The 57,671-nt window shown below is 59.6% G+C and carries 43 protein-coding genes and 1 CRISPR repeat array; of the genes, 16 read left to right on the top strand and 27 right to left on the bottom strand.

From position 1 onward, the window contains the following. Positions 1-59 precede the first annotated feature (59 nt). The 10 genes from H1B37_RS13905 to H1B37_RS13860 form a co-directional block, all read right to left on the bottom strand. Positions 60-446: a F0F1 ATP synthase subunit delta/epsilon gene (locus tag H1B37_RS13905; RefSeq protein WP_182867266.1), complete on the bottom strand. Its 387-nt coding sequence runs from the start codon at positions 444-446 to the stop codon at positions 60-62. A 3-nt stretch (positions 447-449) separates the two neighbouring features. Next, on the bottom strand, positions 450-1,898 hold the full coding sequence (gene atpD / locus H1B37_RS13900) for a F0F1 ATP synthase subunit beta (protein WP_182867265.1): 1,449 nt from the start codon (positions 1,896-1,898) through the stop codon (positions 450-452). A 73-nt stretch (positions 1,899-1,971) separates the two neighbouring features. After that, positions 1,972-2,856 (bottom strand): ATP synthase F1 subunit gamma, encoded by an 885-nt coding sequence (gene atpG, locus H1B37_RS13895; protein ID WP_182867264.1) that lies wholly within the window; start codon positions 2,854-2,856, stop codon positions 1,972-1,974. Positions 2,857-2,896: 40 nt separating this feature from the next. Further along, the gene (gene atpA, locus H1B37_RS13890) at positions 2,897-4,411 is read right to left on the bottom strand and encodes a F0F1 ATP synthase subunit alpha (protein ID WP_182867263.1); all 1,515 of its coding nucleotides are present in this window, start codon (positions 4,409-4,411) and stop codon (positions 2,897-2,899) included. Positions 4,412-4,499: 88 nt separating this feature from the next. Next, entirely contained in the window at positions 4,500-5,126 is a 627-nt protein-coding gene (atpH, locus tag H1B37_RS13885) for an ATP synthase F1 subunit delta (protein ID WP_182867262.1), read from the bottom strand. 72 nt (positions 5,127-5,198) lie between these two features. After that, positions 5,199-5,852 (bottom strand): F0F1 ATP synthase subunit B, encoded by a 654-nt coding sequence (gene atpF, locus H1B37_RS13880; protein ID WP_182867261.1) that lies wholly within the window; start codon positions 5,850-5,852, stop codon positions 5,199-5,201. Positions 5,853-5,968: 116 nt separating this feature from the next. Then, positions 5,969-6,214, bottom strand: a complete 246-nt coding sequence (gene atpE, locus H1B37_RS13875) for an ATP synthase F0 subunit C (RefSeq protein ID WP_095737805.1) — start codon at positions 6,212-6,214, stop codon at positions 5,969-5,971. Between the two features lie 110 nt (positions 6,215-6,324). Further along, a complete protein-coding gene (gene atpB / locus H1B37_RS13870; protein ID WP_182867260.1) occupies positions 6,325-7,368 on the bottom strand; it encodes a F0F1 ATP synthase subunit A in 1,044 nt (347 codons plus the stop codon). A 16-nt stretch (positions 7,369-7,384) separates the two neighbouring features. Beyond that, positions 7,385-7,888 (bottom strand): hypothetical protein, encoded by a 504-nt coding sequence (locus tag H1B37_RS13865; RefSeq protein ID WP_182867259.1) that lies wholly within the window; start codon positions 7,886-7,888, stop codon positions 7,385-7,387. Positions 7,889-7,968: 80 nt separating this feature from the next. After that, the gene (locus H1B37_RS13860) at positions 7,969-8,304 is read right to left on the bottom strand and encodes an AtpZ/AtpI family protein (protein WP_182867258.1); all 336 of its coding nucleotides are present in this window, start codon (positions 8,302-8,304) and stop codon (positions 7,969-7,971) included. A 727-nt stretch (positions 8,305-9,031) separates the two neighbouring features. Here H1B37_RS13860 and H1B37_RS13855 point away from each other — a divergent pair. Both H1B37_RS13855 and H1B37_RS13850 read left to right on the top strand, forming a co-directional pair. Further along, complete coding sequence (locus tag H1B37_RS13855; protein ID WP_182867257.1) at positions 9,032-10,396, top strand: DUF4912 domain-containing protein; 1,365 nt, start codon at positions 9,032-9,034, stop codon at positions 10,394-10,396. A gap of 254 nt (positions 10,397-10,650) precedes the next feature. Next, positions 10,651-11,403, top strand: a complete 753-nt coding sequence (locus H1B37_RS13850; protein WP_182867256.1) for a ThuA domain-containing protein — start codon at positions 10,651-10,653, stop codon at positions 11,401-11,403. A gap of 139 nt (positions 11,404-11,542) precedes the next feature. Here H1B37_RS13850 and H1B37_RS13845 read toward each other — a convergent pair whose 3' ends face one another. From H1B37_RS13845 to H1B37_RS13835, 3 genes are all read right to left on the bottom strand, one after another. Next, positions 11,543-13,375, bottom strand: coding sequence for a serine/threonine-protein kinase (locus H1B37_RS13845; RefSeq protein ID WP_182867255.1), 1,833 nt, complete (start codon positions 13,373-13,375; stop codon positions 11,543-11,545). Between the two features lie 259 nt (positions 13,376-13,634). Further along, positions 13,635-14,474: an RNA polymerase sigma factor gene (locus tag H1B37_RS13840; RefSeq protein WP_182867254.1), complete on the bottom strand. Its 840-nt coding sequence runs from the start codon at positions 14,472-14,474 to the stop codon at positions 13,635-13,637. 285 nt (positions 14,475-14,759) lie between these two features. Next, complete coding sequence (locus H1B37_RS13835) at positions 14,760-16,460, bottom strand: alginate export family protein (protein ID WP_286177737.1); 1,701 nt, start codon at positions 16,458-16,460, stop codon at positions 14,760-14,762. 704 nt (positions 16,461-17,164) lie between these two features. Here H1B37_RS13835 and H1B37_RS13830 point away from each other — a divergent pair. From H1B37_RS13830 to H1B37_RS13790, 9 genes are all read left to right on the top strand, one after another. Further along, a complete protein-coding gene (locus H1B37_RS13830) occupies positions 17,165-18,601 on the top strand; it encodes a CmpA/NrtA family ABC transporter substrate-binding protein (protein ID WP_182867253.1) in 1,437 nt (478 codons plus the stop codon). A 261-nt stretch (positions 18,602-18,862) separates the two neighbouring features. Then, positions 18,863-19,978, top strand: a complete 1,116-nt coding sequence (locus tag H1B37_RS13825; RefSeq protein WP_182867252.1) for an ABC transporter permease — start codon at positions 18,863-18,865, stop codon at positions 19,976-19,978. Between the two features lie 109 nt (positions 19,979-20,087). After that, entirely contained in the window at positions 20,088-21,020 is a 933-nt protein-coding gene (locus H1B37_RS13820; protein ID WP_182867251.1) for an ABC transporter ATP-binding protein, read from the top strand. Between the two features lie 124 nt (positions 21,021-21,144). Beyond that, positions 21,145-21,996: an ABC transporter ATP-binding protein gene (locus H1B37_RS13815; RefSeq protein ID WP_182867250.1), complete on the top strand. Its 852-nt coding sequence runs from the start codon at positions 21,145-21,147 to the stop codon at positions 21,994-21,996. Between the two features lie 202 nt (positions 21,997-22,198). Beyond that, positions 22,199-23,050 (top strand): GAF domain-containing protein, encoded by an 852-nt coding sequence (locus H1B37_RS13810; RefSeq protein ID WP_182867249.1) that lies wholly within the window; start codon positions 22,199-22,201, stop codon positions 23,048-23,050. A gap of 13 nt (positions 23,051-23,063) precedes the next feature. Further along, positions 23,064-24,776, top strand: a complete 1,713-nt coding sequence (locus tag H1B37_RS13805; RefSeq protein ID WP_182867248.1) for a DmsC/YnfH family molybdoenzyme membrane anchor subunit — start codon at positions 23,064-23,066, stop codon at positions 24,774-24,776. 12 nt (positions 24,777-24,788) lie between these two features. Beyond that, positions 24,789-27,047 (top strand): molybdopterin oxidoreductase family protein, encoded by a 2,259-nt coding sequence (locus H1B37_RS13800; RefSeq protein WP_286177735.1) that lies wholly within the window; start codon positions 24,789-24,791, stop codon positions 27,045-27,047. 16 nt (positions 27,048-27,063) lie between these two features. Next, a complete protein-coding gene (locus H1B37_RS13795) occupies positions 27,064-28,887 on the top strand; it encodes a NirA family protein (RefSeq protein WP_436298273.1) in 1,824 nt (607 codons plus the stop codon). Positions 28,888-29,026: 139 nt separating this feature from the next. Further along, positions 29,027-30,640, top strand: a complete 1,614-nt coding sequence (locus H1B37_RS13790) for a sulfite reductase subunit alpha (protein ID WP_182867246.1) — start codon at positions 29,027-29,029, stop codon at positions 30,638-30,640. A gap of 121 nt (positions 30,641-30,761) precedes the next feature. Here H1B37_RS13790 and H1B37_RS13785 read toward each other — a convergent pair whose 3' ends face one another. Then, on the bottom strand, positions 30,762-31,403 hold the full coding sequence (locus H1B37_RS13785) for a response regulator transcription factor (RefSeq protein WP_182867245.1): 642 nt from the start codon (positions 31,401-31,403) through the stop codon (positions 30,762-30,764). Positions 31,404-31,719: 316 nt separating this feature from the next. On the opposite strand from H1B37_RS13785, the gene H1B37_RS13780 reads away from it, so the two are divergent. Continuing rightward, positions 31,720-33,171, top strand: a complete 1,452-nt coding sequence (locus H1B37_RS13780; protein WP_182867244.1) for a sigma-54-dependent transcriptional regulator — start codon at positions 31,720-31,722, stop codon at positions 33,169-33,171. A gap of 198 nt (positions 33,172-33,369) precedes the next feature. Here the strand turns inward: H1B37_RS13780 and H1B37_RS13775 are convergent, their stop codons facing one another. The 6 genes from H1B37_RS13775 to H1B37_RS13750 all read right to left on the bottom strand — a co-directional run bounded on the left by H1B37_RS13775 (position 33,370) and on the right by H1B37_RS13750 (position 41,195). Next, entirely contained in the window at positions 33,370-34,434 is a 1,065-nt protein-coding gene (locus H1B37_RS13775; RefSeq protein WP_220498198.1) for a ThuA domain-containing protein, read from the bottom strand. 44 nt (positions 34,435-34,478) lie between these two features. After that, positions 34,479-36,557, bottom strand: a complete 2,079-nt coding sequence (locus H1B37_RS13770; protein WP_182867243.1) for a PDZ domain-containing protein — start codon at positions 36,555-36,557, stop codon at positions 34,479-34,481. 12 nt (positions 36,558-36,569) lie between these two features. Further along, complete coding sequence (locus H1B37_RS13765) at positions 36,570-37,592, bottom strand: S1C family serine protease (RefSeq protein WP_182867242.1); 1,023 nt, start codon at positions 37,590-37,592, stop codon at positions 36,570-36,572. Then, positions 37,589-39,481, bottom strand: coding sequence for a S1C family serine protease (locus H1B37_RS13760; RefSeq protein ID WP_353620837.1), 1,893 nt, complete (start codon positions 39,479-39,481; stop codon positions 37,589-37,591). Before H1B37_RS13760 ends, H1B37_RS13765 begins: the two co-directional genes overlap by 4 nt. An 8-nt stretch (positions 39,482-39,489) precedes the next feature. Further along, entirely contained in the window at positions 39,490-40,689 is a 1,200-nt protein-coding gene (locus tag H1B37_RS13755; protein WP_182867241.1) for an NPCBM/NEW2 domain-containing protein, read from the bottom strand. 305 nt (positions 40,690-40,994) lie between these two features. Further along, on the bottom strand, positions 40,995-41,195 hold the full coding sequence (locus tag H1B37_RS13750; RefSeq protein WP_182867240.1) for a hypothetical protein: 201 nt from the start codon (positions 41,193-41,195) through the stop codon (positions 40,995-40,997). Between the two features lie 327 nt (positions 41,196-41,522). On the opposite strand from H1B37_RS13750, the gene H1B37_RS13745 reads away from it, so the two are divergent. The 3 genes from H1B37_RS13745 (at position 41,523) to xerC (ending at position 43,922) form a co-directional block, all read left to right on the top strand. Then, positions 41,523-41,927, top strand: coding sequence for a hypothetical protein (locus H1B37_RS13745; RefSeq protein ID WP_182867239.1), 405 nt, complete (start codon positions 41,523-41,525; stop codon positions 41,925-41,927). An 838-nt stretch (positions 41,928-42,765) separates the two neighbouring features. After that, complete coding sequence (locus H1B37_RS13740) at positions 42,766-43,011, top strand: hypothetical protein (RefSeq protein ID WP_182867238.1); 246 nt, start codon at positions 42,766-42,768, stop codon at positions 43,009-43,011. 8 nt (positions 43,012-43,019) lie between these two features. Next, entirely contained in the window at positions 43,020-43,922 is a 903-nt protein-coding gene (gene xerC, locus H1B37_RS13735) for a tyrosine recombinase XerC (protein ID WP_182867237.1), read from the top strand. 474 nt (positions 43,923-44,396) lie between these two features. Continuing rightward, a CRISPR array of direct repeats spans positions 44,397-45,970; the repeat unit is 36 nt; unit sequence GCTTCAATGAGGCCGCGTTCAAATAAACGCGGAAAG. 209 nt (positions 45,971-46,179) lie between these two features. Here xerC and cas4g/cas1g read toward each other — a convergent pair. The 7 genes from cas4g/cas1g to cas3g all read right to left on the bottom strand — a co-directional run bounded on the left by cas4g/cas1g (position 46,180) and on the right by cas3g (position 57,083). Further along, a complete protein-coding gene (cas4g/cas1g, locus tag H1B37_RS13730; RefSeq protein ID WP_182867236.1) occupies positions 46,180-48,090 on the bottom strand; it encodes a CRISPR-associated endonuclease Cas4g/Cas1g in 1,911 nt (636 codons plus the stop codon). Positions 48,091-48,132: 42 nt separating this feature from the next. Further along, positions 48,133-48,423, bottom strand: coding sequence for a CRISPR-associated endonuclease Cas2 (gene cas2 / locus H1B37_RS13725; RefSeq protein WP_182867235.1), 291 nt, complete (start codon positions 48,421-48,423; stop codon positions 48,133-48,135). 376 nt (positions 48,424-48,799) lie between these two features. Next, positions 48,800-49,192: an endonuclease domain-containing protein gene (locus tag H1B37_RS13720; protein WP_182867234.1), complete on the bottom strand. Its 393-nt coding sequence runs from the start codon at positions 49,190-49,192 to the stop codon at positions 48,800-48,802. Positions 49,193-49,385: 193 nt separating this feature from the next. Then, entirely contained in the window at positions 49,386-51,014 is a 1,629-nt protein-coding gene (gene csb2 / locus H1B37_RS13715) for a type I-G CRISPR-associated protein Csb2 (protein WP_182867233.1), read from the bottom strand. A gap of 7 nt (positions 51,015-51,021) precedes the next feature. Next, positions 51,022-52,065 (bottom strand): type I-G CRISPR-associated RAMP protein Csb1/Cas7g, encoded by a 1,044-nt coding sequence (gene cas7g / locus H1B37_RS13710; protein WP_220498197.1) that lies wholly within the window; start codon positions 52,063-52,065, stop codon positions 51,022-51,024. A gap of 31 nt (positions 52,066-52,096) precedes the next feature. Then, a complete protein-coding gene (gene cas8g1, locus H1B37_RS13705) occupies positions 52,097-54,328 on the bottom strand; it encodes a type I-G CRISPR-associated protein Cas8g1/Csx17 (RefSeq protein WP_182867232.1) in 2,232 nt (743 codons plus the stop codon). Next, positions 54,321-57,083 carry a type I-G CRISPR-associated helicase/endonuclease Cas3g gene (gene cas3g / locus H1B37_RS13700; protein WP_182867231.1) on the bottom strand — a complete coding sequence of 921 codons (2,763 nt, stop codon included), beginning with the start codon at positions 57,081-57,083 and terminating at the stop codon, positions 54,321-54,323. Before cas3g ends, cas8g1 begins: the two co-directional genes overlap by 8 nt. A gap of 133 nt (positions 57,084-57,216) precedes the next feature. Here cas3g and H1B37_RS13695 point away from each other — a divergent pair, with 133 nt between their 5' ends. Further along, a complete protein-coding gene (locus tag H1B37_RS13695) occupies positions 57,217-57,378 on the top strand; it encodes a hypothetical protein (RefSeq protein WP_182867230.1) in 162 nt (53 codons plus the stop codon). Positions 57,379-57,671: the final 293 nt, after the last annotated feature.

The raw sequence follows: 57,671 nt of genomic DNA, 5'->3' as shown, positions 1-57,671 counted from the left end.
TCAGGAATTCGAAGCTGACTCCGGCGCTACTTCAATCGCCCGGCGTCACACGCCGCGTTTCAGCGTGCCGAGCGGAGCTGGCCTCGGGCGCGGCGGAGGGCGGTGTCTTTCAGCTGCGCCAGCTCGGGGGTTGATGCCGGCATCTCTTGGGCATCTTCGAGCGCCCGTTCGGCTTCACCGACGTCCAGCAGGTCGACGGAGATCGAGCGCGAGGTCAACAGGCTGACCACGTTGCCTTCGACTTGGGCGAAGCCGCCGTCGACGAAGTACCGTTGCGGTCCCGCGGCGGTGGCCAGATGGAGCGTCCCGAAACCCAGACGCCCGATCATCGGGGCGCGGCCGGGCAGGACGCCCAGGGATCCGTCGAACATGGGCAGCGTCACCGATTCGGCTTCGCAATCCACTTCGGTGCGTTCGGGGGTGACAACGATGCAGCGTATCGCCATGGCTTATTTCTTCTCCATCTTCTTGGCTTGAGCTTCCGCCTGTTCGATCGATCCGACGTACATGAAGGCTTGCTCGGGCAGGTGGTCCCACTTGCCGTCACAGATTTCTTCGAAGCTGCGGATCGTGTCTTCCAGCGGCGTGATCTCACCGGCCTTTCCGGTAAAGACTTCGGCGACCAAGAAGGGTTGGGACAGGAATCGTTCGATTCGACGTGCGCGGTGCACGATGGTCTTGTCGTCTTCGTTCAGTTCGTCGACACCCAGAATCGCGATGATGTCTTGCAGTTCGCGATAGCGTTGCAGCGTGGTTTGCACACGACGTGCGATCGCGTAGTGACGGTCGCCGACGTATTGCGGGTCCAGAATTCGCGAGTTGGACGCCAGCGGGTCGATCGCGGGGTAAATCCCTTTTTCCGAAATCGATCGCTCCAGATAGATAAACGCGTCCAACTGGCCGAACGCGGTTGCCGGGGCGGGGTCGGTCGGGTCGTCCGCGGGGACATAGACCGCTTGGACCGATGTGATCGCACCCTTTTTGGTCGACGTGATCCGTTCTTGCAGCGCACCCATTTCGGTCGCCAGCGTCGGTTGGTAACCGACCGCCGAAGGCATCCGCCCCAGCAGCGCGGACACTTCCGAACCGGCTTGGGAGAAACGGAAAATGTTGTCGACGAACAGCAGTGTGTCCGCTCCGGTGGTGTCTCGGAAAAATTCCGCCATCGTCAACGCCGACAAGGCGACACGCAGACGCGATCCCGGCGGTTCGTTCATCTGACCGAACACCATGCAGGTTTGTTCGATGACCTTGCGTCCGGTTTGACCGATTTCGGTTTCCTGCATTTCCAACCACAGGTCGGTGCCTTCGCGGGTTCGTTCACCCACACCGGCGAAGACCGAGTAACCGCCGTGGCTGCTGGCGATCCGAGCGATCAGCTCGGTCAGAATCACGGTTTTCCCCAGACCGGCACCGCCGAACAATCCCGCTTTACCACCGCGGACGAAGGGGGTCAGCAGGTCGACGACCTTGATCCCGGTCTCGAACAGCTCGGTGTTGGTGGACAGTTCGTTGACCGGCGGGGCTTCGCGGTGGATCGGCCAGTAATCTTCGGCCGCGACGTCGCCACGTTTGTCGATCGGTTCGCCCAACACGTTGAAGACGCGTCCGAGGGTTTCCTTCCCGACCGGAACGGCGACCGGTTTGCCGGTGTCGACGACGTCCATCCCACGCATCATGCCGTCGGTGCTGCCCAGTGCGATCGCGCGGATGCGTCCGCCGCCAAGGTGCTGTTGGACTTCGCCGACCAATTCGATCGAGACCCCTTTGTGCTCGCTCTTGACTTCCAGAGCGTTGTAGATCTCCGGCATTTGGCCTTCGGGGAATTCGGCGTCGAACGTCGACCCGATGACCTGCGTGACTTTGCCGACGACGCGAGTTTCCGTTGCGGTGGACATGCTATTCTTCTTCGCTAAAAACGTGTTGTGGGGCAGGCCGCAAGGGTGCGACCGGTCACCAGAGTGTGTGGGGTTAACCTTCCAAAGCTTCGACGCCGCCGATGATCTCCATGATCTCGCCGGTGATCTGGCTTTGTCGGGCTCGGTTGTAAGTCATCGAAAGCTGTTTGATCATGTCGCCGGCGTTTTCGGTCGCGCCCTTCATGGCGATCATTCGAGCGACTTGTTCGCTGACCGCGGCGTCCAGGAAGCACTTGAACAGCCGGACTTTGAAGCTGGTCGGAACGACTTCCTCAAGAATGCTTTCGGCCGAGGGCAGGAATTCGTACTCGACGCTCGTGCCGTCGACGTCCTCTTGTTGCTCTTCGCCGCCCAGCGATCCCAACGGCAGCAGGGTTTCGACGGTGGCGACTTGCTTGGACGTGCTGATGAATTTGGTGTAGACCACGTCCAGCCGATCCAAGTCGCCGGTGATGTACCGGGACAGGTAGCTGTCGGCGATCTTTTCGACGTCGGCATAGGCCGGTTGGTCTTCGAAATTCAGGTGTTTTTCGTCGGTGGTGACCCCGCGGAACGCCAGTCCATCGGCACCGCGCTTGCCGCTGACGTCGACCGCGACGTTGGGCAACGACGCCTTCATTTCCTTGATCAGCGGCATCGCTTCACGAAGCACGGCACCGTTGTAACCGCCGCACAGGCCGCGGTTGCTGGTCAGCACCAAGACGCGTGCGTTCTTGATTTCGTCGCGTTGCTCGAGCAACGGATGCTGGACGTCCAGGCCGGCGGCGGCGAGTCGCCCGACGATCTTGGTGATCTGCTCGGTGTAGGCGGTCGCGGCTTGGGCCCGGTCCATCGCTTTCTTGTACCGCGCCGTTGCGATCAGCTCCATCGTCCGCGTGATCTTGCGGATGTTGCGGATCGACTTGCGTCGTTTATCAAGCGCTCTTGCGTTGGCCATGAATCGTTAAACGATGACGGAATGCTTCAAGTGAATGGGATCAGGCGGTCGGCGTGTAGCCGGCCTTGAAATCTTTGATGGCGTTTTCCAGGGAGCTGACGATGTCATCGGTCAACGCACCCTCTTGCGTCAATTTCTCCAGCAACGAGCCGTGTTTGTCGTTGATGAATTGCAAGAAATCCTTTTCCCATTGCTGGACGGATTTGATTTCGACGTCATCCAAGTGCCCTTGGGTACCGGCGAACAAGCTGACCACTTGCTCGGCAACCGACAGCGGTTGGTACTGGGGCTGTTTGAGCAGTTCGACCATTCGGTAACCGCGATCCAGCTGGGCCTGGGTGGCCGGGTCCAGGTCGGTTCCCAACTGAGCGAAGGCTTCCAGAGCACGGAAGGCGGCGAGGTCCAAACGCAGACCGCCGGCGACCTTCTTCATCGCCTTGATCTGGGCGGCACCACCGACGCGAGAGACCGAGATCCCGGGGTTCATCGCGGGACGAACACCGGAGAAGAACAGGTCGGGCTGGACATAGATCTGGCCGTCGGTGATCGAAATCACGTTGGTCGGAATGTAGGCCGACACCTCGCCTTCGAGCGTTTCAATGATCGGCAAGCTGGTGATCGAGCCACCGCCCAGGTCGTCGGACAGCTTGGAGGAGCGTTCCAGCAGACGGCTGTGGCAGTAAAAAACGTCTCCGGGGAACGCTTCACGGCCGGGCGGTCGTCGCATCAACAGACTCATCTGACGGTAGGCGACCGCTTGCTTGCTCAAATCGTCATAAACGATCAGGGCGTGGCCGCCGTTGAACATGAAGTGCTCGGCCATCGCGGTTCCGGCGTACGGGGCGACGTATTGCAGCGGAGCGGGCGAACTGGCACCGGCGACGACCACGGTCGTGTATTCCATCGCGCCGTATTTTTCCAACACGTCGACGACGCCCGCGACCGAGCTGTCTTTTTGACCGATCGCGACGTAAAAGCACTTCACGTCTTGACCTTTCTGGTTCAAGATCGCATCGATCGCGATGGCGGTTTTGCCCGTTTTACGGTCGCCGATGATCAATTCACGTTGGCCGCGACCGATCGGGGTCATCGCGTCGATCGCTTTGATGCCGGTCTGCATCGGCTCGGTCACCGGTTGCCGCTCGGCGACACCGGTGGCGATGATTTCGACCGGGCGGGTGACGTCCGACTGCACCGGGCCTTTGCCGTCGAGCGGATTGCCGAGCGGATCGAGCACGCGTCCGATGACGGCGTCACCGGCCGGCACGCTCAACAGCGTTCCGAGCGCCTTGACTTCGTCGCCTTCTTGAATCGTCAGGTAATCCCCCAGGATGATCACACCGACGCTGTTCTCTTCCAGGTTGAACGCCAACCCGATCGCACCGTTGGGGAACTCCACCATCTCCCCGGCCATCACACCGGACAGACCATACACACGCGCGATCCCGTCACCGACTTCGAGAACGGTACCGACCTCGCGAACATCGATCTTGCTGTCGAAGTTTTCAATCTCCTGCTGCAAGACCGATGCGATTTCATCGCTGCTAAATTTCATGGCAATCTAATGCGTCAGAGTTTTTTGGTGTTGATAGGGGCGTTAGCGGAAACGGCTGCGGTGTTGGGGCAGCGGGAGTTTCCGGTGGTTATTGAGTCAATTGATCAAATTTCTCAGCGATCTTGGCGGAAAATCCTTCACTGGCTCGTTTGGCGATGCCATTGAGGCGGTTGGCGACGGAGTTGTCGAAAACCGTGTCTCCGATTCGGATCACCATGCCGCCGATCAAGTCGGCGTCGACGACTTCTTGAAGTCGAACTTTCTTTCCTGTTGCGGCCCCCAGTTTTTCCGTGATCGAGGCCCGCAATCCATCATCCAGCGGGACGGCCGTGCTGACCTTGGCCAGCACTTGGTTGGTCATGGTGTCATACAGTTCCAACACCCCGTCACGAACCGCCGCGACGTGCCCGAGTCGGCCACGCGATGCCATCACCTTCAAGAACGTCAACAGCAGCGGATCGAAATCGCCCCCGAAGACTTTGTCGATGACGCGTTGTTTTTCATGCAGATCGATGCGTGGCGAAGCAAAGGCGGCGGCAAGCGGCGGGCTCTTGCGAAGGTACTGATCGACCAGCTGGTTCAGTTGATCGACAATGACTTCGGTCCGGCCCGCCTGCTGGGCAGCCCCCAGCAATGCCTGGGCGTAGGTCTTGCCCAGCTGCTCGGCCCCGGTGTCCATCACCGTTTCGTGTTTTACTTCGTCGGGAGTTTCCATCGATGATTCCAAAGGTGTTTCGTCTTCCCCGCCGCGGCCGGTTGCCGTGGCGGACCAAAACGTGCCACTGGGTCAGTTCTTGCTCGGGACCTCTTCGAGCGCCCGTTTGATCAGCTCGGCATGGTCCTCGGCCTTGAGTTCGCGGCCGACGACCTGCTTGGCAACACCCATTGCCAGGGAGGAGGTTTGGCCGGCGATTTCAGCCAGGGCGACCTTCTTGGCGGTTTCGATGTCGGCAAGCGCCCGTTCGCTTTGACGCTGGGCGTCGGCTTTGGCCTCGTCGACGATCTTGGTGGCGGTCGCTTGGGCGTCACGTCGGGCTTCGGCCAAGATGGCCTGGGCCTCGCCGGCCACTTCCTGCACCTTTTTCTGGTACTCGGCAAGTGTGGCTTCGGCCTTCAGGCTGGACGCCTGGGCCGATTGGAGATCGCCGGCGATCTTTTCCTCGCGAGCCTTCAAACCACCCAGGATCACCGGCCAAACGAACTTCGCCAGCACCCCGAAGGTGACCAGGAAGATCGCCAGGTTGATGACCGCTGCACCGGGGTCGAACGACAGGATCGGCGGCAGTGCTTCGTGGGCACCGTCATCATGTGCACCGTCATCATGTGCGTCGCCTTCGGTGGACTCCGCAGCTTGGACCGACAGGGGCGAAAACGCCACGGGCGGGCCGACCGCAACGAAGGAGACGGCGAGCGCCATGGCGGCAAAACGCAAATACGACATCAAATCACCTAAGGGTGGGCAACCGCAAACCGGAGTGCCGCCTCGGCTTCACTGCCGCGAAAGCGAGGCGACCGACCGAGCACGCGGCCGATCTCTCTAGTTACAGTTCCTGGGAACTACAGCAGGTACATCAGGATCAACGCGATCACGGTCACACCTTCGATCAGTGCGGCCGAAATCAGCATCTGCGTGCTGATCGTCCCGCTCGCTTCGGGTTGACGAGCGATCGCTTCCACCGCACCGCCACCGATGCGGCCGATGCCCCAGCCGGCACCCAAAATCACGAGGCCGATGCCGATACCGACACCCATCTTGCCAAATTCTGCAGCCTCTTGAGCCAGCATCATTGCGAATTCAAACATCTCAGGTTCGCTCCTAGAATTCTCTCGTCGCCCGACTTCTCGCAAAGGAACGGACGCACAAAAAAGGGGAAAGGTCAAAGGGTTAGTAAATCAAAGGTTCCGCAGGTCCGTCACGCGTCGGCCAGGCCGGCCAAGCGAGTCGGTTCAATCAACTTATCCAGATCCATTTGAGACTCGTCGCTCAACGGATCGTGCTCGTCTTCATGGCCATGATCGCCATGGTGTGCCGCAACGGTCGAAATGAACAGTACGGTCAGAAAGGTAAAAATGAACGCCTGGAGCATGCAGATAAACAGCTCCAACAGCGTCAGCACGACGCAGCCCAGGACGACCGCGATGCCGACGCCATAGCCCAGCAAGTGCGACACCGACGCGGCGGTGAACACCAGCCCGACGATCGCCGCGACCACCAAGTGGCCCGCCATCATCGTGCCGAAAAGCCGCATCGCAAGCACGACGCACTTGATCAGCAATCCCAGCCATTCCAAAACGTACAGCGGCAATCCGATCCCGAAGGACATCGCCTTGGGGCCGTCCCAGCCGATCGGGTTGAAGTGAGAGAAGAATGCTTTGGCACCCGTCTCACGAATCCCGATGAACAAGATCGCGATAAAGCTGCAAATCGCCAGCATCGCGTTGAGCGACAGGTTGCCCGTCGCGGTGCCTCCGAAATGCCCGTACTCGCTGGCGTGGTCGCTCCAGACCAGACCGGCCATGTGCAGGCCGCTGCCGAACGGAATCAAACCCAACACGTTGGAGAACAGGATAAAAAAGAATACCGTCCAGATGTACGGAATGTATTTGTCGGTCAGCTCGTGCAAGTTCGGACGCGCCACCTCGTCTCGGATGAACCAGCAAACGGTCTCGAACAACTGAGCCAACCGGCCTTTGGTCTGGTAGGCCTGCAGGCCCTCACCCTTGACGCGGATCTTCGCCGCGACGTAGCAGAACACCAAGACCACCGCGATCGCCGTCACGGCCGTCATCATCAGGTGGTTGGTGATATAGAAACTGTACTGGCCGTCCTTGATGAACAACGCCGGGATGTTCGTCTCGGGCCCACCCACGTTGACCGTAAACAACGGCTCGTGGTGCAACGCGTGGGGCACGACGTGCGAGAGCGGATCATCAGCAGATGCGAATAACAGATTCATTGATTTGAATGCTTGGCTATTTAGCTTCTTGGGGTGGCCGCCCCGGCTTGGCCAGGCGAACAGGCTTGGTCAGGCGAACAGGCTCGGCAAGGCAAACTGGCTTGGCGACGCAAAGGTCATGGCGAGGCAACAGCATCGCCAACACGACCACGTCGGTGGAGGTCAGGTAGACGTACCACGCGAGAATCATTCCCGCGATTTCCTTCTTGGCGGCGGGCAAGTGATAACTACACAGACCGACAAGTGCAACAGTGCCAAGCAGACGAATTATGGCTCCGGCGGAAAAACCGATCGTGATCCGCGCCGGCGAGTGATCGCCACCGGGCAGCATCTCCGTCGCAAGCCCCGGCAATCCGCCGGCAACCGCCACGGCCCCGCTGCCGATACCGACTGCCAACAGCAGTCGCGCGTCGACTGAAAGCACGCCGCTGTGGGCCAAGGACCAGCACGCGAGCATCCCGATTGCCCACGCGACCGAAATCGCGACGAGGCAGCACAGATAGGGTCGGCCGTTTCGCATTGGGAAATGGAGGGCGATCAACGAAATTCAGACGAAAGGGAAGTTCGAGCGAAAGGGTTTGTGCGAGGAGCTGTGAATCGTCAAGGCGTTTCGTCGGCGGCGCCGCTGTCGACAGCACCATCGTCGTCGTCCGGCGACCATCCCTGGGCTCCGGCGGGCGATCGGCCGGCGGGCTCGGACGCCTCGATCTGACGCTGCAGGTTCGAGACAGACGTCGCCAAGCGAATGAACCGGATCATGCCAAAGGTAAAGCCGAGCAAGCCGCCGATAGCGGAGCAGACCGGGCGGGCCGCTTGCATCTGACGGTCGATCGCTGCGCCGATGGCACCGAACACGATCGTGATGAAGGCGAGCTCTAGTCCGGCGCCGGCCAGGCGAATCCAGACCGGTGCCGCCCCCCTCGCGGTGCGGGGCACTCGGCCGTTCGGCTCGCGCCGCGGCTCCGGCCGACCTGGCGATCGATCCTGCTGCGGCATTGTGCACCTTTGTTCAGTTCGTTTCCAGGTTCGATCGCTCCGCTCCTGCAGGCCGCTCGGTTGCGACTTGTTCGGGGGAGGTGAACTCAGCTTCACCACAAAACGCGGGCACAGTCTGATCGACAACCACGCCACGGATAGGAGGGGCGACCGATAGCCGCACCCACAGGCACGAGAGCGGCCTGGGGAAAAGGTGTCAGAAGGCCGCGAAATAGACCCGGCGTCTAGTTTGGTGACGGTAATCCGCAGAAAAATTGGGGAGCTTTTCCCGGTCTTTACGGCGGTTTCAGCCCAAATCTCGGTTCAAGCCGTGCAATCCGCCCAGACGACTCTTTAACTTTTCCCAAGCCTTGGCATAATGACTGCGGTGTTGATTGCTCCGTTAAAGGTTCCTGAGCGGCAAGGTGACCCCGCCAAAACCCCACTCTATGGGGATAGCTGCACCGGTTTCTGGAATTCAGATGAGCGACAAACCAACCACCAAGACGCGGACGAGCCGGTTTGCCCAAAATTCGGCCTGTCCACTGGTTCCTCACCGGGCGATGGGCACTTGGCTCATAGCCGCGGGAGCGACACGCGTCATCACAATAACGCCGACTCAACTTGTGACTTTGAACGATTTCGCAAGTGGCTGGCCAGCACGACTAGCACATCTGGAGACAGTACTTTGATCAAAACGGCAGATCTCAAGTCACAGACGCGGCGTGAACTCGCCTCTCTGGCCAAAAACTACGGCATCGCCGGCTGGCATGGCATGCGGAAAGACGAGTTGGTCGACGCGATCAGCAAGACCCAGCGTCGATTGCGGCGAAAATCGAAGTCTTCCTCCGGTTCGGCGTCCAAAACCAATCGCGGCCGGACGTCGGGCAAGTCCGAATCGGGGGCCGCGACGAAGACACGCCGGTCATCGGGTTCATCTAGCAGTCGGGTGAACGCCTCCAAATCCAGAACCGAAAAAGCGGCCGACAGCGGTGCGTCGACGGTCAAATCGATGTCGTCCTCGCGCTCGACCGCCTCCAAGACCTCGCGGAACGTCAAATCTCGGTCGCGTCGCAATGTTTCCTTAAACGACCGCCCGTTGCCAGAGATGCGGGCCCCGAAAGTTTCGGCAAAAACCGCCCGCATCCGGGCCCAATTGCGTCGGCAAAAGGAGCAGGCGGAAAAGCATCGCGACCTGTCCACCGGCACCCTGGTCGGCGGATCGGCCGTCCAGAACGGCCCCCAACGGACGCGTGCCGGCGAGCCGCACCGCGATCGCATCGTGTTGATGGTCCGCGATTCGTATTGGCTGCAAGCGACGTGGGAGATCACTCGGGCCAGCGTCGCCCGAGCGGAGTCGTCGCTGGCCGAACGCTGGCACACCGCCAAGCCCGTCTTGCGGGTGATGGAAGTCGAAGACGTGGCCAACAACATCGCCGAGACCGTGCAACGCGACATCCCGATCCACGGCGGCGTCGATACCTGGTACATCGATGTCCAAGAACCCCCGACGCGATTCCGCGTGGCCATCGGCTACATCACCTCCGATGATCACTTCCACCCGATCTGCCGCAGCAACATCGTCGAAACGCCCAGTCCCGGCGAGTGCGAACGACTCGACGAACACTGGCACGACATCGCCGACGATTACGAACGGATCTATTCCCTCAGCGGTGGCTATGATACCGACGCCGGCGACTTGAAGGAGATCTTCGAAGAGCGGCTGCATCGCTCGATGCCGACACGCGGCTCGCAAGGCCAGTTGACGGCCGATCCGACGTTGCTGCGTCAAAGCAAGTTGCCCTTCGAAGTCGACGCGGAACTGATCGTGTTCGGCCGCACCGCATCAGGATCCTCGGTGTCGCTGGGCGGTCGTCCGGTCAAACTGCAGTCCGACGGAACGTTCACCGTCCGGATGAAACTGCCCGACAAGCGTCAAGTGTTGCCGGTGACCGCCGAAAGCCGTGACGGCATGCGGCAGCGAACCACCGTGATCGCCGTCGAACGCAACACCAAGGTCATGGAAGCGGTCGACGTCAAAGACAACATGTAGCATCCCCGTGGGATAGGCTTCCAGCCTGTCGATCGTGCCTGTAGGTACGATGGCCCTTCCGGGCCGTCGCGCAGTTTCCTTCGGCAACCAGCCCGGAGGCCTCTCTTTCCCATCGGCGTTAAGTTAAGCATGAACCCTCCCTGGAAGGGAGGGTCGAGCGCAGCGAGGGGAGGGTCGATTCGATCCAGCGATGAATCGACCGCTTCACTTGGTCCCTATCCCCCAGAAGCCTCTCTTTCCCTCCCGACACCCCGATGCGACGCAACCTCCTGCTCTCTTTCTGCTCCCTGCTCCTTCTCTGGATCGCCGCGGCGACCGTTTCGGCGGCCGATTCCAAACCGCTCAACATCCTGCTGATCACCAGCGGTTGCTGCCACGACTATGACTTTCAAACCAAGTCACTGCAGTTGGCGTTTGAAAAGGCCGGGGTGGCAGCCGACTGGACGGTGGTCAATGAAGGCGGCACGGGCACCGACGCGAAAATCGATTTCTACGGCGAAACGGATTGGGCCAAGAACTTCGACGTCTGCATTCACAACGAATGTTTCGCCAAGACGACCGACGCCGAGTACATCCGCACGATCACCGGGCCTCACTTCGATGGCTTGCCCGCGGTCGTGATCCACTGTGCCATGCACACCTATCGCGACGCCAAAATCGACGACTGGCGTCAGTTGCTCGGTGTGACCAGTCGGCGACACGACCACAAAAGCTCGTACAAAGTCGACGTGAAAGCCAAGGATCACCCGATCATGAAGTCCTTTCCCGACGGCCACACGATCGAGTTCGACGAGCTGTACATCATCGAAAAACTGTGGCCCAGCGCGACCGCACTGGCGACCAGCAAGAGCGAAAAGGACGGCAAAGAGCATCCCGTGATCTGGACCAACCAGTACGGCAAGGCCCGCGTATTCGGCACCACCTACGGCCACTCCAACGAAACGTTCCAGGACAACGTCTTCCTGAACCTGATCGTCAACGGAACCGTCTGGGCCGCGGGAAGGTAGTCGTGGGATAGGCTTCCAGCCTGTCATTGCGGATCGACGGTTTCGACAAGCCCCAGCGATCTCGCTCTCCGTCTATTCCGCGCGCTGCTGAGCGTTGCTACGTCTGCGGGGTCAGTTTTCCGGCACCACGGATGAACCGTTACTGTTGCTTGCTGCGTTCAACGAGTCGACGTTCGTTCAATTCGCGTTGCATTTCTTTGAAATCTCTGGGGGACAGCTTGTCCCAATTCGATTCCTCCACCGGGATTCCGGGGGTGTAGCTGAGATACGGGAATCGCTGAAGCATGAATACTCCGGCACCGATCAGGCAAACCAGTCCGATCGCCAGCAGAATGGCCGTGCGATGCGACGCGGCGGTGACGAAGGGGCGAAAGACGACCGAGAACAGTTTGGGAAACACGGCGTGCAGGCCCAGCAGGATCAACCATGACGCTGCCGTCGCGACGACCGTCGTTGAAATCACTTGGATCCAATCGCGGACCCAGCCCAGCCGGCCGATGTCCCGGGGGTCGTCATAGATTTCGATCCAGAAGGCGACCGCGGCGATGATCGGAGCGACCAAGATCGGCACGGCGATCAACAGGTATGCCCCGCCGAGGACGAACCGGCTGACGAGATACGTTTGCGGGTGTTCGGATTCCGACTCGCGCGCCAGCGAGACTCTCGCAAAGACGATCGCCAAGCACGTCGCCAGCCCTGCCCAAAGCAGTGCCATCGGTTCACCACGCGGTTCACTGAGCCACATGAAGGTGCCCAACATACCGACGATCGCGATGCCCAGGGCGATGAAGGCAGGCACTTCCACGCGGGGGTTGGTCAGCCAACGATCTCGCGCCTGCGATATCCACGTCTCGGTGGTTTCGATCGATGTCGATGCAATTTCGCTCGCGACGTTTCCCGCTCGGTGAATCGACGCCCGGACGCGGTGCAGGTATTCATCGGGAGACCCGGCGGCGGACCCTGTCGAGCGCGGGTTGTTTTCGATTTCATCAAGATCGTGCATCACCGCCGAAGCCGTGGCGTAGCGTTTTTCGGGATGCTTTTCCAGCGCCCGCAACACCACGTCGTCCAGCCGTACATCGATCGCGACCTTGGAAATCTGCTCAGACGTTGCGACCTGTAAGAATTGACTGGGCGGTTCGAATCGGCCGATCGGTAGTTCACCGGTCAGCATCTCGTAAAACACGACGCCGAGCGCGTAGATGTCGGCGCGATGATCGACCGAGCGCGGGTTCTCCAGTTGTTCGGGCGCCATGTAATGCACGGTCCCGACCACACCTTGCGTCGGATCGGGCGCCGGCGTTTCATCGTTGGCCGTCTTGTTGGCCACCAGCTTGGCGAGCCCGAAATCGGTGATCTTCAATCGTCCACGGCTGTCGAACAGTAAGTTCTCCGGTTTGATGTCACGATGCACAACGCCTTCGTCGTGGGCATACGCCAGCGCGTCGCACAGTTGCGGGATGATCTCGAGCGCTTCCGCCGGTGACAGCCTGCCCTGGGCCAGGACTTCGCGCAGGTTGGCCCCCTCGACCAACTCCATCACCAGCATGGCATAGGGGCCGGCTTGGCCGAAGTCATGAACGGCAACGATGTTGGGATGATTCAATTTGGCCAGCGCGCGGCCTTCTTGGGCAAACCGCTCGCGAAAACCGGATCGCTCGGCGATTTGCGGGGGCAGGATCTTGATTGCCACGGCGCGATCGAGCGACTTTTGTCGCCCCAAGTAGACCGCGCCCATGCCGCCTTGGCCGATCAATGCTTCGACTTCATAGCCGCTGATTTGCTCGGATAATTCTTCGATCGACGGCGGAACGAAGCTCTGGCCCGGACCGAGCGTGATCGCGACCGGATGTGGCTTGTCCCACGGCGGTCGCAGCAAACAGCGCGGGCATTGAACAGAAACATCAGAATCCTGGGCGGCCGTATCGGCCGGAATCGGCGTGCCACAGCGGGGACAGGGGGCGTCGGACATCGTGGTTGCGTCAGGTCGGAGGAATGAGATCGGGACTCTGATCTCTCCTACACGGGGATAGGGAGCCGGTTACAGGAAAATTGGTGCAAAACCAAAGATTCAAGTGTTGATGAAATGCTCCCATTCCGCCGCAGCTCGGTTTTCGAGTGGCGTGCTTGTAGCGGAATCCGCCAAGGCTTTCGGTCCCCCGGCGCGGCGTCGCCGCGCCAGTGCGAAACTCTTGGCGAGTTCCGCTATCTGAATCATAGGCTGCGACGGATTACGAGTGTCGGCCTAGTGCATCGAACAGGCACTGCCGTTCTCGACCGGAATCGTCCGGGTTTTCGATCGTCTGGGCGACAGCGTCCAGCAATCGCGCGCGGTAGGTTGCCCTCAGTCGGTGAATCGCAACCTTCAGCGCCGTCGCGGACATCCCCAGATCGGCGGCGAGTTGAGTGCGCGAGTTTGCATCGGATTCGGTCTCGGTCAGCATCGGGGCCAGTTTGGCGAACCATTCCCCTTTCCCTTTGGCTTCGTATTCGGTTCGCAATTCGGCGATCGTTTGACCGATCAAGCACAACGCCCACTGGCGGTCAAACAGGACGGCCGGGTCGGTGCCGTGATCGGCGATTCTGTCGCTGGCAAATGACCGGTCTGCACTGTCAAACGATTCCGCATCGATCGAAAACGTGGACGTGTTGCCACCCCGTTTGACCGCCGTTTCGCGACGATGTTCGTTGGCCGCGTAATGATCAAGCGAGCTATACAAGAACGCCCGAAACCGACCGCGTGATGCATCGGCAGCCGAGATCGAATCGCGCTTGAGTAAGTCGGCAAAGAAACCCTGGATCAGGTCCTCGGCATCCTGCCGCGACCGACCGCGACGACGAAGGTATCCGTAGAGCGCCGGCCAATAAATCGCGCAAAGTTCCTCAAGCGATTGCCGTGCGAGTTGACGATCCGGCGCATTCCCCGAAATCTTTCCCGCGCGAACAACCAGGCTCCAGCGCGTCGAAGGAATTCGTCCGGCAAGTGTCATGATGCGAGGGATGTCGGGCTGCGGCGGATGCGATGGTGGATCAAATTGTAGCACGCCCGCGTAGGTGCGCTTCGCGACCACGGCTGTGTTTTGGCACCGCTGGGCAACGCCAAAACGCTACCCGAAAATTTGACGCTGACAAAGCACTCGTCTTCCGCCGCAGTTTGATTTTCGGGTCGTGGGCGACGCGACGCGTCCATTCGGATTGCGTGCTGCCAGGACTCCTCGCGTCGTCCACTACCGTTGCCCCGAATGCGGTCGTGGGGAGAACAGTTGGGGACAACAGTTCTACAATAAAAGCCGCTTGCGGGTTGGTGGCCCCGCAAGCGGCTTTAGGTGTCATTCGATTGATTGGGGGTCAGCCGTTTAGAACCGCCACTGGAACTGAGTCCAGAAGAAGTCGGCGTCGGCGTTGGTGGGGACGCCGGCGGTGGTGTCGTAGTAGTCACCGGCACGGAAGTGGGAGTATCCGATTTGGACGTTCGTCCGCGGATTGATGGTGCACGTCACGACCATGTCGATCTCTTGCCCCAGTTCCTTGTCGCCGGCGGCGGCGACGGTGTTGAAGGGCGCCTGGGTGACACCGTAGGGCGTGGTGGCTTGGTCCAAGAAGAAGTGGTGGTACCACAGCAACAGCTTGACCCGGTCACCCAGGATCGGCGTGATGAACTGGAAGTTGACGTCGTTGATGTTGCGACGTGCGAACAAGTCCATCAGACCCAGGTACTTGTGTGCCAGCGGAAACAGGTGGTCAAAGCTGTCGTCACCGCGAGCGGCCGGGAAATCATCACCGCCGGAGGCCCAGTCGTACCAGAACCAAACGGTCGGTTTCCACTCGCCGCACGCCGTGCAGATGCTCAGCTGTCGGCCCAAACCGCCGGTGAAGAACCCTGCGCTGTGGTCGCCAAAACCGGGACTGTTGGAACCGAATTGCACACCGCCCTCGACCGCATACAGCACACCGGCGTCGGACGCTCCGGAGACACGCGAGCCGAGTGTATGGTAATCGAAGTCGAGCGCCTGGTTGTCCAGACCCAGGTAGTACAGATCCATCGTTCCCAGCGCCGTTCCGCTGTTGCTGGCGTAGACGCCGTAGAAATCGACGTCTTCGTTCGCATCGTCGATCTTGCTCTCGTTGGCAAAGTTACGATTCAGCGGATTGACGAAGAACCCGTCCACGGTCCAAGCATCGCCGGTGTAGGTCCCGCGAACACCTTGGAACGATCGACGCGTGTTGGCCCAGTCCAGCGGTGAAATTAGCCGCTGGTCGCCGAACAGCAGTTCCTGGCGTCCCAGACGCAGGTTCAGCGACTCGGTCAACCTCGTGTCCAAGAACAGGTTTTGGATCTCGCCGCGGTTCTCTTCGATCGGGCGGTTGTTGAACTCTTCTCCGCCCGAGTCGGCGTACAGGTACTCGCCATAGACGCGGAAGTACTGGTTGACGCGCAGGTTGGCGAACATCCGATAGCGGGTCAGGAAGAACGAATCATCGACACCGGTCAATCCCAGGCCGCGATGGTTGTTCTCGTTGTGGTAACGCATCCGCGCTTCACCACCGATGTCCAGTTTGCCGCCCAGCAAGCCTTTCAGGTTGTCGCCGAAGAACGACGGACCGTCGTAGCAGGGATCGTTCAGGTAGCTGAAGTTATTCGCGTAAAACACGCCGGCGTAGGCGCTTTTCATCGCCGCGGTCGCCGCCGCCTTCTTGGCTTTGGTGCAGCAGGGCGTCGTGCAGCAGTTGCAACTGGTCACGACCGGCGCCGCGATCGCATCGGCATCGACCGTCGCCGCGGGAGCCGGTTCGTCCATCGGTACCGGTTGCGGTGCTTCCGCCGGCGGTGCGTCCACCAGCGGGGCGGCGTCGCTCAGATAAGCGACATAGGGTGTGTCGGCATATTGCGCGTCGGCGACCAGTTGCACATCGCCTTGGGGGGCGTCGGTCGCGTCGAGCACGACGGTGTCGACAAGCCCACCGGGGGTTTCAGCGATCGCCGCGGGGGCGGCAGTGAAGCCGGAAAGTAAGGCCAGCGCGATTGCGCGCCGGCGAGCCTGTTTATATGGAGGCATCACGTAGGACTCCTTCCTGACGGAACGGGTAATCACCATGCAGGTGTCTTCGATTGGAATTTCACAGCTCCCCGAATGTGATGTGAGCCAAACGTGCCGCCGCCTGAGTGACAGGCTGGAAGCCTATCCCACTGCTGCACGCGATTCCTGATGATCCGGGTGAACATCCGTGTCGGCTCCGGCGAATCCGACCTTCATACCGTGCTGTATCGTCCCTGCGATCACCTCGATTCGCAAAGTTTCTGCCAAACCGTGACTGGTCGGGACAATCGCTAAAGTCGCGTGCCCCAGTAACCGCATGGTGCAGATTGCCCCCCCGCACGTTCGGCGGGCACATCCGGTCAACATTGCCAACAATCCAGGCAGGTCAACGGCAGAGGCGAAGAACGGGCGACGGAAACCTGTACCGTTTTATGGGGAATTCGAACCGCCTTGATCGCCCACTATGTCGCATCACCCTCACATTGGCCGAAACGATAGTTTTTGATAGCTACTTTGGCACATTGCGTGCCCTGCCCACATTCAGCGATGCCGCAGCACGGCTGCATTCCGATTCCAACTGGTAGAGGCGGTACTGGAGGAACTCGGGTCAAACGGCATCGGCTTGATCCATTCCCCCCGTGGAGCTTCCCCAAGTGCTTTTTCGATCCGCCTGTTCCCGAACCTTACATTATTTATCGCGGTGCTCTCTGCTGGCGTTGGCGATGGTGTCCTTCGGCGTCTTGCAAGTCGGTTGTTCCGATTCGGAGATCACGCTGGAAGATTTGGAAGCCGCGGCGGCCAAATTGGAAACCGCCAAGTTGGAATCGGGCGCCGATGCAGACCAAGCGGTCGTCGAGATTCTGGATGTCGAAAAGCCCAATTTGAAGTTCGGGTTTATCAAGCTGACCGATTGTGCCCCGTTGGTGATCGCCAAGGAGAAGGGGTATTTCGAAGAAGAAGGGCTGAATGTCGAGGTCGAAGCCCAATCCAATTGGAGAGTGCTTCTGGATCGTGTGATCGATGGCCAGCTTGATGGAGCGCACATGTTGGCCGGTCAGCCGATCGGGGCGACGATCGGTGTCGGGACTCAGGCTCATATCGTGACCGCTTACAGCCTGGACTACAACGGCAACGGGATTACGGTCAGCAATGAGATCTGGAAGCAGATGCAAGAGAAGGATCCGGCATTAAAGTCGGAGACGCCCGAGCATCCGATCTCTGCGGCATCGCTCAAGCCGATCGTCGATTCGTACAACCAGGAAGGAAAAGATTTCAACATGGGGATGGTCTTCCCCGTCAGCACACACAACTATGAAATTCGATATTGGCTGGCCGCGGCGGGAATTCATCCCGGGATGTACACCGAAGAGAACAGTCAGGGAACGGTCGACGCAGATGTCTTGCTGTCGGTCACGCCTCCGCCGCAGATGCCCGGCAACCTCGAAGCCGGGACGATCCTCGGATACTGTGTCGGCGAGCCATGGAACCAACAGGCGGTCGTCAAAGGCATCGGCGTCCCGGTCACGACCAACTATGACATCTGGAAGAACAATCCCGAGAAAGTCTTTGGGGTGACCAAGGAGTGGGACGAAAAGTATCCCAACACGCACTTGGCCGTGATCAAGGCACTGATCCGGGCCGGCAAATGGCTCGACGCGACCGACGAGAACGGCGTCTTGGTCAACCGCCAGGAAGCTGCCAAGATTCTCTCCGGCAAGGATTACGTCGGTGCCGACGAAGACGTGATCGACAACAGCATGACCGGCACGTTCGTGTTCCAGGAAACCGACGTGCGGCCGATGCCCGACTTCAACGTCTTCTTTAAACACTACGCCAGCTACCCGCACTACAGCGACTGCATTTGGTTTTTGACCCAAATGCGACGCTGGGGCCAGATCACCGAAGGCAAGCCGGCCAGCTGGTATGAGGAAACCGCAAAAGAGATCTACAAGCCGGAGATCTATCGCAAGGCCGCGGCGATGTTGGTTGCCGAGGGCAAGGCATCGGCCGAGGACTTTCCCGCCGAAGATTACGACGGCTATCGAGAGGCCAGCACCGACTTCATCGATGGGACCGAGTACGACGCGCAAGATCCGGTCGGCTACCTCAACAGTTTTGAAATCGGCAATAAGGACCCAGAGGCCTTGGCCAAGCAGTAAGTCCGGGCGAGAAGTGAAGCCGGTCGGTGCATGAAACTGACCAGTCAATGAATCACCCTTCGGCGCGATCGGCGCTCGCACGGTCGCCGGTCGCGCCGACCCGGATTTTGAAATGTTCATGCTGCGGTGACCGCCTCGCCGCGGCATGTTCGGGAAGCGGCCTTTCGGGTCGGACGTCTTGGTCCGGTGCCAGACGTCCGGCCCGGCCGTGGATCCCGAACCGAAAAACTTCCCGAACTCCTTTATCGTTTAGTGAATCGTATGAATTGGCGTGGAAATGCACTGAAGTTCTGTGACGTTGCGGGGCTGCCTGCACTGGAGCCCTTCGTCCGACTGCTCGCCGGCGAGGACGTCAAGGAACAGCTGAAAGGAATCGCAAAGTTCGTCGTCTTGCCGATCGCGGCGGTCGCGGTGTTCTTGATGTTGTGGTCCGCGGCGGCTCGAACGGTCGTCACCGACAGTATGCGGTTGCCCAGCCCGACCGACACCTGGATCGCCGGCAAGGAACTTTTTGCGATGCATACGGCTCAGCGTGCCGACGACCGCAAGGTCAAGCAGGAAAAGGCGATGCAGGCGGTCGAGTACCTGGCCCAAGCCAACATGGTCACAAAGCAAGCCGAGGCCGCAACGGGCGAGCGGAAAGAGAAGCTGTTGGCGAACGCCACGGTGCTGAAGAAGAAAGCCATCCAAGCGGCAAACTATCGCCCTTCGAGTGCACCGACGTTTGTCGATCAGATCATCACCAGTCTGAAAACGGTCTTTGTGGGGTTTGCGATTGCCACATTGATCGCCGTCCCGATCGGCGTTCTGTGTGGCATGAGCCCGTGGTGCAACGCCGCGTTGACCCCGTTCATTCAAGTCTTCAAACCGGTCAGCCCGCTGGCGTGGTTGCCGCTGGCGTTCTTGATCATCGTCTGGGCCTACTCGGGAACCAAGCCGGGTGAGACGTTCTTTGACAAGGCGTTCTTGATCTCCGCGATCACAGTTTCGTTGTGTTCCCTGTGGCCGACCCTGGTCAACACGACGCTGGGTGTTGCCAGCGTGGACAAGGATTACATGAACGTCGCGCGGGTGTTGAAACTGTCCTGGAGCCAACAACTGTTCAAGATCATCCTGCCGGCTAGTCTGCCGCTGATGTTTGCCGGGCTGCGCATCAGCTTGGGCGTCGGCTGGATGGTCTTGATCGCCGCCGACATGCTGGCCCAAAACCCGGGCCTGGGGAAATTCGTCTGGGACGAGTTCCAAAACGGCAGCAGCCAAACCTACGCCCGGATCGCGTTCAGCGTGATCATCATCGGTGTGATCGGCTTGGTGCTGGATCGAATCATGATTTTCATGCGGAACCTGGTCAGCTTCGGCGACCCCCAAGCCGCCTAGTTCACTCGGCGGAGCGATTGTGCGACAGGTCCAGCGACCTGTCATTGCCGATGTCAGATGACATCCGGATTCCTTGTCCTTTGAATTCTAGTTACCCCGCGAAAAAACCATGAGCATTGCAGTCCTCGATCGGCCAAGGTCCAAAGCGATCGCCCGCCCCGCGCCGCCCGAGCCGCTGGTATCGATGCGGAACGTTTGCAAGGGATACGGCAGCGGCGTGACCCGCAACGAAGTGTTGCGCAATATCAATTTGAATCTTCGCAAAGGGGAATTCCTGGCGATCGTCGGGTTTTCCGGCAGTGGCAAAACCACGTTGACGAAGCTGTTGGCCGGGTTGGAGTTGCCCGACAGCGGCGAGATCGTGATGGAGAACGAAGTCATCAAGGGGCCCAGCCAGGAACGCGGCATCGTGTTCCAAAACTATTCCTTGTTGCCTTGGTTGACCGTTCGCGGCAACATCGCCCTGTCGGTCGATCGAGTGTTTCAACACTGGTCGCGCGGCGAGCGGCGTGACCACGTCGAAAAATTCATCGAAATGGTCGGCCTGTCGCACGCCGTGCATCGCCGACCGCACGAATTGTCCGGCGGGATGCGGCAACGCGTCTCGTTGGCTCGGACGCTGGCGATGAAACCCAACGTCTTGCTGCTCGACGAACCCCTGTCCGCACTCGACGCGCTGACCCGCAGCGTCCTGCAGGAAGAGATTCTGAAGATCTGGGAAGAAGAACGTCAGACGTGCCTGTTGATCACCAATGACGTCGACGAAGCCATCTTGTTGGCCGACCGAATCGTTCCGCTGAACCCTGGGCCCAACGCATCGCTGGGGCCGGCGTTTTCGGTCGAACTGGATCGTCCGCGCGATAAGACGGCGCTCAATCACAACGAAACGTTCAAAGGGCTGCGTAACGCGGTCACCAATTACCTGGTCGCGGTGCGGCAAAAATCACGCGACGACGAAGCGTTGGCGTCCGAGTCGGCGCCGATCGAGTTGCCCGAATTGAAACCGCGAAGTCTGCGCATCCCGCGCGGACGCGCCGGCTGATCGCACCCGGTTGATCAACGCTCGCCATCGGCAGAATCCCGAACTGTCGCCCGCGATCGGATCGATCCGAATCACTTAATTTACCTATCACCCACCACCACGAGAACCCAAAGAAGGCGGATCCATGGCCGGTTTTGTAGAAATGTTTCGCCTCGGCAAGACATACGACACGCCCAATGGCCCGGCGGTCATTGTCGAAGAGTTCAACTTGAACTTGGAGAAAGGCGAGTACGTTTGTCTGCTCGGCCACAGCGGTTGCGGCAAGAGCACGGTGCTGACGATGACGGCCGGGCTGAATCCGATCACCCACGGCGGCATCGTCATCGACGGCCATGAAATCGAAGGCCCCGGGCCCGACCGCGGCGTCGTGTTTCAATCGCCGTGCCTGATGCCCTGGATGACGGCGATGGAAAACGTACTGTTGGGTGTCAACCAAGTCTATCCGCACGGAACCAAGGCACAGCGACACGACATCGCCGCGTATTACCTGACGCTGGTCGGGCTCGGCAACAGCCTGCACACCCGCGCCTCTGCTCTCAGTCAAGGGATGCAGCAACGCGTCGGCATCGCACGCGCATTCGCGCTCAAACCCAAGATGCTGTTGCTGGACGAGCCGTTCGGCATGCTCGATTCGCTCACCCGGATGGAACTGCAAGAGATCCTGTTGGAGATCCTGATCCGCGACAAAGTCACCACGATGATGATCACGCACGACGTCGATGAGGCGCTGTTCATGAGCGACAAGGTCGTGATGATGACCAACGGGCCGCGGGCACGTGTCGGCAAGGTGTTCGAGATGCCGTTCGACAGGCCGCGGGTCCGCGCCGAAGTTTTGGATCACCCCGACTACTACGACTTGCGGGGCGACATGATCCAATTCCTGGAGGACCAGGACCACAAAAAATTGAAAGCCGACGCCGAAGCGTTGGAAGCGAAGAAGCAGGCCGAACAGGAACCGCAACCGGCCGGCGCGTAGCTGGTTTGCGTCAACAAGTACCAGAAACAGGATCAATCGCCGCTGAAATGTAGCTGCCTTCGCCAGAAGGTGGATCCCCGGGGTTTCCCACGCTCTGGCGAGCGTGGCTACGTCAAAGGAACGCTGACCAGCGAGTCAACGCGAAGGCGGGAGAAACGAGGAAGAAGTCGTGCGGAGCCGAAACGTGAGCCCGAAACAAAACATGATTGCAGCCACCTCCAACCATTCGTTTTTGACCAACGTGATCGCGTTGGAAGTCGACCCGAGCGGGGTGCCGCCGTCCTGCGGCATCGCCGTTGCCGACCGTGCGGCCGCCGCGTCGATCGAATCGGGGTTGCCGACGATCAAGCAAACCGCCGAAGGCGAAGCCGAAGCCGTCGCGATCTGCATCCCGATTTATCGCGCCGGGCAAATCACCTCCGTCGTCATCATGATCGGCAATACCAGCGAACGCACCGTCGGCGTCATGGAAATTTGGCAACCGATCGGCCAATACGACGAACTGAACCTGACCCAAGGCTACTTCGGACCGCTGGAGCGGTTCCAAAACGTCAGCTCGTTCGTTCGATTCGAAAAAGGATCGGGATTGCCCGGCCAAGTGTGGCGAAACCTCAGCTTTGTGATTCACGACAACCTGCCCACCCATGCCGGATTCCTGCGGGCCGCCGGGGCGTCGGCGGAATCCTTGCAAGTCGCGATCGGGATTCCCGTGTTCGGTGACGACTTTTTGGCGACCGCCGTCCTGATCAGTTCCGACTCCGCCCCGATCGCACGTGGCTACGAAATCTGGCGATGCGGCGAGGACGAGTTCCTGTTGGAATCGAGCGCGTATCAACGGCTGGAGCAATCGCTGATGTACGAGGGCTGCGAAACGGTGCCGATGGAAGGCTCGCTTCCCGGATTGGCGTTCGCTTCGGGCGCCGCGACGATTTGTGAAGATCCCGAGATCGTCTACTCGGGCCGTCCCTTTCGTGGCGGAAAACCCTGCAAGGGTGTCGCGATCCCGTTCTATGAACAGGATCGGATCACCAACATTTTGACACTGTTGTTGTAGGGGAAGACCAGCCATGAGTACCACGCTTCCCGTCGTCAACCGCCAGCCCGACCTGGTCGGTCAATTGCTGCAGGAACAACAAGAACTCAGTGCCGTCGAACAGTTCAGCGACTGGCACTCGGGGCACGCATCAGGCGCCGCCACTGCGGCACCGGCACAGGAAAAGTACTATCGCAGCCTGCTTCCGGCGAGCGCCCCCGGACCGGGGCAACAATTCGCCTTTGAGGTCGACCTGAACGCCTGCAGCGGGTGCAAGGCGTGTGTGGTTGCCTGCCACACGCTGAACGGGCTGGAGGAAGACGAATCATGGCGCCGCGTCGGAACGCTGGTGATCGGCGATCCCAATGCCGCCGACGTCTCCGCCATTCAGCACGTCACCACCGCCTGCCATCACTGCGAAGACCCCGGGTGCTTGAACGGTTGCCCGGTCAAGGCGTACGACAAAGATCCAGTCACCGGAATCGTTCGCCACCTGGATGACCAGTGCATCGGTTGCAAGTACTGCACGATGATGTGCCCTTATGAAGTCCCCCAGTACAGCGACCGCTTGGGGATCGTCCGCAAATGTGACATGTGTCATCAACGATTGAGCGTCGGTGAAGCGCCGGCATGTGTCCAATCTTGTCCCAACGAGGCGATCCGAATCACGATCGTGCCTTCGGAAAACCAGGGTGATCTGGCGCAGGAAACGTTGGTGCCGTCGGCGCCGTCGTCTGCAATCACACGCCCGACCACGCGTTTCGTTGCGGAGTCGACGTTGGATCCGGCGCGAACACGCCCCCAAGACGAACACGTCGACGAAGTCGCCGAAAGCCATTGGCCGTTGGCGCTGATGCTGGTCGCGACGCAGATTTCCGTCGGGATCTTGATTGCCGAATCGATCGCCACGTTGGCGCTGACGTCGTTGGGAATCACCGTCCCGATCGCGGTCCCGATCGCCGCAGCATTGTCGGCGTTTGCGATCGGCAATCTGGGCCTTGGGATCGCACCGCTGCACCTGGGGCAACCGCTGCGAATGTGGCGTGTGTTCCTGGGATTGAAAACCAGTTGGCTCAGCCGCGAGGCCGTGGTGCTGGGCAAGTTCATGGGCCTGTTGGCCGGCGGAATCGCGTTGTTGCTGTTGCCCGTTCTCTGGGATTGGATCCCGACAACGGTCCAGGAACGGATTCCGACGGAGTGGATTCCGGATTGGGCCGGACGAGCGCTGTTGACCGCGTCGATTCCCGTCGGGCTGGCCGGTTTGTATTGCAGCGCGATGATCTACATCGCCACCAAGCGACAACTTTGGCGCAGCGAGCGGACGTTGCCACGTTTTTTCGGAACCACGCTGACTTGTGGCCCGATCATCGCGGCGGTCCTGTTCGCGTTTGCCGGCTTCGGCGGCACCGCATCGGTGCTCTGTCTGGTCGGTGCCGGTGCGGGGTGGTGGAAATGGATGCGTGAACGTCGGCTTTATCAAACGCCGGCTGATTTGGACGACCCCTATGACCGACGATCAAATCGGCTGGTCGACAACCACCTTGGTGAAACACTGCGGATGCGCGGCTTTAGCGCCGTCGTCGCGACGCTGTTGGCCGGATTGGCTGTTGTCTTGTGTCCAATCGTGCCCGCGGCCGGAGGCGTTTGTGCCGCGATGTCGGCGGCGGTTTGGATCGCCGGTGAGAGTTTGGAGCGGTTGTTGTATTTCCAAAGCGTCGTTTACGACCGCATGCCGGGCACACTTTAGGAGAACCATCCGATGAGCACGATCACGCCGAAATCACTGACCCAAGCGGGAGACGAACGTCGATCGCGGTCGTTCGAATTGCCGCAGTTGTTGCAAGCCCGCACGGGGAAGATGACTCGGGAACTGCTGCTCAACCCCGGCGATCATGGGCTGGGGATGACACCCGAATCGCTGCAAGCCGAATCGACCACGGTGGCCGCCTGTGGTTACTGTGCGACCGGGTGCGGATTGCGTTTGCACGTCCGCGACGGCCAGGCGGTTGGACTGACCCCGGAAACCGAGTACCCGGTCAACCTGGGCATGGCCTGTCCCAAAGGCTGGGAAGCCCTGGAAGTGCTCGCCGCGGACGACCGCGCCACGCACCCGCTGCTGCGCGATGCCGACGGCGAAATGAAACGTGTCGATTGGGACACCGCGTTGACGACGTTCACCGAGCGATTCAAAGCGATTCAATCCCGGTACGGCAACGACTCGGTCGCTTTCCTCAGCACGGGGCAGATTCCTTGCGAAGAGATGGCGTTCCTGGGCGCATTGGCAAAATTCGGGATGGGCATGTTGCACGGAGACGGCAACACGCGGCAGTGCATGGCAACCGCGGTGACCGCGTACAAGGAATCGTTCGGGTTCGATTCGCCGCCGTACACGTATGACGATTTTCAACAAAGTGATTGCATGGTGTTCGTGGGCGCGAATCCCTGTATCGGTCATCCGATCATGTGGGAACGCGTGCTTCGCAACCCCAACAGCCCCGAGATCATCGTGCTGGATCCCCGCCGGACGGAAACGGCGATGGCGGCGTCCCAGCACTTGCAACTGCGGCCCAAACACGACCTGGCGATTCTGTACGCGATCACCCAACACTTGATCGCAAGTGATCGGATCGATCATGAGTTCGTCGCCGCGCACACGACCGGATTCGAAACACTCGCCGAGCATGTCGCCGAGTTCACTCCTGACGTCGTCGGGCCCGCGGCCGGGATCACCGCCGACGCCATTCGCCGGGCCGCCGAATCGATCGGCCAGGCAGACGCGGCCTCGCTGTGGTGGACGATGGGCGTCAATCAAAGTTATCAAGGCACACGCACCGCCCAGGCGATGATCAACATCGCATTGATCACCGGCAACATCGGTCGCCCCGGAACGGGCGCCAACAGCATCACCGGACAATGCAACGCCATGGGGTCGCGTCTGTGGAGCAACACGACCAACTTGTTCGGGCATCACAAGTTCGAATCGGCCGAAGATCGCCAGCGTGTCGCCCGCATTCTTGGCATCGACGTGGATCGAATCCCCGATCAAGGCAGTTGGTCTTACGACCGAATCGTCGAAGGCATCCGGCGAGACGAAATCAAAGGGTTGTGGGTGATCGCAACCAACCCGGCACACAGCTGGATCCACCAAGGCGATTTCAAGGAGCTGCTCGATAAGCTGGACTTTCTGGTCGTGCAAGACATGTACGCGTCGACCGAAACGGCACGGCACGCCGACTTGCTGTTGCCGGCGGCGGGATGGGGCGAGAAAGAAGGCACGTTCATCAACAGCGAACGCCGCTACGGCTTGCTGAAGAAAGTGCGAAAGGCGCCCGGCGAAGCGTTGGCCGATTTCCAAATCTTTCGCGCAATCGCCGCCTACTGGGGTGTGGAATCGATGTTCGCCGACTGGACGCACCCCGAAGCAGTGTTCGAAAAAATGCAGGCCGCCAGCGAGGGACGACCTTGCGATATCAGCGGGATCGAGGGCTATCGCCAGATCGACCAATCCGGCGGAATCCAGTGGCCCTGGACGCGTGGGGATGCGGCGTCCAACGACGTGCCGCCACAACAGCGACGGCTGTTCGCCGACGGGACGTTCTATCACAGCGACGGCAAGGCGCGACTGATCGTGGACGCCGTCGCCGCGATGCCCGAACCACCGGACGCGGACTATCCGATCCTGTTGATGTCCGGACGGGGCACGGTCAGCCAGTGGCACACGCAAACACGCACCAGCAAGAGCAAGGTGCTGCGAAAACTGTATCCGGAGCGTCCGTATGTCGAAATCCACCCGACCGACGCCAGTTTGATCGGCGTCCGCAACGGCGACACCGTCTCGGTTCGCTCACGGCGCGGCGAAGTGTTTGTCACCGCGATGGTCACGCCCACCGTCCAACGCAACCAAGCGTTCATTCCGATGCATTACGACGTCACCAATCAATTGACGCTCAGCCATTTTGATCCCCATTCGCGGCAGCCGAGTTACAAGGACTGCGCCGTGGCGATCCGCAAAGTTTAGAACTCCGAACCAGATTCTGTTGAAGATGTCCAACGATAAAGCGTTCACCGAAGAACAAAAACAATTTCTGTCCGGATTTGCGTTCGGGTCCGATGTCGCTCGTGCGGTCAGCGGGCTGCCCGTGATCAGCAACGGTAGCAGCTGTGCCGGCGATGCCTCGGTCACGATCGGGGCCAAACCCACCACGACGCTTCCGGTGGGCCCCGAAAAGATCGCCTTGATCGCCCAGCAGGAAACCGAGTCGGCCGGCAAGACGTTGTGCAAGGAGGAACTTGCCAAGCGGGAAAAGAATCCGCTGGACATGTGGGATGAGATGCAGACGCGGAGCGATGCCGGCGAATTTCCCAAAGGCACCGACGTCTTCCTGACGAAATTCCACGGCCTGTTCTACGTGGCCCCGGCACAAAACAGTTACATGTGCCGCATGAGAATCCCCGGCGGACTGCTTCACAGTTGGCAATTGACCGGGCTGGCGGATCTTGCCGATCGTTCGGCCGGCGGATTCTTGGACGTCACCACGCGGGCCAACTTGCAATACCGCGAGATCCCCGCCGACCAGGCGATGAACATCCTGTACGGGCTGCGTGAATTGGAGATCGTCAATCTGGGCGCCGGCGGCGATAACATCCGCAACTGCACCGCCAGTCCGCTTTCGGGCATCGATTCGGATGAGCTGATCGAAACGATCCCGTTGGCGAAACGAATGCACCATTACATTTTGAACAACCGCGAAATGTACGGCTTGCCGCGAAAGTTCAACATCGCGTTTGACGGCGGGGGAACGATCAGCGCCCTGGACGACACCAACGACATCGGGTTTCATGCCGTCGCGATCGACGCATCCAATGCGACCGCCGACTTTCCCGCCGGTGTCTATTTCCAGCTCACGCTCGGCGGCATCACCGGGCACAAGGACTTTGCCCGGCCGACCGGTGTCCTGTTGCGGCCGGATCAATGCCTGGCCGTCGCCGGCGCCATCGTCCGCGTGTTCGTCCAATCAGGTGACCGCACCGATCGCAAGAAGGCCCGTTTGAAATACGTGCTGGATGATTGGGGATTCGACAAGTTTGTCGCGGCGGTCGAAGAGCAACTCGGTGACACGCTCGGACGGTTCGAGGAATCAAAACTGACTCGGTCGGTCGCGGAGAATCGTCTCGCCCACATCGGGTTTCATTCACAATCCCAGTCGGGCAAGTCCTACGTCGGCGTCGTCTTGCCGGTCGGACGGATGACCAGCGACCAGGCTCGCGGGATCGCGAAGATCGCCAACGAGTATGGCAACGGAGAGATCCGGTTGACCGTCTGGCAGAACCTGTTGATCCCCAATCTTTCCGACGCCGACATCGACGCCGTCAAAGAGCATTTGTTGGAACTCGGTTTGGGGTACGAGGCGAGCAGCTTTCGCGCCGGGCTGGTCGCCTGTACCGGCAGCGGGGGATGCAAATTTGCCGCCGCGGAAACCAAAACCCAAGCCATGGCTCTGGCTGAACACCTGGAATCCCAATTCGAACTCGACAGCCCCATCAACATTCACTTGACCGGTTGTCATCACAGTTGCGCCCAGCACTACATCGGTGACATCGGGTTGCTGGGATGCAAGGTCGAAAAGGGCGACGACATGGTCGACGGGTACCACGTTCACTTGGGCGGCGGTTGGGGGGACCGCCAAGGCATCGCGCGATTGATCTTTGAATCGGTCGCGTTTGAAGACATGCCCACATTGATCTCGTCCATCGTCGGCGGCTACCTGGAACAACGGCGCGAGGGCGAGACGTTTGTTGAATTCACCTCCCGGTCATCCGACGACGAATTGAGGTCCCTCGCCAGAGCCTTGGTCTGACGGCGGGGATGACAGGCTGGAAGCCTATCCCACTGGCATTGACAGGCTGGAAGCCTCTCTCACTGGCATTGACAGGCTGGAAGCCTATCCCACTGTTTTTTTTCACACCAATCATTTGACACGATTCGCAACGACTGCCATGACAACCAGCTTCATTCCCGAAACGGCTCCCTTTAACGAAGAACAACGCGCCTGGCTGAACGGTTTTTTCGCGGGCATGATGGGCATGCAACCCGACGGTGATGCCGCGGGCGTCATGAACGCCGCGGGCCTGTCGGCCGGTTCCTTGCCCGGTGTCGCGGTACAGGAAAACGAACCCGAGCCGGAAGAAGACTTTCCCTGGCACGACGACTCGCTGCCGATCGTCGATCGCATGGCGTTGGCCGAAGGCAAACCGGTCGAGCGGCGTCTGATGGCGGCGATGGCACAGCTGGATTGCGGTTCGTGTGGGTATCTGTGCAAAACCTACAGCGAGGCGATCGCGTCGGGAGAAGAAACCAACCTGACGCTCTGCAGCCCCGGCGGCAAAGAAACCTCCAAAATGATCAAGCAGGTGCTCAAGGAGTCCGGAGACGGTGCCGCCGCGCCGGCCAAACCAGCCAATGGCTCCGCGGCGACCGGTACGTCGGCAGCGGGTTTCAGCCGCAAGACGCCGTATTCGGCCAAACTGATCGAGTCGCGGCCGCTCAACGGCGAAGGATCCGCCAAAGACACCCGCCACATCGCGATCGACCTGGGCGATTCCGGCATCCGTTACGAAGTCGGCGATGCACTGGGGATTTACCCGACCAATTGCGGCGAGCTGGTCGAAGCGATCGTGGGTGCGATCGGCGCCGATCCCAAGTTGTTGACCGTGCCCCCGGCCGGGGAACCCAAGTCGCTGGCCAACGCACTTTGCGACGACTATTGTTTGAAAGATCCCAGCGACGAATTGCTGGAATTGGCGCTCAGCCGTGTTTCGGACGTTGCGGTCAAAACCACGCTTGCCGAGATGCTCGAAGAGGGAGCCCCCGACGGATTCGACGTGTTGGACGTCTTGCAATTGGCCGGAGCGGTTCCGATCAGCGCCACCGAGTTTCTGGAAACACTTTCGCCATTGAATCCGCGGCTGTATTCGATCGCCAGCAGCCAGGCATGTGTCGGAAACCAGGTTCATCTGACCGTCGGAAAGGTCACCTATGATCGCGACGGACGGTTACGCAAAGGGGCGGCGAGCACGATGCTGGCCGATCGGCTGGAACCGGGCGCGACGTTGCGTGTGTTCACCCAGGCCAATCACGGCGGATTCACCGTGCCGGCGGATCCCAACACCCCGATGATCATGGTCGGACCGGGAACGGGGATCGCTCCGTTCTTGGCATTCCTGCAAGAACGCCAGGCCACCAAGGCACCGGGCAAAAACTGGTTGTTCTTCGGCGACCAACATGCCGCGACCGATTTCCTGTACCAAGACGAATTGCAAGCCTACCGCGACGCCGGGTTGCTGACGCGGTTGGACACGGCGTTCAGCCGCGACGGTGCCGAAAAGGTCTACGTCCAGGACCGGATGAAACAAAACGCCGCCGAACTGTGGGCTTGGCTGCAGCAAGGCGCCCATTTCTATGTCTGCGGCGACGCCAGCCGCATGGCCGTCGATGTCGACCGCACGCTCAAGGCCATCGTCGCGTCCGAAGGCGGGATGTCCGAGAAGGCCGCCGAGGACTATGTCGCGTCACTGGGCAAAGCCAAGCGGTACGTGCGCGATGTTTACTGATGCCGGCCGCATGATGACGACCGTAGCGGAACTCGCGAAGAGTTTCGCACACCGCGGCTGAGCCGCGCGGGTGAGACCGAAAGCCTTGGCGGCTTCCGCTACCGCTGGAACCGATCTCGCCTCAGTCGACCAATCCCAATCGAACCGCGCGGACGGCGACGTCGGTGCGATCCGAGGCGCCGGTCTTTCGCAAGATATTCTGCACGTGCTCTTTGACCGTTTCGACGCTGATGCCCAACGACTTGGCGATCTCGCGGTTGCTTAATCCGAACGCGATGTGACGCAGCACTTGCGCCTCGCGTGACGTGACCGGCAACTCCGGCGGCAGTTGGTTGGATCGGATCGTTTCGGACATCTTCTTCTTCACGTTGTCCAATCGTCCGCCCGGATAGGACGACCCGCTTTCACAGGCGTGGCTGAGCGTCTGTTCGATCCGCCCGGCCGAATCACTCTTGAGCACATAGTCATGCGCTCCGTTGGCGACCGCGCGGGCCAAGTAGACCGGGTAGTCGTACGCACTGATCAACACGACCGGCAGGTTGGGATGCGCCTGACGAATCGAGGTCAACAACGTCAGCCCGTCCATCTTTTTCATTTGGACATCGATCAAGACAACGTCGCAGTTGTCTTCGTCAAGATAGCGCAACGCGCTCTCGCCATCGGCGACAGTTTTCGCGACGCTGACCGCCGTCCCGACCAAGAGCTCCATCAGCCCGAGACGAGCGGCTTCATGGTCGTCTACGACCAGCGTTTTCAACGACATTTCGATCCTTGGTGCCTGTAACTTGATTCACAACCGCCCCACACGATGTCCCAGGAGCGAATCTCTCTAAAAATGGCGTATCCTCGCCGGAATGTGGGACCAATATGAGAATAATTCGCATATTCCCCCACCCCTTCCCCCCGAAAGAGTCGGAAATTCACTGTTTGACAACCGTTTTCCGGGAGCGGGTCTGCCCAAAACAACGGATTTCGGTTTTGCTCCGCCGCTAACAGCGACCTAGGAAATTGTGCGAGAGGAACGCGAATGAATCGCGCTCGGCTTTTGATCCCCAGCATGCTGTCCCCCCACGCCCGATATGAAAGACACCGCTTCCATTTTGCTCGTCGACGATGATTGGCATCTGGTCCAGTCGATGGCCGAATGGCTGCGAGAAATCGGGCATACGGTCCACGTCGCCGATTGCTTGAGCGGGGCCAAGGCCAGCCAGGAACAGCATCGCTTTGACCTGGTGATCACGGATCTTCGCCTGCGTGATGAAGACGGATTCCAGTTGATCAGCCACACGCGTCAGAAGTACCCCGAAACCACCGTGTTGGTGATGACCGGTTACGCGACGCCCGACACCGCGATCGAAGCGATCAAGGCGGGGGCGTTCGACTTGCTGACCAAGCCGCTGATCGATGACGAACTGAACCTGGCGATCAGCCGTGCGGTGTCACAACGCGACATCACGCTGGAGAACGAAAAGCTGCGTCAGAAGCTGGACCGCCGCAGCGGGCTGGAAAACATCCTCAGCCACGACTATCGAATGATGAAGATCTTCGATGTGATCGACAGCGTGGCCGATGCCCGGGCGTCGATCTTGATCACCGGAGAAAACGGAACCGGCAAAAGCATGATCGCGCGGGCGATTCATGAGCGCAGTTCACGTCGTGCCAAACCGTTCGTCGAAGTAGCCTGCGGTGCCTTGCCGGACAACCTGCTCGAAAGCGAATTGTTCGGCCACGTCAAAGGTGCGTTCACCGGTGCCAGCGGCGATCGTGTCGGCAAGTTCCAACTCGCCGACAAGGGCACGTTGTTCCTGGACGAGATCGGGACGGCGACCGCGGCAATGCAAGTCAAACTGTTGCGGGTGCTGCAGGAATTCCAATTCGAACCGCTCGGCGGCACACACACCCACTCGGTCGACACGCGGGTCATCTTGGCGACCAACGAAGACCTGTCGCGTGCGGTCACCGAGGGCACGTTCCGGCAAGATTTGTACTACCGAATCAACGTCGTCAACATCGTGCTGCCCTCGCTGCGTGAACGCGTCGGCGACATCCCCTTGTTGGTCGATCACTTTCTGCGCGAGGCCGCCGAAACCTGTGGCCGCGAAATCGAAGGGTTCGATCAACAGGCGATGGCCACGCTGCAATCCTATCGTTGGCCCGGCAACGTCCGCCAATTACAGAACGTCGTCGAACGAGCCGTGTTGTTGTCACGCGACAGCACGCTGACGCTGGAAGATCTGCCGCCGGAAATCTTGGGCCGCGTCGCCGATCCGTTGGCGTCGGCGATCCAGCCGGCCGCCGGCGAACAAACGGTCAAACCGTTCGCGATGACGCCGGCCAGTTACCAAGACAAAAGTCTCCGCGAAGCGCTCGAAGGACCCGAACGCGAGATCATCCTGCATTCGCTTCGCCGCCACAATTGGAACCGAGCCGCCACGGCGGACGCCTTGGACATCAACCGCACCACGCTGTACAAGAAAATGAAGCGGTTGGGGCTGGACGACCCCCGGTTGCAATTCGCGATGGACGGCTGATCGCGACGTCGCGGAACTCGCCAAGAGTTTCCCACGCGGCGGCAAGGGACGTCGAATCGATCACTTCACGATTTCGCAATCAATCGAGATTCTCTCCCTTTGGGAGAGACGGCGTTTGCGCAGCAAGCAAACGCCAGAGAGGGCCAGCGGCTTCCGAAAGCCTTGGCGGCTTCCGCTACCGGTGGATGGACCGAGTCTTTAGGGGCGATCGCGGAACGGCCACTCGGGGCTGCCCTTGGGGTCGTCGCGAAGCGGTGATTTGCCGAGGGCGAAATCCGACGGTTGCAGGTTCAATTCTTTCCAATACGCGGCGTCGTTGATGAAGCCGTAAAAGGTCGGGTAGTACGGATCGACGTAGGCGACGTCGGCTTTCTCGGGCACCTGTTTGTCGAGCAGGTAGTAGGTCGCGTTGACCAGCATCCGCCGCAGATCCTCGCTGACCAAATCAACGCTCGCACCGGTGGTGGTGCAAAACGCTTGTCCCTTGGTGCCTGCGGGGGAGACGTAGGGGTGCAGCCAGGCCAGGGGCTGCATCGGATCATTCTTGGGGCCTTCGACGTTGGCCGATTTCGGATCCAGCGATTCGGTGACTGCCCCACGCAACAGGATCGTGTCCTGGTCGGTCAGGTGGGTGACGCCATAGACGTCCGACGGGACGAAGATGTCGCTGACCGAATTGAGAATCGGATGGTCCTTGGCCTGGTCGACGATGACGGCACGGGCGCCTTGGCGTTTGTGTTGGCCGTGGTGGCTGACCCATTGTTCGCCCAGGATCTTTCGGCCGAAGTTGCTGTAGGTCACTTCGCCGCCGAACGATTGTTTGCCGTTGAAGGCGTGTGTCGCGGTGCGAATCCCGATCAACGGTTTACCGGCGTCGATGAATTGGGTGATGTGCGCCGCTTGCGATTGACTTGGTGAACGGAAACGCGTGCCGATGATCATCAAGTCCGCCTCGTCCAGTGCGTCCCAGCCGACGACACCGCGTTGGTTGTTGGGATCGATGTAGCTGCCGTCGGCGGACATCGAAAACAGCACGGTGCAGTCGAAACCGTGTTTGACGCTCAAGATCTTGGCAAGCATCGGCATCGATTCCTCGGTGCGATACTCTTCGTCGCCGGAAACCAAGACGATCTTTCCCGCCGAATCACCTTTGGCGGGAAAGTGCAACACGCCAGATTCGGCGGCGGCACGGTCGCCAAACAACGAAACACTGATCAGCGGAACAAACAGCAGGCAAAGGGAGGCAAGCGTACGTGACATCATGCTGTGAACTGGGGTTGAAGGGGGATGAGTTGACTAAGTTGAATTCAAATCGTTTGCAGCAACCGGACCCAACGCAGCAGGTCGTCCGGCCCGGTGTCACCGCCCAAGGAGATCGGGTAACCGGCGGTCGCAAGCGGCGCCAACCAGGTCGGTCCGTCATCGAGCGAGTCGATCGGAAGCATGATTTCCAGGGCGCGATCGGGTTCGTTTTCGCGCAGCCGCACCGCGGGCGGTTTCGCGTCGGCGGCGACGGCGATGCCGGAAAAATTCTTGCGGTCCGACAACGCGATCGCGATCACCATGGAATCGGCCGCCGACGCAGCCGTGTCTTTCAGGGCGCCGTTGGCCGCGACGGCACTGGCGCTGATCGGGACCCGCTGGGCCATCAAGGTCGTCATCCGGGAAATGACATCGATCTCCTTCTGTTGCCAACGCTGTTCGTCTTCGCTGCAAATCGCACAGACCACCACTCCGGCTCGTCCGGCCACATCACGCCACGCCTGTAACGCTTCGCTGGGATCACGCTGCTCGGGCGCCAGCAACAGCACCAGCATGGCTAGCCCCTGCTCGGCCATCTGCTCGTCGGCCACCTGATCCGGTTTGGGCGCGACATAGGCGGCCAAGTTGGGAACGTCGGGCAACCGCAGTGGCTGGACGTCCCAGGGGTTTTCCGGTGCGTCGCCGGACCACTGGTCGATTGTTTTCTTGAGCGTCGGACCGGCGATCGGCGTGGGGGTCAGTTTGACTTCCAACGGCTCTCCGTCACGCTCAACGGCCAGCGTCAGTTCCTCGTCCGCGACCGCGGTGATCATCAATCGACCGATCGTCGCCACATCGTTGATTTCGGTCTGATCAACTTTCTTGATCACATCGCCGGGTTCCAACTTGCCGTCGGCGGCGGTTTGGGGGACGACCGCGCGGACGACCACGGCGGTCTGAAGTTCGGCCTGGTCGTCTGCCGCATCCCCCGCTTCGACGGCGTTTTCGGTCACCCAGACGCCCAGCCGTTGGGGATTCAACGGCGGAATCGTCTCGGCCAGCGTGACGCTGACCGTGCGTTCTTGACCGTCCCGCTGCAACGTGATTTCGATCGATTCGCCGGCGTCAAAGGGACCGAGGGCTTGTTTGATCTGTTGAAACATCCGCACCGGTTTTCCGTTGATCGCCACCACGGAATCTCCCGGCTCGATACCGGACTTTTCAGCCGGCGATCGGCTGCGGACCGCCGCCAACTCGGTGTCCTCGGCATACGGGTCTTTGGCCTTGGGGACGATACCGATCAGCCCTTTGCGGATGTCTTGCCCCTTTCGCAAACGGTCCAGCTTGTTGGCCAGCACGGGTGTCGGGACGGCAAACGCGATCCCCGAGTCGTACCAGCTGGTGTCATCGGGCGCGCCGCCTTCGGCGACCGCGGGGACCAGCACACCGATCGCGTTGCCGTACAGATCGACCAGGGGGCCTCCGTAAAACGACGGCGAAACGCGAGCATCACTTTGCAACATCGTGCCTTCCAGCCGCCCGGTGCCGCTCAAGATGCCGCTGCTGACCATCGGCGATCGATCCCCGCCGTAGCGGCCCACGGCCACAACGGTCGATCCGACCGGCGTGTCGACCGCATCGGGAAACGCCAGCGGAGTAAGCGCTGTCTTCGATTCGACGCGGAGCATCACCAGGCCGCGGTGATGGTCGCGCGCGACGATCGTGGCCGCCAACCGCGTCTGGTCGGGCAACACGACCAGGATGCTGGCCGACGGTCGTCGCACGATGATGTCCGATGCGACGATCAATCCGTCGGCATCGACGACCACGCCACAGGACGGCGCGTCCTGGGCGACTTCGCTTTGCCGGTTGCCGCCCGCGGCGACTTCGGACACGCCGATCACCTCGATCGACACCACCGAGGGCAACACCCGCTCGGCCGCGCTGCGCACCGCACGGGCCAACGCTTGACGGTACTCCGCAGTCTCGTTCTGCGCGGTCTCGTTCTGCGCGGTCTCGTTCTGCGCGGTCTCGTTCTGCGCAGTCTCGTTCTGCGCGGTCTCGTTCTGCGCGGTGGCGCGAACACTCGGTAGCACGCAGGCCGCCGCCAGGATCAGGTAGCCGAGGGAGTTCAAATTCAGCACGCGACGGGGCTCCTAGGGTTGCAAACGAACGGGCAGCACTTCGTTGCCGCGCTGAAGGGTGACCGAAACGGCATCGCGTCGGTCGATCCGGCGCAGTAAATCGATCAGGGTTTGTTGGTCACCGACACGCTGACCATCGAGCAGCAAGATCAAGTCGTCGGGCCGCAATTTCGCCTCCGCCGCCGGGGAGTCGGGCAGGACGGCGTCGATGTAGGCCGGCGTCGATTCCAAGACGTTGGGCACCAAGACCACTCCCAAGGTGGTCAAATTGTGCGACTGGTCGCGACGCAGCACGGGGTTGTTTTCCTTGGGCACCGTCGTCGCGCGACCGGCGATGATGTCGCCCAGGGCCGTGCGCAGGGCATCGATCGGCAAGGCATAGTTCAACCAGACTCCGGTGCCGCTGTCACGCAGCTCTTTGCCCAGCATGCCGATCAGACGCCCGTCGGCGTCCACGACCGCTCCGCCGGCCGCTCCCGGATTGTTGGCGATCAAATCCAGGATCAAGACCTTGCCGCGATACGGTGTTTGGAACGTGCCGCGGCGTGCGTCCAAATTGGTCACACCGGCGATGATCCCCTGCATCACGCTGGCCGGTTCGTTGCCCGCGGCGATGCCGAACAGGTTGCTGACCGCCAAGATCGGGTCCCCCCACTGCGCGTTGAACTCTTTGTCGACTTTAAAGTACGGCAAATCGGACGCGTCGATCTTCAACACCGCCAATTCCAACGAGGGTTCGATCCCGACGATCTTGGATTCGAATCGGCGACCGTCATCGAGCACCACGATCGGTTCGACATCGAGTACATAACTCCAGGCGGTCGCAACGTGACCTTCGGGCGAAACCAGAAAGCCGCTTTGATAGGCTTCCAGTCCCTTGATGCCGCCGGCGCCGTAGATTTTCACGACACGTTGTTGGACGTCACGCGCGTCGGGGGCGACCGGCGGTTGGGCCGATGCGACCGGCAGAATCGACAGGCAGACGAGCGACAGCAACACAGCCAACGCGAAGGGGTGAAACGGTCGATACCTCATTGCGGTGCACTCTCGGTTTGTGTCCAGTCGCTGATGGAAACATTCAGCGCCACGTCCGTCCCGTACCGCAGTTCTAACCCGCTGATGTCGTCTCCCTCGCGCAGGACCCACAATTCGGCCGGGTCCGAGTCGCGATCGGCGACCACTTCGATGCATTCGACCAGACCAGTTTCAGGGTGCGACAACCAACGCACTTCCATTTCTCCGTACAGCCCGACCATGCAATCGCGGAGCGGCCGCTGGCCACCGAGAGGCATCGTGCCTTGGTAATAGGCTTCGCCGAACTTCTCGGGGCCGAGTTTTAACATGGTGCGCCAGGCGTCCAGTGCGGGCAGGATCCCGGCGATCGAGTCGGTGTCCACGGCGTCAAACAACTCCGACCGCCTGGTCGCCCGCATCGCGGTTTCGCCGACCAGAATCGCGTACTGATCGTCGGCCACCGAAAGCTTCACCTGGGCATCACCCGTTTTGCCGGTGATCGTCCAGGCCGTCGTTTTGGATTCCTCCGTTTCGGCGAATTGGTTCGCGGGGAACTGGCTTCGCAGCGAGCCGATGAATCGCGCTTGTTCGACTTGATTGAAGTGATAGTTTGCAAACCCGCGTCGCTGGACGATCAGATCGGCGACCGCTTCGGGGATCGACGGTTTGGCGCCGCCGTGTCCGGTTGGTCGGCGTTGACGTTTCAAATCGGGGCGTTTGGGTTCTTCCTCGCCGCCTTGTTCCGCGTCTTGATCGCCGTCGTTTTTCTCGCCTTCACCTTCGTCCTCGGGTTGGTCGGGGACCGGTGGGGGTGGCGGCAGGGCCGACGCCATCTTGGCCAGCAACTCGTCTTGACGATGAACGCTCATCAACCGCACCGGGACGCGGGTGGTGATGCCCTGGTGCCGGAACGCGATGTTGACCCTCCAGCCGCTGGGGAAGGTGCCCAAGACGTTTTGAACATCGTTGGCGGTCGTCACCACACGGCCATCGATTTCCAGGATTTGGGCGTTGTAACGCAAACCGCGTCGGTAGGCGTCACTGGATTCCAGAATGTTGCTGACCACGACGCCGCCATCGGGATCGGTGGTCACGGTCGCTCCCAGCGTGGCGTGATCGACGATCCGGCCGCTGCGGAGATAACCCAGAAAGTTCTTGGCCTGGTTGATCGAAATCGCGTACCCTACGCCGACATTGACGCGGCCGCGTTTTTCAAACGAACAACGGCCGACGATCCCCAGCAATGCACCTTGGTCGTTGTAGATCGGGCCGCCCGAATTGCCGGGATTGATCGACGCGTCGGTTTGCAGGCAGTCGGCGTATTCCAACAGCGTGCCGGAGGGATATTGGTAACGTCCGACGCCGCTGAGGATTCCCCAGGTGACGGTGGGTTGCAGGTTGGTGGCCAACAGGAACGGGTTGCCGATCACCATGCACCAGTCACCGGCGCGGGCTTGCAGGCTGTTGGCCATCGTGGCGTAGGGAAAATCATCGCGGCCGAGCAACCGGATCATGGCCAAGTCGCCGACCGGATCCAGCCCCACCAAGACGGCGTCATAGACCCGGCCGTCACTCAACCCGCATCGCATGAACGTGCCGGCCGGACTGGTGACGTGAAAATTGGTCAACGCATAGCCGTCCGGTGAAATCAGGACGCCGCTTCCTCCGCCACCGCCGCCGGGGACAAACACGCTGACGGCGCTCGGTCGGGCGCGATCGACCGCGGCGACCCGCGCCTGTTCGGCCGATCGCAACAGCGGGTCCAATTCGATCGGGGCATTGTCGATCGGGGCTTGGCCTGCCGCGGCGAGTGGCCCTTCGTCTTGGCCGTGTGATGGGTGTCCCGAGCAAAACAGGGCGAAACACACCACGGCAAGCATCGCGGTCGAGCCCGGCAGTGGGCGGTTCACTCGATGGTTCACTTCATCAACCTGGGTTTTAGGAATCGGATCTGGTCGCCGACGTCACCGTCCGTGCCGGCCGTGACTTCCAATCGCACGCGCCGGGCGCCGGCGATCGGGATGCGAAACCCTTTGCTCTCTGATTCGGTCAACGTCTGTTCCCATTGCACGTTGTCATCGACGACCACACGAACGATCACGTTGCCGCCGGCAGTGACAAGTTTATCCCTGCCGACGCTTCCGGCCAGCGTTTGGAATCCCGGTTCGACGCGATACTCCGCCGCGCCGCCGGCGACCATCACCAGATCCTCCCCCAGGGACGCCGGTCCGAACCAATCGGTCGTCAATTCCGCAGGCAACTTTGTCGCCAGATAGGGGGACATTCGGGTCGATGCCGCTGGCGTTTGGGCCAACAAGATTTGTCCGCTGGCCCAGGTGATTCGTTTGATCCGTTCCAGCGGGATTGCGTGGCGGACTTGCCCCGGCAACAGGATCTCCACCGCATCGGTCGCCTCACTGGGTTCCAGTCGCGCCGCCAGAAAGGTCGATCCGTCGATCCCGGTGATCTTGACCGCCGCAGACGACTCGGGGACGGGGGTGGTCCGAAAGAACACGCCTTCGAGTCGATCGCGGGGGGCTTCGATCGGGTCACCGTCCAATTCGAACAGCAACTTTTCCGCGTCCAGACCGACCACGACACCTTCGATCGGATCGAGTTGGTCGTTGCCGCGACGGATCACCATCCGATCGCTGCGCGACGGCTTGTCGACCAACCCCAGCCACTGCGGGTCGGTGGCCGGCGCGCCGGGCCGAAACCGGATCGATTGCAGCTGATTGATCGGCAGACGAAGTTCCGCCTGGCGCGGCGGTTGAAGCGTGACCATCGCATCATCCATCGCCACGTCGCGGGCGACGATCGACGTTCCGTCGACCAAGGTGACGCTGGTGGCCGGACCGCCCGACGATTCACGTGCGTCGGCCACTTGCAGGGACACGATCTGGTCCACGGGGACCGTGCGGCGCGCGGATTCGCCATCGACCTGTAAACGCACCGCGGTCCCCGCCACACCGGCGAAGTGGCCGCGGACGGTGTCACCCGAGGTCAATTCGATTCGCACCACCGCCGCCCGGCAAGTCGAAGAAAACGGGGCGGCAAACAAGACACAGCCGAAAACGGCGACAAGCGGAATCGCGGAAAACCACGGGGGACGTTTCATAAAGCGCGGGCGATGGGACGTGTGACGGGTGACGATCGACGGCGGGCGTCGCAGAGAGCCGCGACCGTCACAGTTTATCACAACACCGCGCCGAACGAATCACCAGTCAAGCCTGGCGATTGGACCAATTGGCAGCGCATCACGAGTCTTCCAGCACAGATTCGCTTTTGAGGGGGCTAGACAGTCGCCGTCCTCTCCGAGGTCGGCGCGGGGCATCGCCTCGTTTTTTCACGCACGCCGAGTTCAGAGAACACGGCGACGCTGCAAACGCCTTGCCAAGGCCCCAAATGGATCGGGATGGATCCCTACGGGGTCTCACCAACCGGCGTTTCGCTTGCCGCGGTCGTGTTGCCCGTCATGTTGCTGGTGGTATTGCTGGTGCTGGTCTCCGCGGCGACCGGCTCGGCGGTCTCCGGTGCCGGCGGCTTGGGCGGCTGGCAGCCGAGTGAGAACACCATCAGTGCCGCTGCGGCCGTGCCAAGTAAGGTTCGTGAAGCGTTGCTCATTGGAGTTCTCCGAAAATCGAGTGAGAGAGGGGGGGCAGGACCCGGTCGTGATCGCCGTAACGGCCAGACCACAGGGCTAAAGCAGGATGATTCGGTTCCGATGGGACATTCTTTGCAGACTGGCCCGGAATGACCATCCCCGGTCGGGTGAGTTTTCGGTCCGATCGAGCCAATGGCAGCAAATTAACCATCGGTGACCCGATAACCGGCATGAACCGACCGTTTCGCAAGGTATTTGGCGTCAGGTTTTTGCCGCCGTTCACCCCTCAGCGCCGATCTGCCGATCCGATTCCCACCCGCCCTTCCAATTTCACCCTGGGGAATCCCATGAAATCCAATCTAAAAAACGGGCTGCTCGGCACCGCATGCGCGGCATTCGCTTTGGTCCTGCTGGCCGACAACGCACCCGCCCAATTTCCGTTGCCTGAAATCGCAAAGCCTGATTCCGTCGTCGCAAAACCCGACGTCGACGATGCCGATGTCATCGCCGCACCTCGCCTGGTCGACGCCGTCCCCAGCTCGTCCGACCTGTCGGCCGGTCCGCGGACGGCCGCCGAAATCCGCCAAGCCCGAGCGCAATATCGTTCCCAACAACGGATGGAGCGGATGGAGCGAAACCTGTGGGCAGGCTACGAACCGCTGCGGCCCAACTGGAACTCGATTCCGATGATGAGCAGCCGCTACCCGTACCGGAACACGGTCGTTGTGCCGCTGTACGTGTACCCTCACTAGGTGCTATCTCCGCACCGGTGCAGCCACCACATCCCCCTCGCCAGGCCCGCTCCCACACGCACCGCGTTCTGTCACGAAGTCGTCGAGCTCAGGAAGTCCCCCCGCCCGCCGAGGTCGTGCGGTTCTTGACCTCTGATCTATCAGGCGTCTACGTCCTCACCCTGCCTTCCGGGGAGGGTCGCGGAGGAGTGAGCGTTTGGCGCGGGGGGGGCCTGTGGTTCGGATGCACTCGAGCACCAGGAACCGACCCTCCTTGTCAGGGTGGCCTGATGAAAACCAACGGAACTTGGACCGCTGGGGTAGGTTCGGGGACGTTCAGCGATTCCGCTGGACCCCTCGATTGCAAATTTCAAATTTCAAATTGTTCATTGAAAATTTAGATTTGCCAGGAATCGTCGCTCAAATCATTTTGCAATTTGCACTGTTCATTTTGCAATTTGCAATGATTACCGGTTCACCAGTTTCAGATGCCACATAATTTTCATCAGGCGACTGCCAAGGTGGGTGAATCCCCAAAAAACGCACGGCCTCCTATCGCGAGGGTTACGTCGTAATCGGCCGTCTCAGCCACTTGCAGGGCGCAAACGTGTCGGCAACCCGGCGACTTGAACGATTGTATCGCCTTGGATGTTTCGGGAATCACTGGCATTGGTAGCGACGACAACGCGGTCAATGGTCGCTTGCCAGGCGAACCCCGCCAACGCCGCTCAGTCCCGCATCGCTGCGTGCCGATAGCTCCCCCTGGGGCCGGTGCCATCCAGATCGAACGGAATCGATCTCCCCCCGCCGCCCCATTTTGCAACCGTGACTTCCGCTCAATCGCAGGCATCCCACGCAGATGGACAAAGAGATCAACGTTCTGGCATTGGTCAAAGGCGACGAAAAATTCATCTTCATGTTCGATGATGCCAATCGTGACCAGACCCTACGCCAACTCGCCCGCTTTGCCGCCAATCCGGAATTGGATTTTTCCTGGTACGACGCCGCGATGTTGAGCCGCAAGATTCGCGACGCCGTGCCGGTCGAAGACGACATGCTGATCGACAACGAACTGGACAATCTGTCGGTGGAAGACTTCAGCTAGGAGACTGCATGCATTCCGCGATCGCACAGTTCTTGCGTTACCTGGTGACCGAACGCAACGCGTCGGAGTTGACGATCAAATCCTATCGCGAGGATCTGTTCAGCTTTGTCGAATGGCTCGAAGCCACGCTCGGTCGGGTACCCGATCCCGATGCGCTTTCGCCGTCGGAGCTGCGCTCGTTTCAAGCGGCGCTGCAGCAAGCCGACTACGCACGATCGAGCATCGCGAGAAAACTGGCGGCGCTGCGGAGCTTTTACAAGTTCGCGATGCGCGAGGGGCTGGCGTCCAGCAACCCGGCCAAACCGCTGCGGAACCCTCGCCGCCAACGCAAGCTGCCGCACGTGTTGACCGACGACGAAGTGGGGCGTTTGCTGCTCGCTCCACCCGGTGACAAGGTCGACGGGTTGCGCGATCGCGCGATTTTGGAAACGATGTATTCGGCGGGCCTGCGTGTCAGCGAACTGGTCGGATTGCAAGACGGGGACGTCGACACGCACGACCAAATCATCCGCGTCCGGGGAAAGGGGCGGAAGGAACGGATTTGCCCACTCGGTTCGTTCGCCATCAAGGCCATCGACGCCTATGCCAAGCGCCGCCGGCGCAGTGATAAAACGCAAGCCCTCGGCCGCAAGGCACCGGTGTTCGTCAATCGGTTCGGCAACATCCTGACCACCCGCAGCGTCGGCCGGATGCTGGAAAAGCACCTGGCCGTGGCCGGACTCGATTCCCGCACCAGTCCGCACACGCTACGTCACTCATTCGCGACGCACCTGTTGGACCGGGGGGCAGACATCCGCAGCGTCCAAGAACTACTCGGACACAAAAGCCTGGCGACCACGCAGATTTACACCCACGTCAGCGCCGCCAGTTTGCGAATGGTCTACGAACGCGCGCACCCGCGAGCCAAATAAACGCGCGCGTTGGTGTCTAGCTGGACAGCGCCACTTTGCTCACGAAACACCGTGAACTGCCGGTCGAACGTAGCTACCTTCGCCAGAAGGTGGATCTCCGGGGTCTTCCACGCCCGCATCGAGCGTCGCTACGTCAAAGTGGCGCTGTCCAGCTAGCCTTCAGGCGAATCCCCCCTCGCCGCTCGGGACGTCAATTGTATGACGGCAAGATTTGGCGGCTCATTTAAATTCTCTCCCTCAGAGAGAGCCGGCGTATGCGCAGCAAGCAAACGCCAGAGAGGGCCGGGTTAGAGGAGTCGCTTCTGCCCCCTCAATCTTTTGACACTCCATTGTTGCCCCTGCCCCCAGCGACAACGAAACGTGCAGCCGAATCGAGACGAGATGGCAGAAAGATCCGGGGCAGCATGATCATGAGAAAGGTCAGCGCGGGCCGGTGCCCAGCCTTCACCGTGATCTGCCGAGGCGTTCGCCTCAGCTTCAATGAGGCCGCGTTCAAATAAACGCGGAAAGAAGGGCGTGGGCGAAATGCTGGCGAAGATCAAGAAGGCTTCAATGAGGCCGCGTTCAAATAAACGCGGAAAGGGAGAATCTGAAACCACGCAAGAAGACAAGCGGTGGGCGCTTCAATGAGGCCGCGTTCAAATAAACGCGGAAAGATCGTGTCGGTGCTGGAAGATGAGGGCGACATCAGGCTGGGCTTCAATGAGGCCGCGTTCAAATAAACGCGGAAAGGGCGGTTGAGCGGCATGTGCACGACCTGGAGCACGCCGGGCTTCAATGAGGCCGCGTTCAAATAAACGCGGAAAGCAGATTTGCGGTACATCATGCCGGATCCGACAAACACGCTTCAATGAGGCCGCGTTCAAATAAACGCGGAAAGAAAGGGGCGCAGTTCATCATCCGACTACCGCGTCGATGCTTCAATGAGGCCGCGTTCAAATAAACGCGGAAAGGTTACGACGACGATCGGGAGACGTGGCAGGGCAAGCTTCAATGAGGCCGCGTTCAAATAAACGCGGAAAGGTAAGCTCGACCCTTCAACGTGCGAATAAACTGATCGGCGCTTCAATGAGGCCGCGTTCAAATAAACGCGGAAAGCGGAATCACTACTCCCCGGCGACCTGGGCAAGGGACAACGCTTCAATGAGGCCGCGTTCAAATAAACGCGGAAAGTCCGGCAGGGTTTGTGCTCGGATCAATGAAGCAATCGCTTCAATGAGGCCGCGTTCAAATAAACGCGGAAAGTGTAAATAGTTGAAAAATGACACAACGTTTACTCTGGCTTCAATGAGGCCGCGTTCAAATAAACGCGGAAAGATCCGAACTGCGTGATGTTTGGCGAAGACGGCAGTGCTTCAATGAGGCCGCGTTCAAATAAACGCGGAAAGGACTGTTGGGTGCGAATCCCCGCGAAGCATCTTGTGCTTCAATGAGGCCGCGTTCAAATAAACGCGGAAAGAGAATGACTCTCGGCCGCCGTCGGCAGCGTTGGTTGTGCTTCAATGAGGCCGCGTTCAAATAAACGCGGAAAGGACCTCGCCGCCAGGCTTGCGGCAGAAATGCTCACCGCTTCAATGAGGCCGCGTTCAAATAAACGCGGAAAGCTTCGTTGCAGTTGCCATTGGATACTCCAATTGGTGAGGGCTTCAATGAGGCCGCGTTCAAATAAACGCGGAAAGGGTAACGGTGCTTCCCGGCGCGTAGACCGGCCCCACCAGCTTCAATGAGGCCGCGTTCAAATAAACGCGGAAAGCCATCAGGCCCTTCCTCCGCATACCTCATCGCATCATCGCTTCAATGAGGCCGCGTTCAAATAAACGCGGAAAGCCCCAGTGGTAAAATCCGCGTCATTGCTCATGTCGACGGGCTTCAATGAGGCCGCGTTCAAATAAACGCGGAAAGCAATTGGCCGAAGAAATTGCGCGAAATGAAGCGTTGGAGCTTCAATGAGGCCGCGTTCAAATAAACGCGGAAAGAGCAACACCGGAAAATGCGTGCCTGGCATCGGCCGCGCTTCAATGAGGCCGCGTTCAAATAAACGCGGAAAGGGCCCCGGCCGGAGGCTCGGGATTTTAGCGGATTTTAAGGTCGTTTTTCGAGCGGTCGGTGCCATGACGGGATCCGATCGTGGGAAAATGACATCGTGGGGGCCATTTGGAACCGTGATTTGCCGGACTGCGAGCGGTTGCGGGGGATTCGTCACCGCCGAACCGCTCGCACACGTGACGTACCACGATTCCGAGCCTGGGGGATCAATCTATCGAGTCACGAAGACTGGATAGTCGTCGATCTCGCCGCTGAGCAGGCGGGCGAGCAACCGAGTTTGAATCTCCAGCAGCCGACGGTAGCTTACCCGATATCCGAATAATGGGTGAGTCACCGTGGTATCCATTCGCTTCTCGTAGGCCATCAAGAAATGCTTTCGTCCGGTATCGGTCAGCACCACCGACTGCCCCGCCACAAGGAAATGCTCCGGCGTGACCATCCGATTGTTGATCGCCGACAGCACCGCCGACTCCGCAATCAGCGGACGGAAAGGTTCCATCAAGTCGAGCGCCAGGGCCGGCTTGCCGGGCTTGATTTGGTGGTAAAATCCCAAATAGGGATCCAACCCCACTTTGGTCGCCGCCACCAAGCAGTCTTTGGTCAAGAGTGCGTATGCGAACGACAATAACGCGTTTACCGGGTCGCGAGGCGGACGGCGATTGCGGCCGCGAAAGTCGAAGGCCGGGCGTTTCTCCGAAAGTGCCGCCCCGGGGGACGTTTCCACATCACAGTCGACCTTCAACATCCCGGCGAAGTCGCCGAAGTACAATCGCGCCGCGTTGCCTTCGATCCCCAGCAGTGACGCCAGCGAATCCGGTCGCAACGCCTGATCGGCGGATCGTTTCAATTCGCGCAGCGTGAGCGACGAAGGTTGGCGATGATTCCGCATCAGCAGTGTGCGGTGGTTGCGAATCTTGCCACGCACCAACTCCCTCGCCAGTCGTAAGCAGAATTCGGTATCGTCGGCGCGTCGAAATTGTTCGCGGCGGACCAGAATGTTTTTGACGCCCAGACCGCCGGCGACGCCGTAGAAGTATCCTTTTTGCGTAAAGTAAGCGACCGGGATTTCCATCCGCAGCATCGTCTGCATCGCTTGCGTGGAAAGTTGGACGTTGCCCAACAAGTTGACTTGGTTGACTTCGTTCAAACGGATCTCTTGCAGCAACTTTCCATCGGCTTTGGCCTGCAAAATGTCGCCTTTCTTGCCGACCCACAATCCTTGGGTGCTCAAATAGATCGGCCGCCGCTCGTCGCGGGCGGTGACGATTGCACGGACTTCGCGATCGGGCTCTAGTTCGCTGAGCCGACGGTTTTCGACCAACCGAGCCGTTTCGTCCGGTAAGCAGATTTTCGCCAGCGAACATTTTGGGCATTTCGGACTGTCGACCAGCGGCGGCGGGATCGTTGCAGAATCGTAAACGGCCCGCGCTCCTTTGATGGCCTGTTCGGCCTGTCGAATCAAGACGTCATCCAGCGGGACGTCGACGCGCTGTCGTGTTTCATTGAAATACAGCATGCCGCCGTCGCACTGGTAGCCGTTGTCGCGAAGCACCATCGCTTGCAAGGCGATTTGCACACGTTCCGGCGGCCAAGCTCCCGCGGTACCGTCTGCTTCACGTCGAGGTCGGCCGCGTTTGTAGTCGATCGGGGTGACTTGTTGCCCGTTCGCTTCGGCCAAATCGAGTTTCGCGATCACGCCGAGTGAATCACTGCTGAGTGTGACGCTGCGAGCGTGGACGGTTGATCGGGATTCGTCGTCGCTGTCCTCTTTGATTTCGTCCCCCTGGTTATCGTCATCGACGTCAGCATCATCAAACAATGTCGCCGCTTGCACGTGCTTGGACTTTCGGCGACGTTTTGGCGGTTCTGGTGGCATATCGATTTCCGCCGGTTCCAGGTCGGCTTCGGGAACGATCTCCGGTGCATCAAGCCGTCCGTTACCGCCGTCGACACGTCGATGCACGATGCGGCCTTGCACGGTTTCGTAGCTGTCGGCGAACTGGCCTTCGACGTGCATCAGATAAAAGAGCCGAGGGCAGTAGACGTATTCGTTGACCATTCGGGCCGGCAGGTAGTCGACCGCAGGTTGCTCAGTGTCGCTGGCGTCAAGAGGCTGGATCATGATGTTTGAGCTACTCGTTTTGCGCGGCTAGTTGCCAGTGACTTACACAACAATGCAAGGGGCGGCCACGTCGCTGTAGGGCTTGCCGATGGCTTGGACCAGATCATCGGATCGATTTTCGGCGCTGCCCAGATCGACGACCAAAACTTGGTCTTCACCGTGATGAATGATCTCGGCGAGTTCGGCCTTACAGCGGATCAAATCCGTCGGCGTCAGATGGCACTCAAAGACGCTGTATTGAAGATGGTCGCCCCAGTTCTTCAAGCATTTGAAGGTTTGGCGAAGCCGCTTGGGCTCACAGACGTCGTAGGTGATCAGGTAGATACGTCGCACGGCGGAGGAACTTAACGGGCCGTCGCGAAGGGCCAAGACTCCCTGGCCGACAGGTTTTAGGATAGTCGCTCTATTGACCAGTTCCAGTTTTGCGAAAATTATCGTGTCGGTAGGCTACGAATCGCGCGAATGACACGAATACCAACCGCTCCCACATCTTTGATTCGTGGACATCAAAACTTTGTGCCAACTGCTCGATCGATAGCGACGCACAACCAATGCTGTGCCCGTCCCGCACCGGCGGCCGACAGCACCGGCAGCCGGTGTCAGGGACAACGCGAAAAGACAACCGAATTGAGAAAGATCAAGCAGACAACAGCAAAACTTCTCTGGCTCCCCTCTCCCCGCTTCGGGGAGAGGGGTCGGGGGTGAGGGGCTACCGATCAGGTTGATCGCCCTGCCGCTGTTTCACCGCCGCTTCAATTTCCTTGCGAACATCGACCGGATCCTGCGTCACCCGAAACCCTTCGATTCGCAGGACTTGGAAGCCTTCCGATCGCAAGTACGCATCACGGTTTGCATCGCGGGCATGTCCCTGTTGGGTGAAATGGTCCTTGCCATCGACCTCCACGACGAGCTGCAAGTCCAAACAAACGAAATCGACAGTGTACGGACCGATCGGGTGTTCACGCCGGAATTTTTCACCTAGCAACCGCCGACCACGGAGCATTTGCCAGACATCTTGCGCGAATTCGTTGGCTTGCCGCCGCTGATCGCGGGCGAACTGGATCCGTTCGGGTTGCCGTTGGGGTGAACGTTGGATTGTCATGGAAATAGCGTTGTGTGTTTGCGTGAATTGATACCGCCAGCCCCTCACCCCCAGCCCCTCTCCCCGAATCGGGGAGAGGGGAGCCAGAGTGGAGGGAGAACGCCTGGAAGTTTTCGTGGTCGATTTTGCCTATGAGTTCAACAAATGAACAACGATTGATGCCGGACGTAAACGCGACGTGTATGCTGCGAACCTAAGGTTGCAAGGTTGACTTCAACATTCCCAAGCCGTAATGGCTGGCGTAGCCCACGCTGATCGGTCCGGATACCGGTCGTTCAAACGTGATTGTGATGCCCCAAGATCGTTCTGCAGGAGGTTGGCGTTTCCTTGGTCCGCGACGAAGGACAAAACCTTTCAGTTTATGTTCAACCAAACGTTGCTGCGGCCAAACTTCGATTGATACTGGATTTGGAAAACCTCTTTCTGACAGTTCCTCTCGGACTTGACCTTCGACGGTCTTTTTGCCGCGACGATGAAGGTACTTGCGTAAAACTAACGGCGTCGCCGTATGCCAACTCGTTGATTCGTCCACGATCGATAGTGCGTGTGCAGACAGCGAATCGTTTCGCGATAGCTGCTTTCGCACGTCATCCATCGATCCGCGGCCGACCATGTTGACTGACAATGCGGAGATGCCCTTTGCGTATGCCCAACGAATGGACGAGATGGCTCGCAAAGCCGACTGTGAAAACCCTCCGGGAGCGTACACCAGCACATGATCGATCGCGCCGGGTTGCAACAGTGACATCGGCAGCCAGTGGGCGTGTTGGTGCGATCCACCTAGCGGTGTACCGTCCGCATGAGTACCTGTCAATTCAGACAAATGACCGAGCCCGAGTTTTCCCGCGTAGCGGACCGCTTCGCTGTGCAGCAATTCCATAAGCGGCAAGACCCGCTTTGTCCGCGGACGCAGCGTGCCACGCTTGCCTTCGCCGTCGATGGATAACAAAATCGTCGTCGGTCGATTGTATTTAGGACTTGGTGCAACGGTGACCACGGGTAACGTTTCGAGTAGGCGGTCGCCAATCGCGTAGTCCACCCAGCGACTGCCTGGCGGTCGTGGCCAGCTTTCGGATTGCCAAACGGCGTTGTCGCGTTGTAATGATTCGACGATCGATACCGGGAAAACCGATTCTGACTTGCTGAGTGCTTTTTTGCGCGCCGCCGGGCTGACCTTTCTCCCGCGTTGCGCCGCCACATCCTCCAGTTGTTTTTCGGCAATTGCATGAGCTTTGGTGACCTCCCGCTCTCGCCAAGTCTTGTAATCGTCTGAAGCAAGAGGAGCCAGCAAACGCACGCGTCGCGTATCCGAGTCGTCCGCCACGCGGACCCAGCAGGTTGAGTCGTCGTCAATGCTGTCTGAGGACAAGATGAGCTTGGCTTCGACCCAGCTCTCGGCACGCCCCAAATACGCCAAACCCTCAACGAGTTGCCGCAGTTCAGAGCTCTCCTCTTCGGTCAGCTCAACGTCGAATTTGACTAGTATCGAATCGTCCGGTGACGCGAATCGAATGAAGCTATCGAAGACCTTGGCTTTCTTTTCACTGCGACCGGATCGCACCGGCATGTAGTGCCTTGTGTGTGAGGCGGTCCCGTGAGGAACTGAGAATTCCGGAACGGAACCAGCCAATTTATTCAGACAATCGATTGCGGCAGGCGAGGGCTTGTCCGTCCAGCCAAGTTTGTTATAGCCGACCGCGATCAAAGCACGCAGAAGACGCCATGGGCTCGGCGGCCATTCGATACGGCCTTCGTTGACATGGGCGTCCCACGGCGTCGCGTGATAACGTCGAGCGATAAATTTGATTTCGATGACACACATGAATCTCTCACGCTTGGTAGTTCACGGTTGTAACCGTCATCTTATCGGAGCAATGTTGGATCGCCGACTTCAATTCGGAAGTCAGTTCATCCAGCGATGGCAAGTTGAAACCCAAGGGGCGTTTTGCGGTCACATGCTCATCGGCAACGGCGAGATCGCAAGCGGTTCGGAGCCGCAAGTCTCCATCAAGCAGCGATCGAATCTTGAACAACGACAGCACGGTCAAGAGGTGCTCTACGTCATCGCCCAAGCCGTAGGCGGCGATCTGTTGTAAGTCGACGCTGAAGTAGGCGGTAATGGTTTCCGCGGTGAACTCTTCGCGGTGAAACGGGACGTTGCCAAAACCCTTTGCAGTGTCGCCCTGAGGATCGACGTGGTCGTTTTTCACACCGCCTGATGCAGCGACTTGGACCTGTTCGGCTTCGATGAACGCAGAGATGACGCGTGGCATACGTAGTCTGCCGCCGGCAAGTTCCTTCTTCGCCAAAAACACGCCATGCAGCAAACTATTGATGTCGTATTTGAGTAGCGTTTCCGCAAACGCACGACGATCGATTGGCCCCTTCTCCATCACGGAAAAGGCTTCTCGAAGTGTGTTCAGAAAAGTCTTGTCTTTGCCTTCCAGGATGTATGGACTGTTGATTCGGTGTGATTCGGTGATCGAACTGGTAAGGTAATTACCGTCTTCATCGTTCACCACGACGTAGCTCAGCCCCTTGGCGGTCTCAATCAGCGTATCCTGGCCCTCGTCCCAGATCGTATTTTCCAATCGGTTGGCCATGCTTTGTGCGCTTTCCAGTAGCAGGCACGCTGTGTCGCCCGCTTGATAAGTCGCCGGACCGAGATCGGGAAAGCCGGTTGGTTGGAATCTTTTCCCCTGCACCGGCTGCAGGTTGGCTTCGATCAGCAGTCGACGGGAGTCGGCTAGGGCTGTTAGATCCATGGTCGCGTAGGTCTCCGTTTGAATATAGCGAAAGTGAGATAATTGTTGGTTGGCTACGTACTCGCAAATTGCCGACTGCCCCGTCGAAGCTTGGCCTACGATGGCCACAAAGGTGCTTCGCAGGGATGGGGCTTTCGGATTAAGTCATCGCATCTGCCTCCATTTCACGTCGTCGCGATTGCGATAGCTCAGGCTGTGTCAAGCTGCGAGCTAAACGGGCAAATGTTTGGTCGCTCAATCCGAACGCCATCGCGGAGGCCAGCCGTCTGGCGTAATCGCTTGAACCGATCGCGATGCGTACGCGTGGTCGCAGACCGGCAGCGGAAAGTTGTCGCATTGCTAGATCAATCGCTCGACTCAGATCACCAGTACTCAATCGGTGAAATACGATCGGGTTGACTCGCACGGCGTGTTGATTGGTCGCCGATAACGCAACCGGGCCAGTCGGCAGAGCCAGCCGCAACACACCAAATGTCGCCAAACCGCCCAGCGGATCTTGCGACGGATCCTTGTTATTTTCTTCAATCGAAAGCCTGGGCCAGCGGACTGACATCATTCCACGGGCCATTGATAGCAACCGACCATCGTCAACGCGTCGCTGCAAAAACGCTTCGATATCAGAAAGTCGAGCACCGAGTCGGTGATGGGACAGACGAAGCGGAAAGTATCGAGCATGATCTGCACCTTTCGTTGCCGCACCGCGGCCAAGGGCCAACAAGCGACGCTGAACAACCGCGAGCATGGCACGCTCCAAATCCAAGCCCATGCCACATTGGTTTGGCCCGAGATTCAGGCCTCTTTCTCCTTTATCAAACTGGCGTCCGGCTAAAGGGACCCAGTGATCGCGAATCGTCGGCAGCGGGCCGGGTTGGTTGGACTGAAGCGGTCCGTACTGAGCGACCAGTGCGATCGCCAAACGCAATGCCGGGCTGTCTTCGCAGTCAAGAATCAACTGTCCCCACCGTGGCGACAGCACCGGCGCGGGGGTCGCGTAGTTCTCGGCGGCGAACTTCGGGCTATGCAGCATCTGGTCTTCTGCCGCGCCGATTGTCTCCAGCAACCGCAAGAAGCTTTGCGGTTCGTCGCGCTGAGTACATTTTATCAGCGATTCTTCACAAGCCCGATGGACACGATCGAACGCCGCGGGGGCATTTTTAGCACCGGCTAATCTTCGCAATCGATCCAGCCATGGTGCGACTTCGTCCAACAATTCTTGGTGTTTTCGCTCACGGACTTCGAAGCGTCCCAGCGGTACGGCAAGGTTTGCCAGCCCGTTGCGCTCGATGTAGCCGAATCGTACGAAACGGTCGACACCGCGAGCTACACCCATGCGGGCGATCGAGCGGGCCATGTCGGTTGCCCGTTCGGTGGGCTTGCGAGCAATTCGACTGCGGCCTTCACGGAATAACGCGTTGACCTCGTAGAGTGTCGAAGGCTGGGGCCACAACGGCATCCACTGTTCCCCGCGAGCTCCGGCGTCGACCGACGCAGCGGAGCAGTAGCCCGATCCGCTTGAACGAACCGCGAACGGGGCGGAGGCTTGGGGCAAGGCGTCTGCGGCACAGCGTCGCGCCAGACCGGATCGAAAGACGAGCGCACCCTCAAGCATTAACACGTAGTCCCACGGATTAACCTTCACGCCGCCATCGAACCCGCTGGTGCCGTTTGGGCCACCTGCGGCACCTGGATAAAACTGTCCGATGGCACCGCCCTCAAGTGTCGCCGTTGATTCGCTCCACAGCGCTGTTTCAAGCTGTGGAACGGACTCGGGATGCGGACCGGAGTCAGGGGCTTCCACATCGAACAACGAAACCAATCGTTGCATCTGATTGGTCGTGAAATCCAATCGCCCGTCATTACCGCCGGTCCCCAATAACGCTGGAAATGATGGCTCACCTTCGTCGTCCAATACTAACGCCGCATCGATCCACGCCTGCGACTCGTCTCGCAGTGCGAGACGGCAGCGTGCGATAACGTTGTTTTTTGCATCGCCTTTATCTGGCTTGGCGTCCAATCCGCCGACCACTGAACGCGCCACGGCAATTGCTTCTCGAAACGGGGCAAAGCGTTCCGACACGCTCTGCTCGATCGGTTCGATCCCCGACTTGTTATCAGTAGGATAGAAACCGCTGCCGCCGTTCCACGGTGCGGTCATCGGTGTCGGCTTGTAATCGTTCAAGAAGAAATGTTCCAGCTCGTCACGGTCGAGCTGCGTTCCCAAATGAAACACGTCACTACGCCACCAACCTCGGGCGGCCGGATCAACTTGCTCAGACACGAGTCGTAAAATGCCGAGCGCCTTCAGGTAGTGGGCCAGCGGCGACGGCGAGCACCCGGCTAACTTGTGAACGTGGATGGATTCGCTAGACATGAGCCGCTTCCCCTGATTCGCTGGTCTGTTGAACTTGCTCGCCCTGTCTATCCGCAACCGCCGTCAGTGCCACGCCAGCAAGCTTGGGGTCGGCGTCGCGACCCGGTGACGTGGATTCATCCGAAGCTCGAGCGTCGGCGGCGCGAACGATGGCTTCCAGGTAGCTTAAGGTAAACGGGCCGAAACGCCGCATCAGGTCCGACACTCGCTCGCTCCAGCTGGCCCCATATTGCGGCGACAATCCCATCGCGGCAGGAGCCAACGAAAGCGTCAGTTCCGGCGTTTCCGCTTCACCACCAGCCGTCGGCAAAACGGTCGCGGGCATCGTGTCGCCTTCGCGAACACCGCGAATCGGATAGCCCTCTCCAACGAAATCGCTGTTGATCGGAAAGTCTTGGTCTTTTGGTGACGCCTGCATGCTGGCGCGGACCTTGCCGTGGTGGGAGACGATTAGAAACAGCAACAAATTGAACTCATGTTGAGAAAGCGATTTCAACTCGGTTGCCAGCGGATGATCGGCCCAAGCTTCGGTCTTGGTTGACGCCGACAACCCGCAGGCTTCCACCCAACCGGCGAACGGTCCCATGATGGCCGGATGATTCGGGTCAGCCCCGCGGAGCAATTCGAGCGTTGCCAAACAAGAAGCCAACTCGTGCCGGAATCCACTGCGAGGCCCGTGCGTTTCGGTGCGATAGAGGTCTGACGTTCGCCAAGCTGCGTCGGGCGCCTTCGCCAAATCCTCCCGGACCGGATCACACTTGTACGTACCACGGGCAAATGCCGGATGCGCCTTGCCCCAATCATGCAACCGCATCGCTAAATCAACGACACCTTTGATTGAATCTGGCAGTTGGAGGTCTTGCATGATGGTCTGAGCGACATCAGACGCTTCCTGGCAGTGAGACCCGATTGTTTTCCAAACATCGGTTTGGCTGAATGCCTCGCTGGCTTCTTGAGCATCGGCGAATACCACATCGAGCTGTCCTGGATCATCGTCGGGGACATCATCCAGCGCCTGTGGAACGCGTTCGCCCTTCTTCGCTTTCGCTCCGGTAAATCCTCGGTCAACGTCGTAGCCGCCGCAGACCGGATTGACGAGAATGGTCATGCCGGGATGCAAGCGATTCGCATCGGCGTGGTCCCATTGTCCAACGAGATAGTCCCACACCCACACCAACCCCCGGTCGATCTTCTTGATCCATTTCTTCGCATCGATGATCGACACCGAACACAATTCGTCACGATGTGGCTGGATGAATTTGGTGGGGCGTTGGTCATCCCAATCTCGCCAAAACACCTTCAGATCGCGGGCGTCATCGCCGTCGCGGACATACCGGCTGATGTCGATGTCGGCACCAGATAGGTCCGCACTGGTGTCGAATAATTCCTCGAACTCATGCCGCAACAAAACGTGAATCGGATGAAACGGATACAACTGTTGCAAGTCCTCCACGTCCAAACTGGCTTCAAAATCTTCCAGCGATCCGATCGCAACATCATCAAGCTGGTTAATCGCATTGCGTGCGGCCACGCAGTCGGCTACTTCGTAGGGAGCCATTTGTTTTTCATCGGCGTGGTCAAGCACCACAACTTCTGCCCTGCCGCCATATCGAGCCGACCGTCCGAAACGTTGAACCAATGACGGCCATGGCGCCAGTTCGGTCATCAGGCAACTGGCCGTCGTGTCGACCCCTGCTTCAACGACTTGAGTTGCGATCAGGATGCGATCGGTTTTCGGATTGAGCGATGACTTGGAAAGGAAATCGCTCAACCAAGACCGACGCTCAAAAGGGCGGAACCGGCTATGGATCAGCTCTATTTCCGGCTGGTTTTCGGCTGACTTCAGCAGTTTGATGACGTCGGCGTAAACCTCCATCGCTCGCCGCACGGTGTTCACAACAACCAAGGTCTGCCGCCCGAATTTGGGGTCCGGTTCGTGATCGCCATGCCGATTGAGGATCATTTGCGGCCACTCTCCGGTATCTGCTTCGATTCGCTGAATCGTTTTGGTCGCCGCCCACGTTGGCCCCTTCCGCTCACTTGGATCGACCGACAGGATTGACTCTTTTAATGCCGGAAGCTTCGACTCCGTTTCTGGTGTACGCAACCAATCGGGTTGCAAGGTCGCGCTCATCCACCACGTCACCCGCGGCTTATCGATCGACTCGTCGTTACCATCATCATCGAAAAAGGCTTGAAGTTGTGCGCTAGTGGTTAATCCAACGCCCATCAATTGCACTTCGTCCATCACCCAGAGGCAGTCGCTACCGAGCAATCCGAACGCACGCGGCCAAGCGGCACGGTACATTGCGTAGCCACGGTTGAGCGCCCGCGAGAGCAGCATGTCTTGCGTCCCAACCAATATTTTCGGCCGCTCGGGTGCGCCGTACCAGCGATGTTCTTCGACGCCACCCATCATGACATGGACGTCGACCTGGTCGGCCAAGCCCAGCCCCTGGATCAACCGTTCGGCTTCTCCTCGCGTTTGTTCCACCAACGTGCGCATCGGCAAGCACCACACCAGACGCGTCGGCCAAGCAGGGTCTTCTGCAATGACGCGGTGGTGCAGCCAAGTTGCCAGCACGCCCAGCGTCTTGCCCATGCCTGTTGGGATACGGATCAGCCGATTTTTCGGCTCCGCATCAACGGCCAGTTTCCGTTGCCAAGCGTGCGGTAAACCACCGTCGGTGGCGGTTTGGAAAATCGCATCGATGCTTTTTGGATCGCCGGTCAATCGGTTGCCCCCACGAGTCATTGAGTCTGAGAATGCAAAGTGTACCGAAACGCATGAGACGTCTGGCCATGCGAATGAAATCCCTTTTTCTATACTGGCATTGTTCAATAGTCGTTAATCAACATGATCTAGCAAAGTAGACGGAGTTTAGCAAATGCTGATAAGCCTTGCTAAACTCTCTAGTGTTTTCTTCGTCGTCGAGTTGTTTGTTCTGGGGGCGACGATTCAAGAACGACCGCTGATCGAATCTTACTGGCGTTGCCCGCGGACGGTGTGGCAAACCGACAGCGGGTTCGACTCACGCAAAGTGTGTTAGCGGCGGGGAAAAGATGCAGCTTAGCTTGGCTCGTTTTCACAATTCGCCGACCGAGGCCGGATTAGATCTTAAATGCAAAAAGAAGGGCGGACAGGCATTTCAGGTGGTGCCTAGTCGCCCAAAGTGCGTGTTGCGGTCGGTGCGATGCAGCCTGCTTAGAATCGTCTGCACGGACGGAATTTGCCACCTAAGCGTACAGCTACCTGGTCAGTCCCGCCTCGCCGAGCAGTAGCGGGTTTACATCCTCGGCTGTATCAATCTTTCTTTTCGAAATTCTTAATTGCTGAATCAGG

This window comes from Stieleria mannarensis (assembly GCF_014154935.1).
GTDB classification, from domain to species: domain Bacteria; phylum Planctomycetota; class Planctomycetia; order Pirellulales; family Pirellulaceae; genus Stieleria; species Stieleria mannarensis.
The sequence above is the reverse complement of the archived record's forward strand: the minus strand, read 5'-3'. Positions and strand labels throughout refer to the sequence as shown.

Bases quoted from the DNA above. Each gene is read 5' to 3' on its own strand.
- atpE (WP_095737805.1), bottom strand. From the start codon at position 6,214: ATGTTTGAATTCGCAATGATGCTGGCTCAAGAGGCTGCAGAATTTGGC.
- H1B37_RS13905 (WP_182867266.1), bottom strand. From the start codon at position 446: ATGGCGATACGCTGCATCGTTGTCACCCCCGAACGCACCGAAGTGGAT.
- atpF (WP_182867261.1), bottom strand. From the start codon at position 5,852: ATGTCGTATTTGCGTTTTGCCGCCATGGCGCTCGCCGTCTCCTTCGTT.
- cas4g/cas1g (WP_182867236.1), bottom strand. From the start codon at position 48,090: ATGATCCAGCCTCTTGACGCCAGCGACACTGAGCAACCTGCGGTCGAC.
- H1B37_RS13815 (WP_182867250.1), top strand. From the start codon at position 21,145: ATGGCCGGTTTTGTAGAAATGTTTCGCCTCGGCAAGACATACGACACG.
- csb2 (WP_182867233.1), bottom strand. From the start codon at position 51,014: ATGTGTGTCATCGAAATCAAATTTATCGCTCGACGTTATCACGCGACG.
- H1B37_RS13830 (WP_182867253.1), top strand. From the start codon at position 17,165: ATGGTGTCCTTCGGCGTCTTGCAAGTCGGTTGTTCCGATTCGGAGATC.
- cas8g1 (WP_182867232.1), bottom strand. From the start codon at position 54,328: ATGTCTAGCGAATCCATCCACGTTCACAAGTTAGCCGGGTGCTCGCCG.
- H1B37_RS13835 (WP_286177737.1), bottom strand. From the start codon at position 16,460: ATGCCTCCATATAAACAGGCTCGCCGGCGCGCAATCGCGCTGGCCTTA.
- H1B37_RS13750 (WP_182867240.1), bottom strand. From the start codon at position 41,195: ATGAGCAACGCTTCACGAACCTTACTTGGCACGGCCGCAGCGGCACTG.
- H1B37_RS13865 (WP_182867259.1), bottom strand. From the start codon at position 7,888: ATGCGAAACGGCCGACCCTATCTGTGCTGCCTCGTCGCGATTTCGGTC.
- xerC (WP_182867237.1), top strand. From the start codon at position 43,020: ATGCATTCCGCGATCGCACAGTTCTTGCGTTACCTGGTGACCGAACGC.
- H1B37_RS13850 (WP_182867256.1), top strand. From the start codon at position 10,651: ATGCGACGCAACCTCCTGCTCTCTTTCTGCTCCCTGCTCCTTCTCTGG.
- H1B37_RS13845 (WP_182867255.1), bottom strand. From the start codon at position 13,375: ATGTCCGACGCCCCCTGTCCCCGCTGTGGCACGCCGATTCCGGCCGAT.
- H1B37_RS13820 (WP_182867251.1), top strand. From the start codon at position 20,088: ATGAGCATTGCAGTCCTCGATCGGCCAAGGTCCAAAGCGATCGCCCGC.
- H1B37_RS13765 (WP_182867242.1), bottom strand. From the start codon at position 37,592: ATGAGGTATCGACCGTTTCACCCCTTCGCGTTGGCTGTGTTGCTGTCG.
- H1B37_RS13825 (WP_182867252.1), top strand. From the start codon at position 18,863: ATGAATTGGCGTGGAAATGCACTGAAGTTCTGTGACGTTGCGGGGCTG.
- H1B37_RS13745 (WP_182867239.1), top strand. From the start codon at position 41,523: ATGAAATCCAATCTAAAAAACGGGCTGCTCGGCACCGCATGCGCGGCA.
- H1B37_RS13775 (WP_220498198.1), bottom strand. From the start codon at position 34,434: ATGATGTCACGTACGCTTGCCTCCCTTTGCCTGCTGTTTGTTCCGCTG.
- H1B37_RS13755 (WP_182867241.1), bottom strand. From the start codon at position 40,689: ATGAAACGTCCCCCGTGGTTTTCCGCGATTCCGCTTGTCGCCGTTTTC.
- H1B37_RS13695 (WP_182867230.1), top strand. From the start codon at position 57,217: ATGCTGATAAGCCTTGCTAAACTCTCTAGTGTTTTCTTCGTCGTCGAG.
- H1B37_RS13805 (WP_182867248.1), top strand. From the start codon at position 23,064: ATGAGTACCACGCTTCCCGTCGTCAACCGCCAGCCCGACCTGGTCGGT.
- H1B37_RS13780 (WP_182867244.1), top strand. From the start codon at position 31,720: ATGAAAGACACCGCTTCCATTTTGCTCGTCGACGATGATTGGCATCTG.
- cas3g (WP_182867231.1), bottom strand. From the start codon at position 57,083: ATGACTCGTGGGGGCAACCGATTGACCGGCGATCCAAAAAGCATCGAT.
- atpH (WP_182867262.1), bottom strand. From the start codon at position 5,126: ATGGAAACTCCCGACGAAGTAAAACACGAAACGGTGATGGACACCGGG.
- atpD (WP_182867265.1), bottom strand. From the start codon at position 1,898: ATGTCCACCGCAACGGAAACTCGCGTCGTCGGCAAAGTCACGCAGGTC.
- H1B37_RS13720 (WP_182867234.1), bottom strand. From the start codon at position 49,192: ATGACAATCCAACGTTCACCCCAACGGCAACCCGAACGGATCCAGTTC.
- H1B37_RS13785 (WP_182867245.1), bottom strand. From the start codon at position 31,403: ATGTCGTTGAAAACGCTGGTCGTAGACGACCATGAAGCCGCTCGTCTC.
- atpB (WP_182867260.1), bottom strand. From the start codon at position 7,368: ATGAATCTGTTATTCGCATCTGCTGATGATCCGCTCTCGCACGTCGTG.
- atpA (WP_182867263.1), bottom strand. From the start codon at position 4,411: ATGAAATTTAGCAGCGATGAAATCGCATCGGTCTTGCAGCAGGAGATT.
- H1B37_RS13740 (WP_182867238.1), top strand. From the start codon at position 42,766: ATGGACAAAGAGATCAACGTTCTGGCATTGGTCAAAGGCGACGAAAAA.
- H1B37_RS13790 (WP_182867246.1), top strand. From the start codon at position 29,027: ATGACAACCAGCTTCATTCCCGAAACGGCTCCCTTTAACGAAGAACAA.
- H1B37_RS13800 (WP_286177735.1), top strand. From the start codon at position 24,789: ATGAGCACGATCACGCCGAAATCACTGACCCAAGCGGGAGACGAACGT.
- atpG (WP_182867264.1), bottom strand. From the start codon at position 2,856: ATGGCCAACGCAAGAGCGCTTGATAAACGACGCAAGTCGATCCGCAAC.
- H1B37_RS13810 (WP_182867249.1), top strand. From the start codon at position 22,199: ATGATTGCAGCCACCTCCAACCATTCGTTTTTGACCAACGTGATCGCG.